Source organism: Pseudooceanicola sp. NS-SX9 (assembly GCF_057380705.1).
On sequence record NZ_CM170818.1, the window covers coordinates 3,420,001 to 3,475,108 of the forward strand.

54 protein-coding genes and 1 tRNA gene (2 of these 55 running past the window's edge) are annotated in these 55,108 nt (G+C 66.8%); 26 read left to right on the forward strand and 29 right to left on the reverse strand.

Annotated features, from left to right (window positions below):
- On the reverse strand, positions 1-29 hold the 5' end (the start) of the coding sequence (gene msrQ / locus AC2ITM_RS16290) for a protein-methionine-sulfoxide reductase heme-binding subunit MsrQ (protein WP_486467672.1). Its footprint begins 661 nt before the window's first position; only the first 29 of its 690 coding nucleotides appear in the window; its start codon is at positions 27-29; its stop codon lies off the left edge, out of view.
- Between msrQ and AC2ITM_RS16295 the strand changes: the two genes are divergently transcribed.
- On the forward strand, positions 28-480 hold the full coding sequence (locus tag AC2ITM_RS16295; protein ID WP_486467673.1) for a DUF2306 domain-containing protein: 453 nt from the start codon (positions 28-30) through the stop codon (positions 478-480). The genes msrQ and AC2ITM_RS16295 overlap by 2 nt on opposite strands.
- On the opposite strand, the gene msrP is transcribed toward AC2ITM_RS16295, so the two are convergent.
- Entirely contained in the window at positions 416-1,321 is a 906-nt protein-coding gene (msrP, locus tag AC2ITM_RS16300) for a protein-methionine-sulfoxide reductase catalytic subunit MsrP (protein WP_486467674.1), read from the reverse strand. The two genes, AC2ITM_RS16295 and msrP, sit on opposite strands and share 65 nt — an antisense overlap.
- A gap of 108 nt (positions 1,322-1,429) precedes the next feature.
- Positions 1,430-2,968: an FMN-binding glutamate synthase family protein gene (locus AC2ITM_RS16305; protein ID WP_486467675.1), complete on the reverse strand. Its 1,539-nt coding sequence runs from the start codon at positions 2,966-2,968 to the stop codon at positions 1,430-1,432.
- 197 nt (positions 2,969-3,165) lie between these two features.
- Between AC2ITM_RS16305 and AC2ITM_RS16310 the strand changes: the two genes are divergently transcribed.
- On the forward strand, positions 3,166-3,921 hold the full coding sequence (locus AC2ITM_RS16310; protein ID WP_486467676.1) for a helix-turn-helix transcriptional regulator: 756 nt from the start codon (positions 3,166-3,168) through the stop codon (positions 3,919-3,921).
- Between the two features lie 364 nt (positions 3,922-4,285).
- Here the strand turns inward: AC2ITM_RS16310 and clpB are convergent, their stop codons facing one another.
- Positions 4,286-6,904: an ATP-dependent chaperone ClpB gene (gene clpB, locus AC2ITM_RS16315; protein WP_486467677.1), complete on the reverse strand. Its 2,619-nt coding sequence runs from the start codon at positions 6,902-6,904 to the stop codon at positions 4,286-4,288.
- Between the two features lie 210 nt (positions 6,905-7,114).
- On the opposite strand from clpB, the gene AC2ITM_RS16320 reads away from it, so the two are divergent.
- Entirely contained in the window at positions 7,115-7,426 is a 312-nt protein-coding gene (locus AC2ITM_RS16320) for a hypothetical protein (protein ID WP_486467678.1), read from the forward strand.
- 60 nt (positions 7,427-7,486) lie between these two features.
- A complete protein-coding gene (gene pyrF / locus AC2ITM_RS16325; protein WP_486467679.1) occupies positions 7,487-8,203 on the forward strand; it encodes an orotidine-5'-phosphate decarboxylase in 717 nt (238 codons plus the stop codon).
- Between the two features lie 9 nt (positions 8,204-8,212).
- Here pyrF and AC2ITM_RS16330 read toward each other — a convergent pair whose 3' ends face one another.
- Entirely contained in the window at positions 8,213-8,662 is a 450-nt protein-coding gene (locus tag AC2ITM_RS16330) for an NUDIX domain-containing protein (protein WP_486467680.1), read from the reverse strand.
- A 50-nt stretch (positions 8,663-8,712) separates the two neighbouring features.
- Between AC2ITM_RS16330 and AC2ITM_RS16335 the strand changes: the two genes are divergently transcribed.
- Positions 8,713-9,978, forward strand: coding sequence for a DNA polymerase IV (locus tag AC2ITM_RS16335; protein WP_486467681.1), 1,266 nt, complete (start codon positions 8,713-8,715; stop codon positions 9,976-9,978).
- On the opposite strand, the gene AC2ITM_RS16340 is transcribed toward AC2ITM_RS16335, so the two are convergent.
- Positions 9,979-10,839, reverse strand: a complete 861-nt coding sequence (locus AC2ITM_RS16340) for an N-formylglutamate amidohydrolase (RefSeq protein WP_486467682.1) — start codon at positions 10,837-10,839, stop codon at positions 9,979-9,981.
- 149 nt (positions 10,840-10,988) lie between these two features.
- Here AC2ITM_RS16340 and AC2ITM_RS16345 point away from each other — a divergent pair.
- Both AC2ITM_RS16345 and ykgO read left to right on the forward strand, forming a co-directional pair.
- Positions 10,989-11,063: transfer RNA gene (locus AC2ITM_RS16345), tRNA-Val, on the forward strand.
- An 82-nt stretch (positions 11,064-11,145) separates the two neighbouring features.
- A complete protein-coding gene (gene ykgO / locus AC2ITM_RS16350; protein WP_010141322.1) occupies positions 11,146-11,271 on the forward strand; it encodes a type B 50S ribosomal protein L36 in 126 nt (41 codons plus the stop codon).
- A gap of 78 nt (positions 11,272-11,349) precedes the next feature.
- On the opposite strand, the gene AC2ITM_RS16355 is transcribed toward ykgO, so the two are convergent.
- On the reverse strand, positions 11,350-11,562 hold the full coding sequence (locus tag AC2ITM_RS16355) for a hypothetical protein (RefSeq protein ID WP_486467683.1): 213 nt from the start codon (positions 11,560-11,562) through the stop codon (positions 11,350-11,352).
- A 592-nt stretch (positions 11,563-12,154) separates the two neighbouring features.
- Between AC2ITM_RS16355 and AC2ITM_RS16360 the strand changes: the two genes are divergently transcribed.
- Both AC2ITM_RS16360 and AC2ITM_RS16365 read left to right on the forward strand, forming a co-directional pair.
- Positions 12,155-14,065 (forward strand): hybrid sensor histidine kinase/response regulator, encoded by a 1,911-nt coding sequence (locus AC2ITM_RS16360; protein WP_486467684.1) that lies wholly within the window; start codon positions 12,155-12,157, stop codon positions 14,063-14,065.
- Positions 14,062-14,763 (forward strand): response regulator transcription factor, encoded by a 702-nt coding sequence (locus AC2ITM_RS16365; protein WP_486467685.1) that lies wholly within the window; start codon positions 14,062-14,064, stop codon positions 14,761-14,763. Before AC2ITM_RS16360 ends, AC2ITM_RS16365 begins: the two co-directional genes overlap by 4 nt.
- On the opposite strand, the gene AC2ITM_RS16370 is transcribed toward AC2ITM_RS16365, so the two are convergent.
- The 4 genes from AC2ITM_RS16370 to mutL form a co-directional block, all read right to left on the reverse strand.
- Positions 14,760-15,332: an HNH endonuclease gene (locus tag AC2ITM_RS16370; protein WP_486467686.1), complete on the reverse strand. Its 573-nt coding sequence runs from the start codon at positions 15,330-15,332 to the stop codon at positions 14,760-14,762. The two genes, AC2ITM_RS16365 and AC2ITM_RS16370, sit on opposite strands and share 4 nt — an antisense overlap.
- Positions 15,333-15,743: 411 nt before the next feature.
- The gene (locus tag AC2ITM_RS16375) at positions 15,744-16,070 is read right to left on the reverse strand and encodes a DUF3775 domain-containing protein (RefSeq protein WP_486467687.1); all 327 of its coding nucleotides are present in this window, start codon (positions 16,068-16,070) and stop codon (positions 15,744-15,746) included.
- 69 nt (positions 16,071-16,139) lie between these two features.
- A complete protein-coding gene (locus AC2ITM_RS16380) occupies positions 16,140-17,357 on the reverse strand; it encodes a DNA recombination protein RmuC (RefSeq protein ID WP_486467688.1) in 1,218 nt (405 codons plus the stop codon).
- Positions 17,354-19,252 carry a DNA mismatch repair endonuclease MutL gene (mutL, locus tag AC2ITM_RS16385; RefSeq protein ID WP_486467689.1) on the reverse strand — a complete coding sequence of 633 codons (1,899 nt, stop codon included), beginning with the start codon at positions 19,250-19,252 and terminating at the stop codon, positions 17,354-17,356. The genes AC2ITM_RS16380 and mutL overlap by 4 nt, the downstream gene beginning before the upstream one ends.
- A 217-nt stretch (positions 19,253-19,469) precedes the next feature.
- Here mutL and rpsO point away from each other — a divergent pair, with 217 nt between their 5' ends.
- Together rpsO and AC2ITM_RS16395 are read left to right on the forward strand one after the other, a co-directional pair.
- Positions 19,470-19,739, forward strand: a complete 270-nt coding sequence (gene rpsO / locus AC2ITM_RS16390; protein ID WP_486467690.1) for a 30S ribosomal protein S15 — start codon at positions 19,470-19,472, stop codon at positions 19,737-19,739.
- 126 nt (positions 19,740-19,865) lie between these two features.
- On the forward strand, positions 19,866-20,876 hold the full coding sequence (locus AC2ITM_RS16395) for a Hint domain-containing protein (protein ID WP_486467691.1): 1,011 nt from the start codon (positions 19,866-19,868) through the stop codon (positions 20,874-20,876).
- Positions 20,877-20,879: 3 nt separating this feature from the next.
- Here the strand turns inward: AC2ITM_RS16395 and AC2ITM_RS16400 are convergent, their stop codons facing one another.
- Positions 20,880-21,542: a class I SAM-dependent methyltransferase gene (locus AC2ITM_RS16400; protein WP_486467692.1), complete on the reverse strand. Its 663-nt coding sequence runs from the start codon at positions 21,540-21,542 to the stop codon at positions 20,880-20,882.
- 255 nt (positions 21,543-21,797) lie between these two features.
- Here AC2ITM_RS16400 and pnp point away from each other — a divergent pair, with 255 nt between their 5' ends.
- Complete coding sequence (gene pnp, locus AC2ITM_RS16405) at positions 21,798-23,930, forward strand: polyribonucleotide nucleotidyltransferase (RefSeq protein ID WP_486467693.1); 2,133 nt, start codon at positions 21,798-21,800, stop codon at positions 23,928-23,930.
- Positions 23,931-24,044: 114 nt separating this feature from the next.
- Positions 24,045-25,292, forward strand: coding sequence for a glycosyltransferase (locus AC2ITM_RS16410; protein ID WP_486467694.1), 1,248 nt, complete (start codon positions 24,045-24,047; stop codon positions 25,290-25,292).
- 3 nt (positions 25,293-25,295) lie between these two features.
- Here AC2ITM_RS16410 and AC2ITM_RS16415 read toward each other — a convergent pair whose 3' ends face one another.
- Positions 25,296-26,420, reverse strand: coding sequence for a capsular polysaccharide export protein, LipB/KpsS family (locus AC2ITM_RS16415; RefSeq protein ID WP_486467695.1), 1,125 nt, complete (start codon positions 26,418-26,420; stop codon positions 25,296-25,298).
- 80 nt (positions 26,421-26,500) lie between these two features.
- Positions 26,501-27,154 carry a peroxiredoxin gene (locus AC2ITM_RS16420; RefSeq protein WP_486467696.1) on the reverse strand — a complete coding sequence of 218 codons (654 nt, stop codon included), beginning with the start codon at positions 27,152-27,154 and terminating at the stop codon, positions 26,501-26,503.
- A gap of 190 nt (positions 27,155-27,344) precedes the next feature.
- On the opposite strand from AC2ITM_RS16420, the gene AC2ITM_RS16425 reads away from it, so the two are divergent.
- A complete protein-coding gene (locus AC2ITM_RS16425; RefSeq protein WP_486467697.1) occupies positions 27,345-28,790 on the forward strand; it encodes an aldehyde dehydrogenase family protein in 1,446 nt (481 codons plus the stop codon).
- A 126-nt stretch (positions 28,791-28,916) separates the two neighbouring features.
- Here the strand turns inward: AC2ITM_RS16425 and AC2ITM_RS16430 are convergent, their stop codons facing one another.
- Together AC2ITM_RS16430 and AC2ITM_RS16435 are read right to left on the reverse strand one after the other, a co-directional pair.
- Entirely contained in the window at positions 28,917-29,318 is a 402-nt protein-coding gene (locus tag AC2ITM_RS16430; protein ID WP_486469452.1) for a VOC family protein, read from the reverse strand.
- A gap of 53 nt (positions 29,319-29,371) precedes the next feature.
- Positions 29,372-30,040 (reverse strand): RluA family pseudouridine synthase, encoded by a 669-nt coding sequence (locus AC2ITM_RS16435; protein WP_486467698.1) that lies wholly within the window; start codon positions 30,038-30,040, stop codon positions 29,372-29,374.
- A 125-nt stretch (positions 30,041-30,165) separates the two neighbouring features.
- Here AC2ITM_RS16435 and AC2ITM_RS16440 point away from each other — a divergent pair, with 125 nt between their 5' ends.
- The 3 genes from AC2ITM_RS16440 (at position 30,166) to AC2ITM_RS16450 (ending at position 32,922) form a co-directional block, all read left to right on the forward strand.
- Positions 30,166-30,504, forward strand: a complete 339-nt coding sequence (locus AC2ITM_RS16440) for an STAS domain-containing protein (protein WP_486467699.1) — start codon at positions 30,166-30,168, stop codon at positions 30,502-30,504.
- Complete coding sequence (locus AC2ITM_RS16445) at positions 30,494-31,027, forward strand: ATP-binding protein (protein WP_486467700.1); 534 nt, start codon at positions 30,494-30,496, stop codon at positions 31,025-31,027. The genes AC2ITM_RS16440 and AC2ITM_RS16445 overlap by 11 nt, the downstream gene beginning before the upstream one ends.
- 317 nt (positions 31,028-31,344) lie before the next feature.
- Positions 31,345-32,922 (forward strand): gamma-glutamyltransferase family protein, encoded by a 1,578-nt coding sequence (locus AC2ITM_RS16450; protein WP_486467701.1) that lies wholly within the window; start codon positions 31,345-31,347, stop codon positions 32,920-32,922.
- Positions 32,923-32,932: 10 nt separating this feature from the next.
- Here the strand turns inward: AC2ITM_RS16450 and hspQ are convergent, their stop codons facing one another.
- Entirely contained in the window at positions 32,933-33,259 is a 327-nt protein-coding gene (gene hspQ / locus AC2ITM_RS16455; protein ID WP_486467702.1) for a heat shock protein HspQ, read from the reverse strand.
- A 99-nt stretch (positions 33,260-33,358) separates the two neighbouring features.
- On the opposite strand from hspQ, the gene AC2ITM_RS16460 reads away from it, so the two are divergent.
- Together AC2ITM_RS16460 and AC2ITM_RS16465 are read left to right on the forward strand one after the other, a co-directional pair.
- Positions 33,359-34,240, forward strand: coding sequence for an AEC family transporter (locus AC2ITM_RS16460; RefSeq protein ID WP_486467703.1), 882 nt, complete (start codon positions 33,359-33,361; stop codon positions 34,238-34,240).
- 74 nt (positions 34,241-34,314) lie between these two features.
- Entirely contained in the window at positions 34,315-34,893 is a 579-nt protein-coding gene (locus AC2ITM_RS16465; protein ID WP_486467704.1) for a transglycosylase SLT domain-containing protein, read from the forward strand.
- 16 nt (positions 34,894-34,909) lie between these two features.
- Here AC2ITM_RS16465 and AC2ITM_RS16470 read toward each other — a convergent pair whose 3' ends face one another.
- Together AC2ITM_RS16470 and AC2ITM_RS16475 are read right to left on the reverse strand one after the other, a co-directional pair.
- A complete protein-coding gene (locus tag AC2ITM_RS16470; protein WP_486467705.1) occupies positions 34,910-35,494 on the reverse strand; it encodes a LolA family protein in 585 nt (194 codons plus the stop codon).
- A gap of 153 nt (positions 35,495-35,647) precedes the next feature.
- Complete coding sequence (locus AC2ITM_RS16475) at positions 35,648-36,886, reverse strand: multidrug effflux MFS transporter (protein WP_486467706.1); 1,239 nt, start codon at positions 36,884-36,886, stop codon at positions 35,648-35,650.
- Positions 36,887-37,052: 166 nt separating this feature from the next.
- On the opposite strand from AC2ITM_RS16475, the gene AC2ITM_RS16480 reads away from it, so the two are divergent.
- Positions 37,053-37,631 (forward strand): TetR/AcrR family transcriptional regulator, encoded by a 579-nt coding sequence (locus AC2ITM_RS16480; RefSeq protein ID WP_486467707.1) that lies wholly within the window; start codon positions 37,053-37,055, stop codon positions 37,629-37,631.
- A gap of 57 nt (positions 37,632-37,688) precedes the next feature.
- Here AC2ITM_RS16480 and AC2ITM_RS16485 read toward each other — a convergent pair whose 3' ends face one another.
- From AC2ITM_RS16485 to AC2ITM_RS16495, 3 genes are all read right to left on the reverse strand, one after another.
- Positions 37,689-41,210 (reverse strand): DNA translocase FtsK, encoded by a 3,522-nt coding sequence (locus tag AC2ITM_RS16485; RefSeq protein ID WP_486467708.1) that lies wholly within the window; start codon positions 41,208-41,210, stop codon positions 37,689-37,691.
- A gap of 36 nt (positions 41,211-41,246) precedes the next feature.
- Positions 41,247-42,425, reverse strand: coding sequence for an aminotransferase class I/II-fold pyridoxal phosphate-dependent enzyme (locus AC2ITM_RS16490; protein ID WP_486467709.1), 1,179 nt, complete (start codon positions 42,423-42,425; stop codon positions 41,247-41,249).
- A 118-nt stretch (positions 42,426-42,543) separates the two neighbouring features.
- Positions 42,544-43,884 (reverse strand): amidase, encoded by a 1,341-nt coding sequence (locus AC2ITM_RS16495; RefSeq protein WP_486467710.1) that lies wholly within the window; start codon positions 43,882-43,884, stop codon positions 42,544-42,546.
- 52 nt (positions 43,885-43,936) lie between these two features.
- On the opposite strand from AC2ITM_RS16495, the gene AC2ITM_RS16500 reads away from it, so the two are divergent.
- A complete protein-coding gene (locus AC2ITM_RS16500) occupies positions 43,937-45,187 on the forward strand; it encodes an FAD-dependent monooxygenase (RefSeq protein WP_486467711.1) in 1,251 nt (416 codons plus the stop codon).
- 3 nt (positions 45,188-45,190) lie between these two features.
- Here the strand turns inward: AC2ITM_RS16500 and AC2ITM_RS16505 are convergent, their stop codons facing one another.
- From AC2ITM_RS16505 to AC2ITM_RS16520, 4 genes are all read right to left on the reverse strand, one after another.
- Positions 45,191-45,388, reverse strand: coding sequence for a Trm112 family protein (locus tag AC2ITM_RS16505; protein WP_486467712.1), 198 nt, complete (start codon positions 45,386-45,388; stop codon positions 45,191-45,193).
- On the reverse strand, positions 45,385-46,029 hold the full coding sequence (locus AC2ITM_RS16510) for an LON peptidase substrate-binding domain-containing protein (RefSeq protein WP_486467713.1): 645 nt from the start codon (positions 46,027-46,029) through the stop codon (positions 45,385-45,387). The genes AC2ITM_RS16505 and AC2ITM_RS16510 overlap by 4 nt, the downstream gene beginning before the upstream one ends.
- A 58-nt stretch (positions 46,030-46,087) precedes the next feature.
- Positions 46,088-47,005, reverse strand: a complete 918-nt coding sequence (locus AC2ITM_RS16515) for a tetratricopeptide repeat protein (RefSeq protein WP_486467714.1) — start codon at positions 47,003-47,005, stop codon at positions 46,088-46,090.
- Between the two features lie 216 nt (positions 47,006-47,221).
- A complete protein-coding gene (locus AC2ITM_RS16520) occupies positions 47,222-48,010 on the reverse strand; it encodes an exodeoxyribonuclease III (protein ID WP_486467715.1) in 789 nt (262 codons plus the stop codon).
- A gap of 124 nt (positions 48,011-48,134) precedes the next feature.
- Here AC2ITM_RS16520 and AC2ITM_RS16525 point away from each other — a divergent pair, with 124 nt between their 5' ends.
- Both AC2ITM_RS16525 and AC2ITM_RS16530 read left to right on the forward strand, forming a co-directional pair.
- Positions 48,135-48,434 carry a hypothetical protein gene (locus AC2ITM_RS16525; RefSeq protein ID WP_486467716.1) on the forward strand — a complete coding sequence of 100 codons (300 nt, stop codon included), beginning with the start codon at positions 48,135-48,137 and terminating at the stop codon, positions 48,432-48,434.
- Positions 48,431-50,062: a methyl-accepting chemotaxis protein gene (locus AC2ITM_RS16530; protein ID WP_486467717.1), complete on the forward strand. Its 1,632-nt coding sequence runs from the start codon at positions 48,431-48,433 to the stop codon at positions 50,060-50,062. The genes AC2ITM_RS16525 and AC2ITM_RS16530 overlap by 4 nt, the downstream gene beginning before the upstream one ends.
- A gap of 364 nt (positions 50,063-50,426) precedes the next feature.
- Here AC2ITM_RS16530 and AC2ITM_RS16535 read toward each other — a convergent pair whose 3' ends face one another.
- Positions 50,427-51,113: a response regulator transcription factor gene (locus tag AC2ITM_RS16535; protein WP_486467718.1), complete on the reverse strand. Its 687-nt coding sequence runs from the start codon at positions 51,111-51,113 to the stop codon at positions 50,427-50,429.
- Positions 51,114-51,292: 179 nt separating this feature from the next.
- Here AC2ITM_RS16535 and ribA point away from each other — a divergent pair, with 179 nt between their 5' ends.
- Positions 51,293-52,384, forward strand: coding sequence for a GTP cyclohydrolase II (ribA, locus tag AC2ITM_RS16540; protein WP_486467719.1), 1,092 nt, complete (start codon positions 51,293-51,295; stop codon positions 52,382-52,384).
- Positions 52,381-52,875 carry a L,D-transpeptidase family protein gene (locus tag AC2ITM_RS16545; RefSeq protein WP_486467720.1) on the forward strand — a complete coding sequence of 165 codons (495 nt, stop codon included), beginning with the start codon at positions 52,381-52,383 and terminating at the stop codon, positions 52,873-52,875. Before ribA ends, AC2ITM_RS16545 begins: the two co-directional genes overlap by 4 nt.
- On the opposite strand, the gene AC2ITM_RS16550 is transcribed toward AC2ITM_RS16545, so the two are convergent.
- Both AC2ITM_RS16550 and AC2ITM_RS16555 read right to left on the reverse strand, forming a co-directional pair.
- Positions 52,857-53,792: a DMT family transporter gene (locus AC2ITM_RS16550; RefSeq protein WP_486467721.1), complete on the reverse strand. Its 936-nt coding sequence runs from the start codon at positions 53,790-53,792 to the stop codon at positions 52,857-52,859. The genes AC2ITM_RS16545 and AC2ITM_RS16550 overlap by 19 nt on opposite strands.
- A 105-nt stretch (positions 53,793-53,897) precedes the next feature.
- Entirely contained in the window at positions 53,898-54,536 is a 639-nt protein-coding gene (locus tag AC2ITM_RS16555) for a TetR/AcrR family transcriptional regulator (RefSeq protein WP_486467722.1), read from the reverse strand.
- Positions 54,537-54,701: 165 nt separating this feature from the next.
- On the opposite strand from AC2ITM_RS16555, the gene AC2ITM_RS16560 reads away from it, so the two are divergent.
- A protein-coding gene (locus AC2ITM_RS16560; protein ID WP_486469453.1) for an efflux transporter outer membrane subunit crosses the window boundary here: on the forward strand, positions 54,702-55,108 show its beginning. Its footprint extends 1,081 nt past the window's final position; 407 of the gene's 1,488 nt are visible here — the first part of the coding sequence; it begins with the start codon at positions 54,702-54,704; its stop codon lies beyond the right edge, outside the window.

A 55,108-nucleotide genomic window follows, 5' to 3' on the forward strand; every position in this document is an offset into this window, starting at 1 on the left:
GCATCCCGGATTTCGGAGGGCTTTTGCATGTCATTTGCTCCTTTGTACGCGGCGGGGCCGGTGGTCACGCGGCACGCGCTGGCGGCGCTGCTTCTGGGAATCGCCCGGATGATTCCGCCGCGCGGCACGGGTGTGCGCCGGATTATCGGCCGGATCTGGGCGGGGCTGATGGCGGGGATCGCCCTCAGCAGCTTCTTCATCCATGGCTTCTGGAGGATCGGGCCGCTCAGCCCGATCCACCTGCTGACGCTGGTATCGCGGCCCATGGCCATCCTGGCCGCGCGCCGGGGCGACATCGCCCGCCATCGTCGCCTCATGACGATCCTATTCTGGCCCGCACGGGTTGGCGTGGGGATCTTCCCCGGGGTGCCGGGACGCGCGATGCATACGGTGGTCTTCGGCACCGCCCCACGGGTCAGTAGTTCGCCTTCAGGTCCATCCCGGCATAAAGGCTGGCGACCTCGTCGCCATAGCCGTTGAACATCTCGGTCTCGCGGCGCTTGGGGATCAGGCCCGATCCGATCACGCGCTCGGTCGCCTGTGACCAGCGGGGATGACTGACCTGCGGGTTCACGTTGGAATAGAAGCCATATTCGCGATAGTTCGCATCCTTCCACGAGGTGAAGGGCTGATCCGCCTGCAGGGTGATCCGCACGATCGACTTGATCGACTTGAAACCATATTTCCACGGCACCACCAGACGGATCGGGGCGCCGTTCTGGTTCAGCAGATCCTTGCCGTAGATCCCGGTGGCCAGCAGAGTCAGCGGATGCATCGCCTCGTCCAACCGCAGCCCCTCGCGGTAGGGCCAGTCCAGCACGGCGCGACTGACGCCGGGCATCTGATCGGGTTTCAGGGCGGTCTCGAAGGCCACGTATTTCGCCCCCGACTGCACCCCCACCTGCCCCAGCAGATCCGACAGCTGGAAGCCGTTCCAGGGGATCACCATCGACCAGGCCTCGACGCAGCGCAGCCGGTAGAGGCGTTCCTCGATCTGGCGGCCCTTCAGCAGGTCCTCCAGGGCATAGGTGCCGGGCTTGTCGACCAGGCCGTTGATCTCGATCGTCCAGGGTTTGGTGACGAAGCCGCCGGAATAGTCCGACGGGTCCTCCTTGCCGACCCCGAATTCATAGTAGTTGTTGTAATGGGTGATGTCGTCATAGGCCGTGGCCTTCAGGTCCGAGGGCGCCGCCATCGCCGCGCCCCCGATGGATCCCAGGCCGAGCCCCCCGAGCCCCGCCATGATCTGCCGACGGTTCAGCCAGAGGGCCTCTGGCGTCACGTCGTTCTCGGTCAGCGTACCGTTCCAGTTCCGTGCCATGGGGGACCTCCTGATATCCTCACCTAAGGATACGAGGTAACGCAGAGATCGGTTTCAACAAAATGAGACCTGATAACGTCTGCGTGCACGGATGAAACAATACTCCTCCTATGCGCGATCCGGCGCCTCGACCGGAGCGGCGTTCGGCAGCTTGCGCGGATCCGCGACCTCCTCGAACGAGGGCCAGAGCCGGCGCAGCTGGACCGAGTTGCCATCCGCCTGCACCAGACGCACGTGGCGGCGGCGCATCTCGCGCGGTTCGCGCACGCCGACGGAGTGGGCGATGGTCTCGACCTCCTTGATGACGGCCTTGGCGTAGTTGGCGACCTTGACGTATTTCTTCTGCACCACCAGGCCCCGCTGCAGGTGCGGATCATGGGTGGTGATGCCGGTGGGGCAGGTGTTCTTGTTGCACTTCAGCGCCTGGATGCAGCCGAGCGAGAACATGAAGCCCCGGGCCGAGACGACAAAGTCGGCACCTGCGCAGATCGCGAAGGCCACGTCGGCGGGGTTCACCAGCTTGCCGCTGGCGATGATGCGGATGCGTTCCTTCAGCCCGTGACGGTCGCGCAGGTCGACCATGCGCACCAGCGCCTCGCGCAGGGGCATCCCCACCAGGTCCATCAGCGGCATGGGCGCGGCACCGGTGCCGCCTTCGCCGCCGTCGATGGTGATGAAATCGGGCGCGGCTTCGGGACCCCGCGCCAGGATCATCCTGAACAGTTCCTCGTAGGCATCGGACGAGCCGATCACCGTCTTGAAGCCCACCGGCTTGCCGGTCACCTCGCGGATATGGGCGATGACATCCAGCAGGTCGCCGAAATCGTCGATCTCCTTGTGGCGGTTCGGGCTGACGGCATCCTTGCCCATCGGCACGCCGCGGATCTCGGACACTTCCTTGTCGATCTTGGCGGCCGGCAGGATGCCGCCCTTGCCGGGCTTGGCGCCCTGCGCCAGCTTCAGCTCGAACATCCGGATCTGCGGCCTCGAGGCCATGGCGCGCAGCTTGTCGTCGCTCAGGTTGCCGTCATGGTCGCGCACGCCGAACTTTGCCGTGCCGATCTGATAGACCAGATCCGCATTGCCCTTCAGATGATGCGGCGACAGGCCGCCCTCGCCGGTGTTCAGCCAGATCCCGGCCTTTTCCGCCCCAAGGCTAAGGGCCTCGACGGCGGGCCCGGAAAGCGCCCCATAGGACATCCCCGAGATGTTGAAGATCGAGGGCGCGTTGTAGGGGTGACGGGCATGGGGCCCGATGATCATCGGCTTGGTCGAGGCGAACTGGTCATCCAGGGGCGGGAAGACGGCGTTCACGAAGATCGGCGTGCCGGGGATCGACAGGTTCCGGGTGGACCCGAAGGCGATGGTGTTATCGGCGCCGGTGGTCGAGTGATACACCCAGTCGCGCTGTGCGCGGTTGAAGGGCATTTCCTCGCGGTCCATGGCAAAGAAGTACTGGCGGAAGAATTCTCCCAGCTTGGTGAAGAGGCCGCGGAACCGCCCGATCAGCGGGTAATTGCGGCGAATGGCGTCCTCTCGCTGCGAGACGTCCAGAAGGAACATCACAACCACGGACAGGGTCAGCGCCCCCATGGCCAGCACGAAAAGAATGACAAGCCATTCGAGGATCGGAGATACGAAGTTCATCGCTGTTCCTGTTTATCAGCGTTGCTCGGATAGGCGCACCATTGCTCAGGCGATTTGGGTCTTCAACCGGCAGTTTCCGCCCCCGGCCACCATCCGCAAACCCCGATAGCGCCATCATGGGCACGCTTCGCGGCAAATGCCGCGACAGGCACGCGAATGCCCTTGAACCCGGCACGCATTTGCGAACGATTGCGGAAATGACCTCCCTGCCCCACCTTCATTTTGACCTGGACGCGCGCTTTGCCGCCGCCGCCACCACCGACGACATCTTTTCCGTCCTGGGAGACGAGCTGGGCCAGCTGGGCTACGGCACCTATATCTATGCGCAGATGTACATCGGCGAGACCGGGCAGCGGTCGGGCTACGCCAACCACTCGACCACCGATCCGGCGATGCGCGCCGCCTATGCCCGCGACCGCATCTTCGAGGCCGATCCGCTGATCGACCACGCGGCGACCTCGCGCGGGCACAAGTTCTGGTCCGAGATCTTTGACCCGAGCGCCCTGAAGGCCATGCCCGCCCCCTACCGCCGCTTCTCCGAGATCGCCGACGGCTACGGGCTGCGATCAGGCGTGACCTTCCGGCTGGAAGAACGCCCGATGGGCCGCGGCCAGCTGGTGACCGGCGTCAGCCTGATGCAGGGTCGCGGCATCGCCCCCAAGGGGCACGACACCCATTACCTGCAGTTCGAACCAAGGATAAGGACCGTGCTGGACCATTTCCGAAGTCGCCTGGATCCCGGCGACGTGGCCCGTGACTACTATGACCTGAATCTGCGGGAACGTGACGTGCTGCTGCTGACGGCCGAGGGCCTCCAGGTCCAGCAGATCGCCGATCAGATGGGGATTGCCGACCGCACCGTGGCGCATCATCTGGGCCAGGCGCGCACCAAGCTGTTTGCCCGCACGACATCCCATGCCATCGCGATCGCGTTGCGTCTGGGGCTGATCTGAAGGCCCGGCCAGGCCCAGACCAGCCCCGACCCGCTCCATGCGGCGCCGAACAGACGCGTGCGACACTACCCCGTCAAGAAACAGGCAATACCTGACGCCAATGTCGCCGCGGCGACTGCCGGACAGAGCGGTTGGGCCTCATTCACTCCGATGAGGCCCGGTTGGCCGGATGGGGATCGAGGGGGGAGCCATCCAGCCGGTTATCGGTATACGTCCAATATTGGTCGTGACCATTGCAGAAATACGCAATTGACCTGCTCCCGACACAAAGACGCAAAATGCGTCAAGGCGGCGCCGGAGCGCCGCCTTGTCTTAAGGCAGAATCGCCTTCAGGCAACGAAGGGCCTGGGAGCACCTGCGCCGGTCAGTGCACCGTCGCCACATCCGGAGACCGCTGATCCGAGGTCCCGACCCGGTTGCCGATCAACAGCCCCTCGGCCCCTGCGCTCACCGGCACGACATCGCCGTCCCTGATCTCGCCGGCCAGCAGGGCCTCGGCCAGCGGGTCCTGCAGGGCCTTCTGGATCACCCGTTTCAGCGGACGCGCACCATAGACCGGGTCATAGCCCTTGTCCGCAAGCCAGGTACGGGCGTCCTCGGACAGCTCCAGCCGGATCTTGCGGGCGGCCAGACGCTTAACCAGACGCGCCATCTGGATGTCGACGATCCCGTCCATGTCCTTGCGGCCCAGCCGGTCGAACACGGTGATCTCGTCCAGACGGTTCAGGAACTCGGGGCGGAAATGCGCCCGCACCGCTTCCATCACCTCGCGGCGTGCCTCGCCGGCATCGGCCCCGTCGGGCAGACGGCTCAGCGCTTGGGCCCCAAGGTTCGACGTCAGGATGATCAGCGTCTGCTTGAAGTCCACGGTGCGGCCCTGACCATCGGTCAGCACGCCGTCATCAAGGACCTGCAGCAGGACGTTGAACACGTCCGGGTGGGCCTTCTCGACCTCGTCGAACAGCACGACCTGGTAGGGCTTGCGCCGGACGGCCTCGGTCAGGACGCCGCCTTCGTCATAGCCCACATAGCCCGGAGGGGCCCCGATCAGCCGCGCGACCGAGTGTTTCTCCATGAACTCGGACATGTCGATGCGCACCATCGCGCTGTCGTCGTCAAAGAGGAACTCGGCCACCGCCTTGGTCAGCTCGGTCTTGCCGACGCCGGTCGGACCCAGGAACAGGAAGCTGCCCAGCGGACGCCCCTCGTCGTTCAGCCCGGCCCGGGCGCGGCGCACGGCATTGGCCACGGCGCGCACGGCGGCGTTCTGGCCGATGACCCGCTTGTGCAGACCCTCTTCCATGCGCAGCAGCTTCTCGCGCTCGCCCTCCAGCATCCGCGCGGTGGGGATGCCCGTCCAGCGTTCCACGACCTGGGCGATCTGCTCGGGGCGGACGGCCTCTTCGACCATGACGCCCTCGGCCTCGTGGCTTTCGGCCTCGCCCACCTGCTTTTCAAGCTGGGGAATGATGCCGTAGGCCAGCTCGCCCGCCTTCGCCAGGTCGCCATTGCGCTTGGCGATGTCCAGATCGGCCCGCGCCCGGTCCAGCTGTTCCTTCAGATCGCGGGCACCGGCCAGCTTGTCGCGTTCCGCCTGCCATTTCGCCGTCATCTCGTCGGCGCGTTCCTGCAGCTCGGCCAGCTCGCGTTCCAGCTTTTCCAGCCGGTCGGCAGAGGCCGCGTCGTCTTCCTTCTTCAGGGCCTCGGCCTCGATCTGCATCTGCAGGATCTGGCGATCCAGCGCGTCCAGTTCCTCGGGCTTGCTGTCGACCTCCATGCGCAACCGGCTGGCGGCCTCGTCCACGAGGTCGATCGCCTTGTCGGGCAGGAAGCGGTCGGTGATGTAGCGATGCGAGAGCGTCGCCGCCGCCACCAGCGCCGAGTCGCTGATCCGCACGCCGTGGTGCAGTTCGTATTTCTCTTTGATACCGCGCAGGATGGAAATCGTGTCCTCAACGGTGGGTTCATCCACCTGCACCGGCTGGAACCGCCGGGCCAGGGCCGCGTCCTTCTCGACATATTTGCGGTATTCATCAAGGGTCGTCGCCCCGATGCAGTGCAGCTCACCGCGCGCCAACGCCGGCTTGATCAGGTTCGCCGCATCCATCGCGCCATCGGTTTTCCCGGCGCCGACAAGCGTGTGCATCTCGTCGATGAAGAGGATCACCTCGCCGGCGGCGGATTCGACCTCCTTCAGGATGGCTTTCAGGCGTTCCTCGAACTCGCCCCGGTACTTGGCCCCGGCGATCAAAGCGCCCATGTCGAGCGCCAGCAGGCGCTTGTCGCGCAGGGATTCGGGCACGTCGCCGTTGACGATGCGCAGGGCAAGGCCCTCGGCGATCGCCGTTTTACCGACGCCCGGTTCCCCGATCAGCACGGGGTTGTTCTTGGTGCGGCGGCTCAGCACCTGCATGGCGCGGCGGATCTCGTCATCGCGGCCGATGATCGGGTCGATCTTGCCCTCTTCGGCGCGCTTGGTCAGATCCAGCGCGTATTTCTCCAGCGCTTCGAAGGTGTCTTCGGCGCTTTCGGTGTCGGCGGTACGGCCCTTGCGGATCTCGTTGATGGCGGCGTTCAACTTCTGCGCGCTGACGCCCCCGGCTTCCAGCGCGTCCTTGGCGCCGGATTTCACCAGCGCGAGCGCGGTCAGCAGCCGTTCGACGGGCACAAAGCTGTCCTTGGCCTGCTTGGCGACCTTTTCGGCCTCGGCCAGGACCTTGACGGTCTGGTTGTCCATGTAGGTCTGGCTGCCGTCACCGGTCACCGTCGGGATTTTCTTCATCGCGATCCCGAGGGCCTGCGTCACCGCCTCGGGGTCGCCCCCGGCCTTGCGGATCAGGTTGCTGGCCAGCCCCTGGTCATCATCCAGGATGGCCTTCAGGATGTGCTCGGGCAGCAGCCGCTGGTGGCTTTCGCGAATGGCAATGGTCTGCGCTGCCTGGATGAAGCCGCGCGACCGCTCCGTGAACTTGCTCAAGTCCATGGCGTTATTCTCCTTTTGTCGAAGCGTCCCCTGACCGGCACCCTGTCACAGGCGTGTCCGGTTCCGGAACCTCACGATGCCGAAATGGGAAGGCAAACCCGCAGGTTCAAGCGGGTGCGACATTTAAAACGGAACTGCCCCGGGGAATCCGCGTTAGGTTATCCACAGGCCGACGACTGCAAGCAATTGCCCGTCAAGGAGGGGCAGGACATGACGTTCAGAACCCGGATCGCCGCCATCCGCTACAACGCAACCGAAAGCGCCTTCGAGGCCAGCATCACCCTTTACGATGCCGGGCGGGTCTATACCTATCCGGTTGCACTGCGGGCGCCGGTAACGCTGGACTATGCCGAGGCCGAGGCCGCGCTGACCACCCTTGCCGCCCGACGGCATGAACGCGGCATGACGCGGCTGCGCAGCCGCAAGCCCCGCGACAGCTACACAGGCCCCGCCGATCTGCCGGCGCTGGTGCAGCAGACCACCACCAGCCTGTGGGACCGGCTGCGCCGTCGCGTGGCCTGAGGGCCGCGGGCCTTGACGCCCTGCCCCCCCTCGGCGCATCTGGCCAAAACGGAGAGCCAGATGACCGAACACGCCCTGCCCCCCGCCGATGATCGCCTGATCGTCGCCATGGATGTCCCCAACGCCCTTGCCGGGCTGCAACTGGCCGAGACGCTGGGCGACAGCGTGTCCTTCTACAAGATCGGCCTTGGCATGCTGACCGGCGGTGGCCTGGCGCTGGCGAACGAGCTGAAGCAGGAACACGGCAAGCGCATCTTCCTGGACATGAAGTTCTTCGACATCGGCGCCACGGTCGAGGCCGCCGTCCGCGGCATCGCGCAATATGACCTGGATTTCCTGACCGTGCACGGCGACCCCCATGTGGTGCGCGCGGCCGTTCAGGGCGCAGCGGGTTCGAACCTGAAGATCCTGGCCGTCACCATCCTGACCTCGCTCGATCGGGCCGATCTGGATGCCAGCCTGATCCGCGAGGGCGAGATCGCCAAGCTGGTCGAGGACCGCGCCGCCCGCGCCTTCGAGGCCGGCGCCCATGGCGTCATCGCCTCGCCGCAGGAAGCCACCGCCATCCGCGCCCTGCCCGAATCCGCCGGCCGCCTGATCGTCACCCCCGGCGTGCGCCCCGCCAGCGCCGCGCTGGATGACCAGAAGCGCATCGCGACGCCCGCCTCGGCGATCCGCAATGGCGTCGATCACATCGTCGTCGGCCGGCCGATCTGGCGCGCCGAGGATCCGGCCGCCGCCGCCCGCGCCATCGTGGACGAGATCCGCAACGCCTGACCCTGACCGCTACTCCCCCGCCAGATAGGCCGCCAGACGCGCCTGCAGGCGGGGGATCGCCTTGTCGTGCTTCAGGAAATCGTCCTCGGTCATGAAGCACCAGCACTGCCCCTCGTCGCCCAGCTGCAGCGGTTCCGCCTGCGGCACGCGCGGGCGGGCGGCCAGGAACCAGACCTCGCCCTCGCCAAGGTTTTCATAGCGCCGGGCATAGAGGAAATCCTGCGGCAGCAGATGCAGGTTCAGTTCCTCGCGGGCTTCGCGGATCACGCAATCCAGCACGCTTTCGCCGGGATCGCGGCCGCCACCGGGGAAATCCCAGCAATCCGGGAAGGGAATGTGGGCGTAATCGTCCCGCAGCATCACGGGCAGCCCCTCGGGCAGGAAGACCACCGCCTTGGCGCCGTGGAAGGCGCGCGTGCGGTCCAGCACTTCGGATGGAATCGGTGTTTCACAGCTCATGGCTCAGGTCTATCCTGTGGGCCCGCCCCAATGCCAGAGACCGCGCCGCCATGGACGCCCTTTGCCGAGACTGCCTGACGGAATTCTCCGCCCCCGCGCGGGGCATGGTGCGCTGCCCGGCCTGCGCCAGCCCCCGCACCGTGGCCCATGCGGAACTGCGCACGCTATCCATCGCGCATATGGACTGCGACGCCTTCTATGCCTCGGTCGAAAAGCGCGACAACCCGGCGCTGGCGGCGAAACCGGTGATCATCGGCGGCGGCAAGCGCGGCGTCGTCTCGACCGCCTGCTACGTGGCGCGCATCCGTGGCGTGCGATCCGCCATGCCGATGTTCCAGGCGATGAAGCTTTGCCCCGACGCGGTGGTGATCAAGCCCCGGATGGAGGCCTATGTCGAAGCCTCGCGCGCGATTCGCGCCATGATGGAAGAGATGACCCCCGCCATCGAGCCGCTGTCGCTCGACGAGGCCTTTCTGGACCTGACCGGCACCGCGCGGCTGCACGGCCATGCGCCCGCCTACCAGCTGGCCCGGCTGGTGCGACGGATGCGGGACGAACTGGGCCTGACAGGCTCCATCGGGTTGTCGCACAACAAGTTCCTGGCCAAGATCGCCTCGGACCTCGACAAGCCGCACGGCTTTTCGGTGATCGGCAAGGCCGAGACGCTGGATTTCCTGGCCGAGAAACCCGTCCGCATGATCTGGGGTGTGGGTGCCGCCGGGGCACAATCCCTTGAGCGTGCCGGGATCTACACCTTTGCCGACCTGCGCCGATGGGACGAACGCGACCTGATGAAGCGCTTCGGTTCGATGGGTCAGCGCCTCTGGCATCTGGCGCGCGGCGAGGACACCCGCCGCGTCACCCCCCATGCGCCGATCAAGTCGATCTCGAACGAGACCACGTTTTTCGAGGACACCGCCGACCGCGATCTGCTGGACGGGCATCTGTGGCGGCTGTCGGAAAAGGTGGCCGACCGCGCCAAGGCCAAGGACATGGCGGGGCGCGTCGTGGTGCTGAAGCTGAAGCAGGCGGATTTTTCCCTGCTGACCCGCCGCCATGCGCTGCGCGACCCCACGCAGATGGCCGACCGGATCTACCGCGAATCGCGGGCGCTGTTCGACACCTGCGCCGACCGCGGGCCGTTCCGGCTGATCGGCGTCGGGCTGACCGAGCTTGCCACCGGCACACTGGCGGATCCGTCCGGCGACCTGCTGGACCCGGACGCCGCCCGGCGCAGCCAGACGGAACGCGCCACCGACGCGATTCGCGCCCGTTTCGGCCCCGAGGCGATCCTCAAGGGCCGGGCTTTGCGCTGATCACTCGGCCGCCAGCGGCAGATCCGAACGCCCGAGGCCCGAAATCTCCGAGACCACGGTGCGAATCAGCGCGGCGAAGGCGTCGAAATCGGCACGTTTCTCGACTTTTGCCTCGTCCATGTAGATCGAGCGGTCGATTTCGATCTGCACCGCATGCTGCCGGCGCGAGGGACGGCCGTAATGCTGGGTCACATAGGCGCCCGCGAAGGGCGCGTTGCGCACCACCGCCAAACCGGCGTTCGAAAAGGCCGCTTCGATGCGTTCGACCAGGAAGGCGTCAATCGAGGCCCCGAATCTGTCGCCGATCACCACTTCGGGGCGTCGGCGGGCATTTCGCGCCACGCCATCCAGCGCCTCGTGCGGCATCGAGTGGCAATCCACCAGAATCGCCTCTCCGAAAGTGCGGTGGGCATCGTTCAGCAGGGTCTGCAGGGTGGTGTGATAGGGCCGCCAGCAGCGATCCAGCCGCGATTCGGCCTCTTCCGCGGTGATCTTGCCACTGTAGATCGCCCGTCCGCCCGCCACGACCCGCGGAATCACCCCCAGACCGGACGCGATTCGGGGGTTGTGGCCCCGGCGACGGACCCCGTCGATCACCGCCGGGTCCAGTTCATCGACCCCGCGATTAAGATCGACATAGGCCCTGGGCGCCCGCGAACACAGCAGCGGCGCGCCGAATTCCGGCGCGCAGGCAAACAGTTCATCGACGAAGGCATCCTCGGATGATCGGATCTGAAGCCTGTCCAGACAGGTGTTTTCCATCATGTCCTGCGGATAATCGCGCCCCGAATGAGGAGAGGCGAAGATCATGCTGGTCGTCTGACGCGCAGGGCGGAAGAGGTCGTATGAGGGACTCGTCATGGCAACTCCGGATGCCTTTCGAGTGTAACCCAAAAAAAGGATGTCAAAAGCCCCTTGATCCCCCCTCCGACTCCCCTTATACGCCCCTCTACCGGCGCAGTGATCGACGCCTCAACGGAAACGGAGAGGTTAGAAAACTAAGCCAGAGTGGGCGATTAGCTCAGCGGTAGAGCACTTCGTTGACATCGAAGGGGTCACAAGTTCGATCCTTGTATCGCCCACCACTCTCTTCACCGGAGCCGGGACGCAAGTCCCGGCTTCTGACCTTCAATGGCGCTAGCCGCGCCGCGACATGAGGACAAGGACATGAAAGTTCGTAACTCGCTCCGCTCGCTGAAGCAGCGCCATCGCGATTGCCGCGTCGTGCGCCGTAAAGGCCGCGTGTACGTGATCAACAAGACCCAGCGTCGCTTCAAAGCCCGTCAGGGCTGAAGCAAGGCCACCAGGCCCGCTAGGACTTACCAGAAAGAGTCGCTTCGGCGGCTCTTTTTCGTTTTTGCGACCTGGTGTTCAGGATCCGGGACGCCGCAGGTGCAGCCCCTGCCCCAGCTTCAGGAAGCTGACGATTCCCACCAGGAATCCCGCCCCTGCCAGCCCAATCGCCAGGATCTGATTCGCCGGGCTCAGCTCGGTCGAGGTGACGGCCAGCAGGCCGAAGACCCAGAAACACCCCCAGGCCAATACGTTGATCAGCGCCAGCAGCTTGCGTTTATCCTTGTTCATCCCCGTCTCCCGATTCGGGGCGGCACCGCCCGCCCTGGAAAGGCACAGCGGGCCGGCCCGGCATCGGGTGCACGCCCGAATCGCCTGACCGGCCCATCCCGCCAGGGCGCCTGAGCGCAATCCGAACGGACCCGGGACCTGGCGCGGCACTGGCAAACAGATCACTCGTCCCTCTCCGCGCGGCGTCATCCTGCGAAAAAGTCTCTAACGTATGGTGAAATCCCGAAAGGCTGCGGAGGTGACGTCCGGCGATGCTCCCTGTAGTCCCATCGCCGGGCCCGGCTGGGCGGGTCCAGACCTGTGTCCGACCCGCCCGCGGCGCGCAGTCTCCCTCCTGCGACGTCTCCTCCCTTTGATTTTCCAGCCCTCCCAAACTGGAAAATCGACCACCCTCCTCAAGGTGGGCCAAGGCGCCGAACTCGCTTCCAAGCCCCTGACAGACGTAAGAATTACCGCCAAGTTTTGCCGGAACATTTCCGAATCCTAACGAAATGTTACGGGTGCTGCAGCCGCATAATCGCCCAAAGGTTGTGCAGCATACCCTTTCCCGACGGCGTCATCCGCGTTAGCCATGGGATCGGAGGAAATCATCATGAGCCCAGCGGCCTCTCAACGCGAGCTGATGACGATGGCCGGGCTGAATCTTATCCAGCAGGCCTTGTCGATTTATGACCGAGACCTGCGCCTGGTGTTCTGCAACCAGGGCTTTCGGCGTCTGTTCTCGTTGCCCGAATCGCTCAGCCAGCCCGGAACGCCCTTTGCCGAGGTCACGCGCCACCTCTACGAGGCCGGCGAATACGGCCCCATCGCGGATATCGACCAGGCGGTGCGCGACCGGCTGGCGCGGGCGCGGCGGTTGCAGCCCTACTACCTGGAACGGACCCGTGCCAACGGCCGCGTCGTCGGCGTCGAGGGCGCCCCCCTGCCCGAGGGCGGCTGGATCACCGTCTATACCGACATCACCGAGACCAAGCGCCAGGAGGCCCTGCTGCGCGCCAGATCCGAGGAACTGTCGGAGCAGCTGCTGATCCGGGCCGAGGACCTGGCGGCCGCGAATCGCAACCTGATCGCGATGAACGCCACGCTGGAGGAAGCCAAGCGCGAGCTGACGCTGATGGAGGCGCGCTCTCGGCTGACCACGGAAACCCTGCCCGCGCACATCTGCCATGTTTCTCCGGCGCGGCGGTACACCTATTCCAACCGCCACCTGCCGCAGATCAAGCCCGGGATCCCCGAGGATATCGTCGGCCTCACCATGGCCGAGGTGCTGGGCGATCAGGCCTATGCCGCGGTGCGCCCCTACCTGGATGCCGCCCTGGTCGAGGGCCGCGCCAGCACCTTCGAATTCACCATCGAAAGCTCGGCCCGGCGGGTCAGGACCTCGTTCACGCCGGATGGCGCGGGGGGGGCCTATGGCATGTCGATGGACATCACCGAGGAAAGTCGCACCCGCGAGGCGCTGCTGCAGACCCGCCAGAGGGAACTTGCCGCGCAGCTGACCTCGGGGATGGCGCATGATTTCTCGAATCTTCTGACGATCATCCTGGGGCTGCAATCGCGGCTGGAACGGATGGAACTGCCCGAACCCGCCCGCCCGATGGTCAGCGCCACCCTTGCCGCGGCGCGGCGTGGCGGGCGGCTGCTGAACCGGCTGGCCGACATGACCGGCGGCCGAGAGCACAGCCCCTCGGCCACGCAATGGGACCTGTTCCTGAAGGATTTCGCCACCCTGGCCAGTTCCGCCCTGCCCGAAGGCATCCGCTTCGAGGTCGAGGATCAGGTGGGCGATGCCCGGCTGTGGCTGGATGGCGGGATGCTGCAGGATTCGCTGCTGAACCTGGTGCTGAATGCCCGCGATTCGCTGGCCGGGCAGCCGGGTTCCATCCGCATCACCGCAGCCCGCGACCGCGACACCTGGCTGCGCATCGTCGTCCACGACACCGGCCCCGGCTTTTCCGAGGCGGCGCTGGCCCATGCGCTGGATCCGTTCTTCACCACCAAGGGCGGCGAGGGATCGGGGCTGGGGCTGTCGATGGTGCATGACATGACCCAAAGATCCGGTGGCCAGATGGAGATCGCCAATGACCACGGCGCCCGCGTCACGCTGCTGCTACCCTGGCGCCCGGCGCCGCGCCCCGCCACCCCCGGCGTCGTCCTGCTGGTCGAGGACAGCCCCGAGCTGCGTTCCTCGATCCGCGACATGCTGGTGGAACGCGGCTATCCGGTGATCGAGGCCGCCTCGGCCCCCGAGGCGCTCAGCCTGGTGGGCGCGGTGCCCGATCTGTCGCTGATCCTTTCGGACCTGACGCTGGAGGGCAGCGCCACCGGCATCGACCTGTTCGACCAGCTGCCCGAGGGCGCACCGCCCTGCCTGATGATGACATCGCTGCGCCCCGACCATCCGCTGCACCGCGCCGCCCGCGCCCGGGGCCCGGTGCTGAAGAAACCCTTCGATGCGGCCGCCCTGGCCGCCTTCCTGGAACAAAAGGCCACCGCCGCATGAGCCAGCCCCTGGTGACGATCCTCGACGATGAACCCGCCGTGCGCGCCATGCTGTCGGCTGCGCTGGAAGAGGCCGGGTTCCGCACCCGCGGCTTCGGCCGCGCCACCGAATTCGAGGCCGCCTTGCAGACCATGTCCCCCGACATCTGCCTGGTCGACCTGTCGCTGCCCGATCGCGACGGGCTGTCGCTGGTGCATCGGCTGGCGCTGGAAAAGGGCGCGACGGTGATCATCATCTCGGGGCGGGCGCAGGTGCAGGACCGCGTGACCGGGCTGGAGCTGGGCGCCGACGACTACATCATCAAGCCCTTCGACCCGGCCGAGGTCGTGGCCCGCGTCCGCGCCCGCCTGCGCCGCGACCGTCCCGCCCACGAGGCCGCCCAGACTGCCGAATTCAACGGCTGGACCGCACATTTCGACCGCTTCACGCTGGAAGATTCAGAGGGCAGGGAAACCGCCTTTTCCCATGCCGAGGGCGAGGTGCTGCGGCTGTTCCTGGAACGTCCGAACCGTCTGGTGTCCCGTGCCCTGATGCAGGAGGTGCTGGGCGGAGCGGCGGGCGAAAGTTTCGACCGGGCGATGGACGTGCGGATTTCGCGGCTGCGCACCAAGCTGCGCGAGGACCCCAAGAACCCCCGCCTGATCAAGACGATCTACGGTGCGGGGTATATCTTTCTGGGAGAGGTCAGCTGGCACTAGGCGCTGCGGCCAAAGATTTCCTCGCGGTGGTAACGCAGGTAGTCGGGATGCGGGTGATGGCGCGGGTTCTTCGGCAGGATCAGCTTTTGCCCCGGATCGATCAGCCGCCGGGCAGTTTCGGGCGGCACCTTGTTGTGGGAAATCAGGATGCGGTGATCCTCGGCGACCGAAATCAGCCCGCGATCGAACATCCAGTGCAGCGTTCCCGACAGGGCAATGCCGTTGCGCACCGTGTCAGGGCCCTCTTCGGATACGGGCCGGATATGCGCCGCCTGGACCTCGGGGCGGCCGCCGCCATTGCGCAAGGACAACCCCGAGATCGCACAGCGCCCCTCGTAGGCGCGCTTGACCATCTTCTGAAAGGCCGGATCGCGGTACTTGCGTTCGCCCAGGATCCGGTCGCGGTCCCCGGCCAGATGGGCATGGCCAAATCCCGGGTCTTTGTCCGCCACGCCGGGAAACATCTCGGGCGTTTCCGTGGCATAGCGCGGCAGGGCATAGGCATCGTCGCTGTCGCGCAGCCCCGCCCCCACGATCGCCGCGAATTCCTGCCGCGACAGGCGCCGCACCGCGCTGACGCTGGCGCCCCTGACATCGGCCGGCCGTCGGGGCCGCGCAGGCTGCGCTCCCACGCCTGGCCGGCGGGATCGGCACGGCCCACGGGTTCGGGAAAATCCAACAGCGTCGCCGGTGCCAGCCGGGCATAGTAATGATCCGCACGCAGCGGATCGGGATCCACCCCCAGCACCTTCTGCACCGAGACATAGCCCAGGGCGCCCTGGCGCCCCTCGTAGAAGATCACCCAATCCCCCACGGTTTCCCTTACCATGCCCAGATAGCGGCGCGGGAAATGGTAGGAGCGTCCGGGCTGGTCGTCATAGATCGACCGCGGATTCTGGATGAAGACTGCGTGGGCCATCGCCCCAGGTTGCCCCCCGCGCCGCCAGGCGCAAGGGATTTCGCACGTGTGCGGATCGAAATCAGCCCCCGCGGACCAGCTCGTCCTCGTCCTCCTGGGCCGAGAGGTCCAGCAGCTCCAGCGCGGCCTCCAGGTGGTCCGACAGATGCGGCGTGCCCAGCAGGTAGTCCGGCGTCGGCGTCGTGGCCTCTTCGCGGGCGGTTTCCAGCGCCTCGTCCAGATCGTCCGGGTCAAAGGCGCCCCGCCCGATCCACATCAGCGCCACCAGCGATACCAGCTCGTCTTCGTTCAGCGCCTCCAGAAAGGCGCGCAATTCGGCCTCGGCGCGATCCAGTTCGCGGGCCATCAGGATCACCTGGGCGATCTTGTGAACGGTGATTTCCAACATGGCAGATCCTCCTTTAGTCAGGACACCCTACTGCACCTTGCAGGAATTTCCGCCTTGATCTGCATCAGATCAGTCCGCGGGACGTGACGCCCCCAGGCTTTCCAGCGGCGTCACCCCGTCCGAGGTCAGTTCCTCGAAGTCGAAATTGTCCAGCTTTTGCGCCCGTTTGCCGGCGCGCTCGGCGGCGGTGCCGATGCCGTCCAGGTCGCGCCGCGCCTGGTCGAAATGGGTCTCCAGCTTGCCGACCCGTTCCACCACGATCTCGACGTCACGATAGAGCATGTGCAGCGTCTTGCGAATCGCCCCGGCCTGCTCGCGCATCCGGGCGTCCTTCAGGATGGCGCGCATGGTGTTCAGCGTCGCCATGCAGGTGGTGGGCGACACGATCCAGACCCGCGCGGTAAAGCCTTCGCGCACCACATCGGTGAAATTCGCGTGCAGCTCGGCATAGACCGCCTCGGAGGGCAGGAACATCAGCGCGCCGTCGGCAGTTTCCCCCTCGATGATGTAGCGCTCCGAGATCGCCCGGATGTGGTGGCGCACCGAGGTCCGAAAGGCCTGGGCGGCGCGTGCCTTCTGCTCCTGCGTCTGGGCGTTGCGCAGCATGTCATAGGCTTCCAGCGGGAATTTCGCATCCACCACGATCGGCCCCGGCGGGTTCGGCAGATGGATCAGGCAGTCCGCCCGGCGCCCGTTCGACAGCGTTGCCTGCAGGGTGTAGCTGTCCGAGGGCAGCGCCTTCGACACGATGTCGTTCAGCTGGATTTCCCCGAACGCGCCCCGGGTCTGCTTGTTCGACAGGATGTCCTGCAGCGACAGCACGTTGCCGGACAGCCGGGTGATGTTTTCCTGCGCCTTGTCGATGGTGGCCAGCCGCGCCTGAAGCTCGGTCAGGGATTTCGTCGTCTTCTCGGACCCGCCGCGCAGCTGTTCGTTCACCTTTTCCTGCATCTCGGCCATGGCGCGGGCCTGGCGCAGGGCGTTTTCATGCAGCCGCTCGGCCATCTGCGCCTGCACCTGCGCCAGCCGCATTTCCAGCGTCTGCAGCATCTGCCCCTGCCCGTTGGTCTGGGAATTCGAGACGCTGGCAATATGGCCTGCCAGCTGCTCCTGCCCGCGGGCCAGATCCTCGACCGTGTGGCCCAGCTGGTTCATCTGCCAGATCACCGGTTCTGTCGCGGCGCGGGTGCCGCGCACCACCCACAGCATCATCCCCAGCAGAAGGACGAACCCCGCCCCCAGCAGGATCAGCAGGGTCTGCGGGTCGGAAAGCAGCGTGTCCGTCATGTCCGCCCGAAGAGCCTTTCGATATCCGACAGCTTCAGCTCCACATAGGTGGGGCGGCCGTGGTTGCACTGGCCGGAATGGGGCGTGGCCTCCATCTGGCGCAGCAGTTCGTTCATCTCGGCCACCTGCATCCGGCGGCCCGACCGGATCGAGCCATGGCAGGCGACGCGGCTCAGGATCGCCTCGATCCGGGCCTGCAGGGTCAGGCTGTCGTCCTGATCGTTCAGTTCGTCCAGAACATCACGCAGCATCGCCTCGGCATTGATTTCGCCAAGGATCGCAGGGGTTTCGCGGATCGCCACGGCAGAGCCGCCAAAGGCCTCGACATGCAGGCCCAGCCTCGCCAGGTCGTCGGCGGCTTCCAGCAGGCGGGCGGCCTCGGGTTGCGACAGCTCGACGATCTCGGGGATCAGCAGCGCCTGGCTGGCGACGCCGTTTTCCGCCATCTGGCGTTTCAGCTTTTCATAGACCAGCCGTTCATGGGCGGCGTGCTGATCGACGATGACCATGCCGTTGGCCGTCTGGGCGATGATGTAGTTCTCGTGCACCTGGGCACGGGCGGCGCCAAGGGGGTGCTGCTCCAGCTCGGGGGTGGGGGCGGGGGCGTCGAACCGGGCCGAGGGCGCGGTATCGAAGTCCGGCAGCGCCTCTGACAGGCCGCGATAGCTGACCGGGGCCTCGCGCCGTTCGGGCGCCTGATAGACGAAAGGCTGGGCGGGCGCCTGCCACTGTGCGGCGCGGTCCAGCACCGGCTGGGAGGGGCGATCGGGGGGCGTGCCGCCGAACCCCTGCGCGGGTTCCGGGCGGAAGGCCTGCAGCGTCGCCCCCGCAACGGTGGTCGAGGCACGATGCCCGGCCTCGGCCAGCGCATGCCGCAGCCCCGAGACGATCAGCCCCCGCGCCGCCGCCGGATCGCGAAAGCGGACCTCGGATTTCGCGGGGTGGACGTTGACGTCGACCAGCACGGGCTCGCATTCCAGAAACAGCGCCGCGGCCGGGTGGCGATCCCGGCTGAGGAAATCGAAATAGGCAGCGCGCAGCGCGCCGGTCAGCAGCTTGTCCTTCACCGGGCGGCCGTTGACGAACAGGAACTGCGCCACCGCGGCGCCACGCGAATAGGTGGGCAGCGCGGCATAGCCCGTCATGTGCAGACCGTCGCGGCTGGCGTCGATGCGCAGCGCGTTCTCGGCGAACTCCCGGCCAAGGATCGTCTGCAGCCGCCCGTGCAGCGCATCGAACAGATCGCCGGTTTCGGCATCGGCGCGGAACAGCACCCGCGCCTCTCCGCCAGAGGCATCGCGCAGGGTGAAGCCCACGAAGGGTTCCGCCATCGCCAGACGCTTGACGACATCGACCACGGCCTGGGTCTCGGCCCGGTCGGTGCGCAGGAACTTCAGCCGCGCCGGGGTGGCATAGAAAAGGTCGCGCAGTTCGACCACGGTGCCGCCGTTCAGCGCCGCCGGGCGCACCCCCTCGTGGCGCGAGCCCGAAACCCGGATCTCGGCCGCGTCAAACCCCTGCGCGCGCGAGGTCAGCGACAGCCGCCCCACCGCCGCCAGCGACGGCAGCGCCTCGCCACGGAAACCGAAGGAATGGATGTTCAGCAGGTCCGAGCCGTCGATCTTCGAGGTCGCATGGCGTTCCAGCGCCAGCGGCAGCGATTCGGGCGACATCCCGCAGCCATCGTCCTGCACCCGGATCAGCGTCTTGCCGCCATCGGCGATGGTCACGTCGATGCGCCGCGCGCCGGCATCCAGCGCGTTCTCGACCAGCTCCTTGACGGCGGATGCGGGGCGTTCGACCACCTCGCCGGCGGCGATGCGGTTGATCGCGGCCTCGTCCAGCTGACGGATGACCGGTTGGGTTTCGCTTATCTTGGGGTCGGGACGAAGCATACCCCCACAGCTAGCATGACGGATCCGAGTCGCAAATGCCCCCCGCAGCGCGATCCGGGCAAAAAGGGTGAAAGGGTGAACGGCGGGCGGGAAACCGGCTTCCCCTGCGGGCCGTTTTGCTGTATCCGCCCGCAATCTCCGGGTCCGCCCGGAGGTTCATGGACCTTGCTGGACGACATCCCGGCTTGTGCCCTCACCCCTAGCCAAGGAGATCCCGATGTCGATCACCGTCGAAGAAAAACAGCGCCTGATGAAGGAATACGCGACCAAGGAAGGCGACACCGGTTCGCCCGAAGTCCAGGTCGCCATCCTGTCCTCGCGCATCGCGACCCTGACCGAGCACTTCAAGGTGCACAAGAAGGACAACCACGGCCGTCGCGGCCTGCTGATGATGGTTGCCCAGCGTCGTAAGCTGCTGGACTACCTGAAAGGCAAGGACGAAGCCCGTTACGCCGACCTGATCGCGCGCCTGGGCCTGCGCCGCTAAGCGCGCGTCCATCCGACGACAACGGCGCCCGTTCCGCAAGGAGCGGGCGTCTTGCGTTTCCGGCCCCCGTTCACCGGCTGGAAACCGCCCCCGCCTAGACTGCGGCCGCAAACGGCGGACCGCAGCATGGCAACCACGTTCAGTGTCATCTACCTCGGCAATTTCGCCGATCTCGACCCGACAGAGGGCAATGACGCGCTGGAGGGCGAGGGCACGTTGGTCGGCACGACCTTCGGTTCGGCCTCGGATCCGCTGGGGCTGCATGTGCATACCTTCGCACCCGGTTCGACCGGGGCCTCGGGCGGCAATTCCGGCTATTACGACAACGACAACAATCTGGCGTCAGACACCTTCACCATCGACGGCGGCGCGGACCGGGTGTTCGATTCCACCGAAGGCTATACCGCCACCATCACCTATACCGACGGCACCACCGCGACGATCACCGCCGTGGTCTTCCAGGACACTTCGGGCGATTTCTTTCTGGCGACGGAACTGTCGCAGAATGCCGACCAGGACGTGCTGGATGCCAAGCCGATCCAGTCGATGACCTTCACGGCGACCGACGGGGCGTTCTCGATCGGGATGTGGACGGACCGGGCGGCCGGCAATTTCCAGATCCCCGTCTGCTTTGCCGCCGGCACCGGCATCCTGACGCCCCGGGGCCTGCGCCCGGTCGAGGTACTGAGGCCCGGCGATCTGGTCTGCACCCTCGACAACGGGCCGCAGCCGCTGGTCTGGGTCGGCCGCCAGCACATGAGCGCCGAACGCCTGCGGCGTTACCCTGCCCACCGCCCGATCCTGCTGCCCGAGGGCGCCTTTGGCGCCACCCGCGCGGTGCTTTTGTCGCCGCAACATGCGGTGCTGTCGGGGCCCGACACCCTGCTGCGGGCCAAGCACCTGTCCGGCCCCGGCATCCGCATCGCCTGGGGGCGGCGCAGCCTGACCTATCACCACCTGATGTGCGACCGGCACCAGATCCTGCTGGCCGACGGCCTGCCCGCCGAAAGCTTCTATCCCGGTCCGGTGGCGCTGGCGGCGCTGCCACCGCAGGACCGCCGCGTCCTGCTGCGCCTGACGGGCGCCGATTACGGCGCCCGTGTCCGGCCGCTGCAGGGCCGTCACCCCCGGGGCTGAGCGTCAGGCCCGGCGGGCCTCGAACAGGATCTGGCCGCGCGGCAGCATCCGGTCCTGACGGGTCAGCCCCCAGCCGCTGCGCGCGGCCAGCGCGTGCAGATCGGCCTCCAGCACGTGATAGGGCGGCTTGCCGGGATGGGTCACCACGCCGTCGGGCTGGCGGACCTTGCCGGCCGCCGCCGCCGCATCCGGCGCAAGGAAAACGGTAAACATCACCAGACCGAGTCGCGGAAAACGTGTGAGGCCTTTCAGCGCAGTTTCCAGGTGATCGGCCGTCAGATGCGGGAAGACCGCAAAGGCGATGGCATGTGTGATCACATCCGGCACACCGGGAAAGGCGAAACCCGCATCCTCGATCAGATGCACGGGATCGAGGCGCGCGGGGTCCTCCAGCTCCTGCGCGTGACCGGCCAGCATCAGCGCGCGCGAGGCATCGGTGGCCCAGTAATGCCCGGGCTGCAGATAAGGCACGGCCTTACAGCCCAGCCGCAGGGATCCCGCCCCGATATCAAGCAGATAGTCCGAAGGCTGCACGCCCGCGTCGCGCAGGATCGCCATCTGGGCGCGCCCGGTTTCATCCCAGCGGCCGCCGACGATGCTGCGGTGGCGCCCCTCGGCGATGGCACTGTCGTAGAACCCCGGCGGGGTATAGGGAGAGGCGGTCATGACGGCGTGAAGGCTCCTGTCGGGGGGTGTCGGGGCTTATAGCGCAGGGGGTGCCGCGCCGGAAGCCGTGAGGGGCCCGCGCAACCGTCACGCTTCCATTTGAGGCCATTCTCATGTATGCGCGAGGCAATCTGAGACGTAGCGCGAGGACCCCCGCGCTGTGAAGGATTGATGACGGGGTCGGCGGCAATGGGGCCGCCATGCAAACGGAGGACCCGGGAGGGCCCGGGACTGCCTCCAGACAGGATACGATTGATGTTCAACGTAACGACGAAATCGATGCAGTGGGGCGACGAGACGCTCACGCTGGAAACGGGCAAGGTTGCTCGTCAGGCCGACGGCACCGTGATCGCCACGCTGGGCGAAACCTCGGTCATGGCCAACGTGACCTTCGCCAAGACGCAGAAGGAAGGCCAAGACTTCTTCCCTCTGACCGTCCACTACCAGGAAAAATACTATGCTGCCGGCAAGGTGCCCGGTGGCTTCTTCAAGCGTGAAGCGCGTCCGACCGAAAAAGAGACGCTGACCGCACGCCTGATCGACCGCCCGATCCGCCCGCTGTTCGCCCCCGGCTTCAAGAACGAAGTTCTGGTGATGTGCACCGTGCTGTCCCACGATCTGGTCAACGACCCCGATGTCGTCGCCATGATCGCCGCCTCGGCCGCGCTGACCATCTCGGGCGTGCCCTTCATGGGCCCGATCGCGGGCTGCCGAGTCGGCTTCTCGAATGGCGACTACGTGCTGAACCCCTCGGTCGACGACATGCAGGGGCTGCGCAGCAACCCCGAGCAGCGTCTGGACCTGGTCGTCGCCGGCACCAAGGGCGCCGTGATGATGGTGGAATCGGAAGCCTACGAGCTGACCGAGGAAGAGATGCTGGGCGCCGTGACCTTCGCGCATGCCCAGATCCAGCCGGTGATCGACCTGATCATCGACCTGGCCGAGGAAGCCGCCAAGGAACCCTTCGACTTCACCCCCCCGGACTACTCGGCCCTCTACGAGGTCGTGAAGGCCGCCGGTGAAGCGCAGATGCGTGCCGCCTTCGCGATCACCGACAAGCTGGAGCGCCAGTCCGCTGTCGCCGCCGCCGTCGCCGCGATCAAGGCCACCCTGTCCGAAGAGCAGCTGGCCGATGCGAACCTCGGCTCCGCGATCAAGAAGCTGGAATCCGGCGTCCTGCGCGGTGACGTGGTGAAGAACGGCCGCCGCATCGACGGCCGCGCGACCAACCAGGTCCGCTCGATCGTGTCGGAAACCGGCCTGCTGCCGCGGACCCACGGTTCGGCGCTGTTCACCCGTGGCGAAACCCAGGCGCTGGTCGTGACCACGCTGGGCACCGGCGACGACGAACAGATCATCGACGCGCTGCACGGCAATTTCCGTTCGAACTTCCTGCTGCACTACAACTTCCCGCCCTACTCGGTCGGTGAAGTGGGTCGCGTGGGTTCCCCGGGCCGTCGTGAAATCGGTCACGGCAAGCTGGCGTGGCGCGCGCTGCAGGCCGTGCTGCCGGCCCCGACCGACTTCCCCTACACCATCCGCGTCGTGTCCGAGATCACCGAATCGAACGGCTCGTCCTCGATGGCGTCGGTCTGCGGCGGCTCGCTGTCGATGATGGATGCAGGCGTTCCGCTGAAAGCGGCCGTGGCCGGCGTGGCCATGGGCCTGGTGCTGGAAGACGACGGCTCCTACGCGGTTCTGACCGACATCCTGGGTGACGAAGACCACCTGGGCGACATGGACTTCAAGGTTGCGGGCACCGAAGCGGGCATCACCTCGCTGCAGATGGACATCAAGGTCCAGGGCATCACGCCCGAGATCATGAAGACCGCCCTGGCGCAGGCCAAGGAAGGCCGGATGCACATCCTGGGCGAGATGAACAAGGCGCTGTCCGGCGCTGCGGAATTCTCGGTCCACGCACCGCGCATCGAGACCATGCAGATCCCCACCGACAAGATCCGTGAAGTGATCGGCTCGGGCGGCAAGGTCATCCGCGAGATCGTCGAGGTTTCGGGCGCCAAGGTCGACATCAACGACGACGGCGTGATCAAGATCGCCTCGGCCGATGGCGAAGCGATCCAGAAAGCCTACGACATGATCTACTCGATCGTGGCCGAGCCGGAAGAAGGCAAGGTCTACAAGGGCAAGGTCGTGAAGCTGGTCGATTTCGGCGCCTTCGTGAACTTCTTCGGCAAGCGCGACGGTCTGGTGCACGTGTCCCAGATCGAGAACCGCCGCCTGAACCACCCCTCGGACGTGCTGAAGGAAGGCCAGGAAGTCTTCGTCAAGCTCGTGGGCTTCGACGATCGCGGCAAGGTCCGCCTGTCGATGAAGGTCGTGGACCAGGAGACCGGCGAAGAAGTGACGAAGGAAGAAACCGCCGAGTGATCGGCCCTTCCTGACGCAAGGACCCGGATGCCCCGCCCGCAAGGGTGGGGCATTCTCATGTCTGCCGGACCGATCCCCCGGCCCCGGCCGAAACCACCAGAGGGTGCCCCTTTCATGACCCCCATCGTCTTCGACATGAGCGAACTGTTCTTCTATGCCTCGGGGCGGACGCAGTATTACGGCATCTCGCGCGTGGTGGCGGAACTGGGCCGTTCGCTGCGGGCCCGCCATGGGGCGCGGGTCGAACTGGCGATCTGGTCCCCCGGGCATCGCGGCTTTTTCCGGCTGCCGGAAACCGGCGGCGATCCGGCAGCGCTGAACCTGCCCGCGGTCAAGCCGATCCGGGTGCGGACCTCTTTCCCGGACCGCAAGCCGCTGCGCGACCTGCTGCATCCGCTGGTCTGGGCGGGGGCGCGGGCGCTGAACCGGCGGCGCTGGCGGGCGGCCGGGCTGCGGCTGGAACCGGTGGACCTGCGCGGCAAGGTCGTGGTCTCGGCCGCGCGGACCAAGCTGCTGACCGACATGGGCGATGTGCTGGGCGCGCAGGGCCAGGTGGAATTCGTGCCGATGCTGCATGACTTCTTCGCCCTGCACGATTTCGACGGCTGGGCGGGCACCGCCTATCCGAAGAAGGTGCTGCATGACAACCAGGCCATCCTGCGCGCGGCCGGCCGGGCGCTGACCGTATCTGAATTCACCCGGCAGGAGCTGCTGGATTTCGCCGCCCGTGGCACCCTGCCCCTGCCCCGCGTGGTCCGCGCCGTGCCTCTGGTTCACGAGACCCCCGCCGGCACCGAAGCCCCCGAACAACTGCCCCCGACCGAGCCCTACCTGCTGACCGTCGGCCAGAACCTGGGCCGCAAGAACCTGGAATGCGTCTTTGACGCGCTGGTGGCGTTGCAGGCGCGCGGCGCGCGCGTGCCGCTGCTGGTGCTGGCCGGCAAGCCGCGCGACACGATCCGCGCCCATCTGCAGGACCCGCGCTATGACGCGGTGCGCGACCGGATCCGCGAATATCCGAACGTCAACCAGACCGATCTGAACGCGCTTTATGCCGGGGCGCTGTCGCATGTCATCGCCAGCCGCCTTGAGGGCTGGGGCCTGCCCCCCGGCGAGGCGCTGTGGTCGGGCAGCCCGACGATCTGTTCCGACATCCCGGTGCTGCGCGAGGTCTGCGGCGATCTGGGGATCTATTTCGACCCCGACAGCCCCGACCAGCTGGCCGACCGGATCGACGCGCTGCAAAACGATCCCGAGGGCACCGCCGCCCTGCGCGCCCGCATCGCCGACGCCCGGCCGCACCTGCGCAGCTGGCACCACGTCGCCGATGACCTGGTGCGGGTGCTGGACGAAACCGCCTGAGGCCTAGCGGCTGCGGCGCAGCAGCTGATCGCCCAGGTCTTCGGGCAGGGCCTTGTAGCTGCCGTGCACCAGGTAGCGGTTCCACAGGTAGCCGATGAACTGGCGCACCAGCCGGGGATCCGCGCGCCAGTCGCGGTCGCGCAGCGCCGCATCCAGCCGCGCGGCATCGGGGGCATGACGCACCAGCCCCTCGATATTGTAGCAGGCCTGCCCGAGGGTGATCACCGGGCGCTCCAGCAGCAGCGATTCGATCCCCACGGTGGAATTCAGCGTGATCACCGCGCGGGCGTCCCGGATCAGCTCGGAGGTGACGTTGCCATTGGCGAAGGTCACGCGCGGATGGCTGCGCCGCCCGATGACCGAGCGCTTGAAGCTGGGATGTTCCTTGATGACGAAATGCTCGTCCGGGTGGCGCTCGGCCAGGTCGCAGATCACGTCCAAGAACTGCTCCATGTCGCGCACCCAGGGCGAATGCACCGTCACCTGCATGTCCGAGGGCACCTGGAAAGGCACGAAGACATAGCCGGGCTCTAGCGTGACCGGGGCATGGCGGCTTTTCGAGGGCCGGTTGTTCACCGCCTGCGGATAGCCTTCGGCGGCCAGGTCCTGGTCGGTCTCTAGGTAGAAGGCGGCCTCGCGCGGGACCGAATTGGCGCCGTTCAGCCCCTTTGGGTCGACCTGCAGCGTATTGGGGAAAAACCCGGCCTCGATGAAGACGCGGGGGCGGCCGCGGCTGGCCTCGGCCAGCACCGATTCCGGAAAGACCGAGCCGTTGTAGACGATGGTCACGTCCGGGTTGGTGATCGCCAGCTCGGCCTTCAGCGCCTCCAGCAGCAGCGCCGCCTGCACCCGCTTGACATGGCCATAGACCCCCGAGACCACCGGATTGCCGAAGACCGCGGGCACGCGGATCCGCTTGCGCTCCAGGTTGCCGGCGACCAGCTGGCGCGACAGCGCCCCAGGCGCCAGCATCTTGCGCAGCAGAAGCGTCCAGGCCCGCACGCCACCCCGCTGCCGCGCCAGCCGCTGCATCACCGCGCCGGTGCCGGTGCCGATAGCCGTCACCTCGGGGGCAAGGCGCGCATCGAAAGAGGCGATCACGCCGGTGTCGAGCTTCAGGAACCGCATGGGGCCTCCGTCCTTCTGGGGCAGGAAAAAAGGGGCGCCCGCCGGACGCCCCCCTTCCTAGGTCTGACCCGGGTCCCGGTTCAAGCCGGATCCTTGGCAAAGCGCAGGTACGGCAGTTTCACGTCCAGATCACCGTATTTCGCCGCCGCCGCTTCGTTGTCCAGCGACAGCGCCACGATCACGTCCTGCCCGGTGGTCCAGTTCGCCGGCGTCGCCAGCGGCACGCCATAGGTCTTCTGCAGACCGTCGAGGGCGCGCAGCACCTCGGCAAAGTTGCGGCCCACCGACATCGGATAGGTCATCGACAGCTGCAGCTTCTTGTCCGGGCTGATGATGAAGACCGACCGCACCGTGGCGGTATGCGCGGGCGTCCGGCCATCGGGCAGATAGGCATCGGCGGGCAGCATGTCGAACAGCTTGGGCACCTCCAGATCGGTGCCGTCGATGATCGGGAAGGCGGCGGGCACGCCCGCCACGGCCTCGATGTCGCCCTTCCATTTCTTGTGCTCTTCCGCGCCGTCGACGGAAATGCCGATCACCTTGGTGTTGCGCTTGGCCCATTCCGGCGCCAGCTGCGCCACGGCGCCGAATTCGGTGGTGCAGACGGGGGTGAAATCCTTCGGATGCGAGAACAGGATCGCCCAGCTGTCACCGATCCAGTCGTGGAAGGAAATCTCTCCCTGGTCGGTGTTGGCGGTGAAATCGGGGACAATATCATTGATGCGAAGAGCCATCGGTGACCTCCTGTCAGAAAGCTGTGGCCCCTATGTAGGCCCCGCAGGCCGCCTTTGCACCCGTTTCGTGCCCTCTGCCCCAAGGGAAGGGCCGCGGCGTGCGGCCGCGCGTCAGCGATGTCTTGTGCAGCCCTGCCGCCGGGTGCACAACTTGCGCCGAAGCGATCGAAGACGGAGACGGAGACGACCAATGATCGAGAAGCGCCAGTTCTACATCAACGGCCAGTGGGTAAACCCGGCCGAGCCCAACGATCTGCAGGTCATCAACCCCTCGACCGAAGAGCCCTGCGCGGTGATCTCCCTGGCCGGTGAGGCCGATGTCAACGCCGCCGTCGCCGCCGCCAAGGCCGCCTTCCCCGCCTGGATGGCCACCCCCCCCGAAGAACGCATCGCGCTGGCCGAGAAGATCCTGGCCATCTATCAGGCCCGCCGCGAGGACATGGCCCAGGCCATGTCGATCGAGATGGGCGCGCCGATCGACTTTTCGCGCTCGGACCAGTGGGGCGCGGGCTTCAGCCACACCAAGGGCTTCCTGAACGCGGCGAAGAAATTCCAGTTCATCCGCCCGCTCGGCGATCACGCCCCCAACACCCGCATCGTCTACGAGGCCGCGGGCGTCTGCGCGATGATCACGCCGTGGAACTGGCCGATGAACCAGGTCACGCTGAAGGTGATCGCGGCGCTGATCGCGGGCTGCACCATGGTGCTGAAACCCTCCGAGGAAAGCCCCCTCAACGCCGTCGTCTGGGCCGAGATCATGGACGAGGCCGGCGTGCCCGCCGGTGTCTTCAACCTGGTGAACGGCAATGGCCTGGGCGCGGGCACGCTGCTGTCTGGGCACCCGGACGTGGACGTTGTCAGCTTCACCGGCTCGACCCGCGCGGGCCTGGCGATCTCGGCCAATGCCGCCAAGACCCTGAAACGCGTGCATCTGGAACTGGGCGGCAAGGGCGCCAACCTGATCTTCGAGGATGCCGATGACGATGCCGTCGCCCGCGGCGTGCGCGACATGATGGACAACACCGGCCAGTCCTGCAACGCGCCCTCGCGGATGCTGGTGCAGCGCGGCATCTACGACGCCGCCGTCGAAACCGCCGCCCGGGTCGCCAATTCCATCGCCATCGGCCCCGCCGACCAGCCCGGCCCCCACATCGGCCCGGTCGTCAACGCCGTCCAGTTCGACAAGATCCAGGGCCTGATCCGCAAGGGGATCGAGGAAGGCGCCCGCCTCGTCGCCGGCGGCCCCGACCGCCCCGAGGGCTTCAACCGCGGCTTCTTCGTCCGCCCGACGGTCTTCGCCGATGCCAACAACCAGATGACCATCGCGCGCGAGGAAATCTTCGGCCCGGTGCTGACGATGATCCCCTTCGACACCGAGGAAGAAGCCCTCGCCATCGCCAATGACACGCCCTACGGCCTGACCAACTACGTCCAGACGCAGGATCCGGCCCGCGCCAACCGGCTGGCGCTGAAACTGCGTTCGGGCATGGTGGAAATGAACGGCCAGTCCCGCGGCCAGGGCGCGCCCTTCGGCGGCATGAAGGCCTCGGGCATCGGCCGCGAAGGCGGCAGCTGGGGCCTCGAAGACTTCATGGAGGTCAAGGCGATCTCCGGCTGGGACGCGAAAACCGCCTGATCCCGCCCGGGTCTTCCCGAACAGAAAAGGGGCGCCTCCGGGACGCCCCTTTTCATTTTCTTGTTCCAAATACCTCGGGGGAGTCGCGCAGCGACGGGGGCAGAGCCCCCTGCCCCGGTTCGCAGATCAGACGAACCGCCCGCCCCGCTCGATCACCTCGATCTGGTAGCCATCGGGATCGGCGACGAAAAAGAACTTCGCCAGCAGCGTGCCCCCCGGGCTGAACTCGACCATCTTGCGCGGGTTCAGCCCTTCGGCCTCGAAACGCGCATGTTCCGCCGCCAGATCCGCGACCGACACCGCCAGGTGACCATAGCCCGAGCCCGGCTCATAGGGCACCTCCTGCCCCTTGTTCACCGTCAGCTCCAGCTCAAAACCGGTCTCCGCATTCGACAGGTAGATCAGCAGGAAATCGTCGAACTCCAGCCGCTCGGCCACCTCCAGCCCGAAGGCCCGGGCATAGAAATCGACCGAGCGCGCCTCGTCCAGCACGCGGATCATCGAATGGATCATCTTGGCCATGGCCATCTCCTTGAACGCATTGTCCAAGGTCTAGACGGCCCGGCCCTGCGGCGAAAGCCTCAGAACGGCGCGGGTGCGCGGAACTTCATGCCGCGGCCACCATCGGGATGCAGCAGGCGCAGTTCCTCGGAATGCAGCATCAGGCGGGGGTGATCGTCGCGCGCGGTGCCTTCGGCATAGAACGGATCGCCCAGGATCGGATGGCCCATCGCCAGCATGTGCACCCGCAGCTGGTGCGAGCGCCCGGTCTGAGGGAACAGCCGCACCCGGGTTTCGCCCGGCCCGTATTTGACCACCTTCCAGTCGGTGACGGCGGGCTTGCCGTTCACATGATCGACCATCTGCTTTGGCCGGTTCGGCCAGTCGACGATCAGCGGCAGATCGACAGTGCCGGTTTTCGGCTCCAGAAGCCCCGAAAGCCGCGCGACATAGACCTTCTTCGTGCGGCGGTGCTCGAACTGCAGGCCCAGATGGCGCTGCGCACTCGGCGTCATCGCAAAGACCATCACCCCCGAGGTATCCCGATCCAGCCGGTGCACCAGCAGCGCGGTCGGAAAGGCCGCCTGGACGCGGCTCAGCAGGCAGTCCGAAAGATGCGCGCCCCGGCCCGGCACAGACAGCAACCCCGAAGGCTTGTCGACAACAAGGATCTCATGGTCCTCGTGCAGCACGGCCAAAGGCACGTCGGGGGGCGCATATTCGGCGGAAAGATCGGGCATGTCGGACATGAGCCGCTGATACAGGGGTTTCCGCGTCGCGTCCATCGCAGGCGGGGCGGCGGATGTGGGACTGCATACCTCGCGGTAAGGATTGGCGCCTATGCTGAGCACTCATCAGGGCGAAGGGACAGGGCATGGAACTCACGCTGCGCAAACTGAACGGGATCGACGTGGTGGACGTGCAGGCCGATCGGATTGATGCCGCCGTCGCGATCCGCTTCAAGGACGAGATGCGCACGATCACCGGCCAGTCTCAGGGCCGCGTGGTATTGGACCTGGGACAGGTGGATTTCATCGATTCCAGCGGCCTGGGTGCGGTGGTGGCCGCGATGAAGCAGCTTGACGGCCAGGCCACGCTGGATCTGGCGGCGCTGCGTCCCAATGTCGACCGGGTGTTCCGGCTGACCCGCATGGATACGGTCTTTGCCATCCATCCCACCGCCGAAGCCGCCTGCCCCGCCCATGCAGAGTGAAACCCGGAACAAGGGCTGCGAGGCCGAACCGGCGGAGGCGCCGCATCTGCTGCCCGATCGGCCGCAGGACTCCCCGCATGCCGAGGCCAGGGTGCGGCTGCGCCTGTCCTTTCCAGCCACCACCCTATCCGTGCGCAAGGCCCTGCAGACAGTGCTGACCGGGCTGGACCCCCTGCGGCTGGAACCCGAGGAAAGCGGCACCGTCGAACTGGTTCTGGCCGAAGCGCTGAACAATATCGTCGAGCATGCCTATGCCCCCGAAGCGCCGGGTTGGATCACCCTGGAGTGCCACCACGATACCGCCGGGCTGCATGTGGCGATCCGCGACCGCGGGCGGATGATGCCGAATGGCGTGCCCCCGATCGGCCGGGTCGATCCGCTGCCAGAAGCGCTCAATGCCCTGCCCGAGGGCGGATTCGGCTGGTTCCTGATCCGCGACCTGTCCCGCGACATCCGCTACCGGCGGCTGGACGACAGCAACGAACTGACTTTCCGCATCAACCTCGGGCCCACCGCGGGCTGAACAGGTGGCAGGGGGCGCTGCCCACGCCGCGGCTGTGCCGCGACTCCCCCGGAGTATTTCTGGCCAGATGACAGGGAAGCGGTGCCCTCAGGCGACAGAAATGCCCTGAAAATGCCCGATAGCCCTCCCATTGCTGACATGACGCCGCGGCATCCTGTGTATGTAGCTGAAAAAGCTTCCCTCGGCGCCGTGGATCCAGCCCCCACCCAGTACACGGCGCCGAGGTCTTTCGCTGTTTTCAGGACCTTGATCGGGTCTTGACGCAGCGGCCCCCTCTTCGCAGTCTGGCGCCGCAGACGTGAGGGAGGCCTGTTTCAATGCGCGATTTCCAGTTGCCGGGGCGCTCGCCCGTATGGGCCGAAAATGGCATGGCCGCGACCTCGCATCCGATTGCCGCTCAGGTGGCGCTGGACATGCTGAAGGCGGGCGGCAATGCGATGGATGCCGCGATCGCAGGGGCGGTTACCCTGGGCGTTTGCGAGCCTGCCATGTGCGGGCTGGCCGGGGATTGCTTTGCCCTGGTGAAACCCGCGGGGCAGGATCAGGTGCTGGGCTTTAACGGATCGGGCCGGGCGCCAGCCGGCGCCGATGCCGAAGCCCTGCGGGCGCGCGGGCTGGCAGCGGTTCATCCGCAATCTGCCGAGGCCGTGACCCTGCCGGGCGCCGTCGCCGCCTTCTCCGCCATGTCCGAACGCTGGGGACGCAAGGGGCTGGATGCCAGCCTGGCCCCGGCCATCCGCTATTTCGAAACCAGCGTGCCGGTACATCCCCGCGTGGCCTTCGACTGGGCCGCAGAGGCGGGTGCGCTGGATCCCGTGGCACGGCGGCACTTCCTGCCCGGCGGCGCGGCGCCCAGGGTCGGTGACCGGTTTGCTCTGCCCGGCCAGGCGACGCTGCTGCGCCGAATCGCCGCCGAGGGCCCGAAGGCCTTCTACGAAGGCGAGGCTGCCGAAGACATGCTGGCGGCGCTGAAACGCTATGGCGGCGTGCATACGGCCGAGGATTTCGCCGCAGTCGCGGGCGAGGTGACCACCCCGATCGAGGGCCAATATGGCGACGCCCGCCTGCTGGAGCATCCGCCGAACGGCCAGGGCGCAACCGCGATCCTGATCCTTAACATCCTGTCGCAGTTCGATCTTTCGGCCCTTGATCCGTTCGGTGCCGCCCGCGCCCATCTGGAGGCCGAGGCCGTGAAACTGGGCTATGACGCCCGCAACCGTCTGCTGTCGGATGCCGCGCTGGCGGATGGGGCGCAGATGCTGGACCCGGCCTTTGCCGCCACGCTGGCCGCGCAGATCGATCCCGCCCGGGTCCGCCCGGCGCAAACCCAGGCGGAAGGCCAGCCGCATCGCGATACCGTCTACATCACCGTCGTCGACTGCGACCGCATGGCCGTGTCGCTGATCTATTCCGTCTTCCACGCCTTCGGATCCGGCATCGGCACCGAGAAATTCGGCCTGCTGCTGCACAATCGTGGCTGCGGCTTTACCCTGACGCCCGGACATCGCAACGTCTACGGCGCCGGCAAGCGGCCTCTACACACGATCATTCCGGGGATGCTGGCAACCTCGGGCGGGGCACCCGACATGCCCTTCGGCGTCATGGGCGGCGCCTATCAGGCAGCGGGCCATGCACGTTTTGTCAGCAACCTGATGGATTTCGGCCTGACGCCGCAGGCCGCCATCGACGCCCCCCGTGCCTTCCCCGAAGCCGGCAAACTGCGCATCGAACGCGGCTATGCCCCCGAGGTGATCGCCCAGCTGGCCGCGATGGGCCATGACATCGCCGCCCCCGAAGAACCCATCGGTGGCGCCCAGGCGATCCGGATGCATGACAACGGCATGCTGGAGGGCGGATCGGATCCGCGTAAGGATGGCTGCGCCGTGGGCTACTGACCCGAGGCGCTCAGTTCATCTGGAAATGCAGCATGTAGGTGCCATCCTCGAGGGGCCCGAACAATTCGGGCACGTCGGGATGGTCCACCGGCTCGCCGGACTGGTCGATCTCGAGGTTCTGCTCCGAGACATAGGCGATGTAGTAGCTCTCGTCGTTCTCGGCCAGCAGGTGGTAGAAGGGCTGTTCGCGGCGCGGCCGGCTCTCTTCGGGAATGGAGGCATACCATTCCTCGGTATTCGAGAACTCGGGGTCGATATCGAACACCACCCCCCGGAAGGCATGCTTCCTGTGGCGCACGATCTGGCCCAGATTGTATTTCGCTGTCGCAGTCAGCATCGTCTTGCAGCTCATCCTGCCCACTTCTAACGTCACATCCCGGTGATTGTCCAATCACCGGGCCATTTCCGGCCATGGCAAAGACCCCGGGGGTGACCGTTGAGCCTGTTCCTGACCGTTCTCCAGATCGTTGCCCCCGTCTTCATCCTGGCGGCAATCGGCTACATATGGGTGCGCATGGGGCTTGAATACAAGGTCGAATTCGTCACGCGGTTGACGATGACCCTGTCGGTGCCCTGCCTGATCTTCACCTCGCTGATGAAGACGCGCATCGACCCGGCCGCGCTGACGGCGATTTCGCTAGCCGCCGTCGCGGCTTATGCGGTTCTGACGCTGGCGGCCTGGATCGTGCTGAAGGGCACCCGCCTGCCACTGCGCAGCTATCTGGCACCGATGATTTTCGGCAATACCGGCAATCTGGGCCTGCCGGTGGCGATGTTCGCCTTCGGCGAGGCGGGCTTTGGCTATGCGGTGGTCGTCTTCGCGATCATGGCCATCTGGAGCTTCACCTTCGGCATCTGGATCGTCGCCGGCGGAGGATCGCTGACCCGCGCCCTGAAAGAGCCACTTCTGTGGGCGACGCTTTTGGGCGGGCTGTTCCTGTCGCAGGGCTGGCAGACGCCCGCCTTCCTGACCAACACGCTGCAACTGGTGGGCCAGATCGCCATCCCGCTGATGCTGATCACCCTGGGCGTCGCGGTGGCGCGGCTCAGGCCTGCGGAACTCAAGCTGGCAACGGGTCTGAGCCTGCTGAAATACCTGCTGTGCCTCGGCACGGCCTGGATCATCGGGCGCGCCTTCGGGCTGGATCCGGTGGCCTTCGCGGTGCTGGTGCTGCAGGTTTCGACCCCGGTGGCGGTGACGTCCTTCCTGCTGGCCGAGAAATACGGCGCCGATTCCGATGCGGTGGCGGGGCTGGTGGTGGTCTCGACACTGATGTCGGTGGCGGCAATTCCGCTGATCCTGGCGGTGCTGCTCTAGGCTTGGGGTTTGCCGCGCGGCCCCTTTCGATTACATTTCCCGGAAAACACAGGCAGAAGACAGGCAACAAACACATGAGCAGAATGCTGGCCGCGCTCTTGATCGTGCTGGCGGTGGCGTCCTGCGGCGGTCGGGACAAGGTGCCCCCGCAGCAGCTGGACGACGCCTGCGCGATCCTGGCCGAGCGCCCGAACTACCGTCGCGCCTTCTCGCGCGCCGAACGCCGCTGGGGCGTGCCGGTGCCGGTTCTGATGGCGGTCATGCACCAGGAAAGCAAATTCGTCGGCAATGCCCGGACCCCGCATACCTATATCCTGGGGATCATCCCGATGGGGCGGCAAAGCTCGGCCTATGGCTACAGCCAGGCGCTGGATGCCACCTGGGACGAATATGAACAGAAGGTTGGCGGCCGCTTCGCGCGCCGCAACGACATCAACGATGCGACGGATTTCATGGCCTGGTACATGGCGCAATCCTCGCAGCAACTGGGGATCCGCCTGGATGATGCGCGCTCGCAGTACCTAGCCTACCACGAGGGGCGCGGCGGCTATCAGCGCGGCAGCTACCTCAAGAAATCCTGGCTGATCGCCGTGGCGCAGCGCGTCAACATCCGCGCCACGCTCTACGACAGCCAGCTGCGCTACTGCCGCTGACCCTTCTGTCGGGGTCCTAGTTGGACCCCGACATGAACAGGCCGTTGTTCAGGCTCATGCCGGTCTTCAGCTGGTTCAGCACAACGGTGGTGACGCTGCCCGAGGCATCGTGCAGCACCCATTGCCGCAGCGCCACCGGGCTGGCCGAGAACACCAGGTCGATATAGCCGTAATCGGGATGCTCGGGGTCCTGGGCGCGGATCACTGTATCCCCGCCCTCGCTGCGCCGGTCGGTCACCATGTTCGAGCGCGTCAGATCGACGTTCTTCTGCAGGATGATCCCCAGCGGCGTCTTCGACAGCGGATAGGTTTCGGTGCCGTCGGTCTTTGGATCAAAGATCGTCACGGCACTGCCGCTGGCCACCACCAGCGCCTTGTTGGGCGGGTCATATTCGAACCGCATCCGGCCGGGCCGCTTGATGTACAGCGTCCCGGTCGAGATCGAGCCGTCCTCGTTCAATTGCGAGAACTTCGCGGTGCCGGTCGTCAGACCGTTCAGATACTGGGAAATCTGCGTCAGCGACAGGGTCCCGGCCGCGGCCGGAAGCGCGAGGGAACACAGAAGGGCGACCGGGGCCAGAAGGCGGGCAAGGCGTTTCATGCAGCAGATGTAATCTCGGTCATGGGTCCGTTCCAGTCCCAACGCCCCGGCCCGCCCGGCTGTTCCGGCGAACTCTCGCCGTCCTTTCATCTGTCCCGAAATACGGCCGGGGGAGCGGGCCCCGGCCCCACTGGGGCAGAGCCCCCTGCCCGTTCAGGCCCCCTCGCCCAGCCCCTCCAGCGCGGCACCGCGCTGCACGCTCCACCACAGCAGCAGGGCCAGAGCCCCCGGCAGCAGGATGCCCAGGGTCATCGGCAGGGTGCTGTCGGTGCCCGCCACCGCCACCAGGGTCGAGACCGCGAAGGCCACGGCGAACTGGATCGCCCCCAGCACGGCCGAGGCCAGCCCCGCCGCCCCGCGCCCCATCTCCATGGTGATCGACATGGCATTGGCGCTCAGCAGGCCGACCATGCCGATGGCGACCCACAGCGGCACCACAAAGGCCCACATCCAGGACGCACCCGACATCGCCAGCAGTGCCACGCCCGCCGCCACAAAGACCGGCAGGCCCACGGGCACGATCCGGCGCGCCTCAAAGCGGTTCAGCAGCCAGTTGTTGACCTGGCCGAAGACCACCAGCGCCACTGCGATCAGCGCGAACAGCAACCCATATTCCATGCTGCCCAGGCCATAGACCCCCTGGAAGATCCCCGAAGATCCGGTGATGAAGGCGAACATCGCCCCCTGCACCAGGGCTGCCACCAGCGCCATGCGCAGGAAGCCCGGGCGCTGCAGCAAGGCGCCGCTGCGGGCCAGGGCCGTGCGGAAAGGCGCCTCGGCCCGGGCTTCGGGGGGCAGGGTCTCTGGCAGGATGACCTTGGCCAGCACCAGGGCCACCACGCCGATCCCCACCATCGCCACGAAGATCGACTGCCAGCCCAGCCAAGTCAGCAGCAGGCTGCCCAGGAACGGCGAGGCGATCGGGCCCAGCGTCATCAGCATGACCAGCACGGTCATCGTCTTGGCGGCCTCGCGGCCCGTCATCAGGTCGTTGATCACCGCGCGCCCCACCAGCATCCCGGCACAGGCGCCGATCGCCTGAAGAAAGCGCAGGATGTTGAACACCGTCACGTCACGGGTGATCAGAAGCCCGACCGAGCTGAGCGTGAACAGCACCGCCCCCACCAGCAGCGGCCCCTTTCGGCCGTAACCGTCGATCATCGGCCCCAGCACCAGCTGGCCGACGCACAGCCCAAGGAAGAAGATCGACAGCGACATCTCGGTCGCCGAGGCACTGGCGTTCAGCGCCTGCGACAGCTCTCCCATGGCCGACAGATACATGTCGGTGGCCACCGGCGGGAACAGCGACAGGATCGCCAGCACAAGGGTGATCAGCGGGATGTTCACCCGCCGCGCCACGGGCGGCGCAGAAGAGGGTCGGGTTTCGGACATGAGGAGGCTCCTGTAAGGATGGGGCACCCCTGCCATCCGCACGGAGCGTTCCGGATCGCCCGGACGGCAGGGGATCTGTCAGGGAGGAGACAGTGAGTCGATATTTATCAGACTGCAGTCTAAAAACTAGAAGAAACGTGACTCGCTTCCGCACGAAAGGCTGTGCATGACCGAACCGAAGGCACCCGGACGGCCGCGCGACGCCGCGACCGATCAAAAGCTCAAGGCCGCCGCGCTGCAGCTGGTACAGGAACACGGCTATGGCGCGGTCAGCATCAGCGCGATCATCGCCACGGCGGGCGTTTCCCGGCAGACGCTCTACAACCGTTGGAAATCCAAGGCCGATCTGGTGCTGGAGGCGATGAACGACGATGCAGCACTGCAGGTGGGCCTGCCCGATCCCGATGCCGCCGGATCGTGCCGGGTGGCGCTGAAGCTGTTCCTGCAGGACGTGTTCCGGCAGATTTCCCGCAACGGCCGGCCGCTGGCCAGCCTGATCGCCAGCGCCCAGCAGGACCCGGCCTTTCGCGATGCCCTGCGCACCAGCTTTGTCTATCCAAGGGAACAGATCGTCATCGCCCTCCTCTCCGAGGCGCAGCGCCGCGGAGAGCTGGGGCCAGAGCGCGACATCCAAACCCTGTCGGCCTTCGTGCACGGCACCTTCTGGTACCGGCTGCTGAACGGCGAGGCGCTGGAGGACGAAAACGCCCGCGCCATCGCCGACGAGATCTTCGCCACCTCCTGAAACGGAAACGGCGGGGCCCTGCCCCGCCGTGTCGCTGTCGCGATGCCGCCCCCGGGCCTACTGCGGCTCGGGCACCAGGACCTCGCGCTTGCCGACGTGGTTCGCCGGGCTGACGACGCCCTCGTCCTCCATCTGCTCGACCAGGCGGGCGGCCTTGTTGTAGCCGATGGCCAGCTTGCGCTGGATGTAGGAGGTCGAGCACTTGCGGTCCTTGATGACGATGGCCACGGCCTGATCGTAGAGCGCGTCGTCGCCGCTGGTGTTGCCGCCGGTGTTCAGCCCCAGCACGGCATCGATATCGTCGGCCTTGTCGTCGTCGGGGCCTTCCACCACGCCACCGATGTAATCGGGCGGACCGAAGGCCTTGAGGTGGTTCACCACCTCCTCGACTTCTTCATCCGACACGAAGGGCCCGTGGCAGCGGGTGATCCGCGAGCCGCCCGCCATGTACAGCATGTCGCCCATGCCCAGAAGCTGCTCGGCGCCCTGTTCGCCCAGGATGGTTCGGCTGTCGATCTTCGACGTCACCTGGAAGGAGATCCGGGTCGGGAAGTTGGCCTTGATCGTGCCGGTGATCACATCGACCGAAGGCCGCTGGGTCGCCATGATCAGGTGGATCCCCGAGGCCCGCGCCATCTGCGCCAGGCGCTGGATGCAGGCTTCGATCTCCTTGCCCGCGACCATCATCAGGTCGGCCATCTCGTCGACGATAACGACGATATAGGGCATCTTGACCGGCTGGATCTCCTCGGTTTCGAAGACCGGATCGCCGGTTTCCTCGTCAAAGCCCGTCTGTACCGTGCGCGAGAACATCTCGCCCCGGTTCAGGGTTTCCTGAACGCGGGAATTGTAGCCGTCGATGTTGCGCACGCCCATCTTGGACATCTTGCGATAGCGCTCTTCCATCTCGCCGACGACCCATTTCAGCGCCACGACCGCCTTCTTGGGATCGGTGACGACGGGCGACAGCAGATGCGGGATGCCGTCGTAGACCGACAGTTCCAGCATCTTCGGGTCGATCATGATCAGCCGGCAGTCTTCCGGGGTCAGCCGGTAGAGCAGCGACAGGATCATGGTGTTGATGGCGACCGATTTACCCGAACCGGTGGTCCCCGCGATCAGCAGGTGGGGCATCTTCGCAAGGTTCGCCACCACGGCATCGCCGCCGATGTCCTTGCCAAGCGCCAGCGGCAGCTTCTTGGAGGTGTCGCCGAAATCGCGCGCCGCCAGGATCTCGCGCAGCACGACCATCTCGCGGTTCTCGTTCGGCAGTTCGATCCCGATGACCGAGCGGCCGGGAACGGTGGACACCCGCGCCGACAGTGCCGACATCGAGCGCGCGATGTCATCCGCCAGGCCGATCACCCGGCTGGCCTTCAGGCCCGGCGCCGGTTCCAGTTCGTACATGGTGACGACGGGACCGGGGCGGACGCTGACGATCTCGCCCTTGACGCCGTAGTCGTCCAGCACCGATTCCAGCGTCCGGGCGTTCTCTTCCAGCGCCTCGTCCGACAGGTAGTGGCGCTCGATCGAGTCGGGGCTGCGCAGCAGGTGCAGCGGCGGCAGTTCGTAGTCCTCGGCGATCTTCGTGGTGATCCCGGCGGGCTTGCGCTGTTCCAGCGACGCCCGCGGAGAGGTCGCCACCGCAGAACGCGGTCCATCCACCCGCGGCGCGGCAGGGGAGGGGGCCGCAGCCGCACCCAGGCGCGGCATCACCGGCGCCGAAACCGGGGCCGCGACGGGGGCGGCGGGCATCTGCGCCGGCAGATAGGCCTCGTCCTCGTCATCCTCGTCAAAGGTTTCGGGGCGGTAGTCGCCGGCGCCTTCGCGCACCAGGCCGCGCGGCGCGTCCGGGGCGTCGTAGGCCTCGAAATCGTCGTAATCCTCTTCCGCCTCGGGCAGCGGATCGGCGGCATGGGCCGCGGGCGCATAGGGATCCTCATGGACGGCAGGTGCGTAGGGATCTTCGTAGGCGGGCGCCGCATAGGGATCTTCATGGGCAAAGGCCTGGGGCGCGGGGGCCTGGGTTGCGGGGGCCTCGGACCAGTGACCGTCCTCGAAGACCTCATAGGCATCCTGGCCGCCGCGCAGGTCGAACTGCGGCGTGGCCACGGCCTGCGGAACGGCAGAGGGCATGACGGGCTGCGCCGCAGCGACCGGTTGCCGGGCCGGCGCCGGTGAATGCGCCGGGGCCGCCTGGCCATGGGATTGCAGGAACTCCGGGACCGGCGCCGCGCGCTCTGCCCGCAGGGCCGGGGCGGCCGGGATCGCGGCGGCCGCTGCCGACAGCGGCGGCTCGGGCGGCAGGGTCCGGGCCTGGGCATGCATCGGCGGCTCGCGGCGTTCGGGCAGGATCAGCGGTGCGGGACCGCGCGGACGCACCGCCCGCGGACCTGCACTGACCGGCGCCACGATGGTGCGGCTGACCATGCCGCCCCGCCCCGCGCGCGAGCGTACGACATTGGCGATCTTGGCCTTGATGCGGTCATCGTCACCGAATTCATCATCGTGATCGAAGGCCGCAGGGGCGTCCGACGTCCGCCGCGAAAAACCGGGAATGCGGCTGAGCAGACCGCCGCGGGCGGGCTCTGCCGGGGCTTCCTGGTAGGTCGCAACGTCTTCGTAATCGTCCTCGGCATAGGCCAGCGCGGCTTCGTCCTCGTCCCAGGCGGGTTCGGGTTCGGGCTGGTAGGCCGGCACGGCGGCCGGTTCCGGGCGCTCGGCCCGCAGCACGCGCGAGGGGCGCGTCTGGCGTTCCTCGGCCTGCTGGGCAGCGCGTTCGGCCCAGTAGCGATCGGCCTCGGGGTCCGAATCGTCCTCGTCCCAGACCATCGCGTCGTCGTCTTCATGCATGGCATGCAGCGCCTCGCGGCTGCGGGCGCGCTCGCGACGGCGTTCGACGGCGGAACTGGCTGCGCCATAGGCGCCCGAGGCGCCACGCCCCGCCAGCTTCAGGCCGATGGCGTACAGCATCACCAGGCCGATCATGCCCAGACGGAACAGCCTGCGCCCCTCGGCGCGGGTGAAGCCCGCCACGAACAGCAGCAGCGCCGCAGCCCCCAGCCCCATGATCAGCGACATCAGCTTGACCGCCGCCCCCACCGGGATCGGCAGCACCAGCAAAAGCGCCCCCAGCACCGTGTCGCCGAACAGCCCGCCCAGGCCAATGCCGCCGCTCCAGCCATGGGGCGGCGTCAGCGTGCCGAAGTAGATCGAGGCCGCGACCACAGCCAGAGGCGAGAAGATCAGCCGGTTCACCAGGCCACCCTCGGCCTGGTGGACGACGTAGCGGGTGCCCCAGACCAGGGCCAGACCCGCGATCGCCAGCGCACCATAGCCCAGGATCATCATCACCGGCGCCGCGATACCGGCGCCGAAATGACCCAGCCAGTTCTGCACCGCAGCATCCGAAGACGACATCCAGGACGGATCCCGGGGAGAGTAACTGAGGATCAGGATCCCGAACACCAGTCCGAAGACCAGTGCCGCAATGCCGATCAGTTCCCGCCCCCTGCGCTCCAGCGTATCGCGCATCGAGCTGTCGAAGAGCGGATCACGTCCCTTGCTCTGGAATGCCATTGCTTCGCCTGCTCCTGTTCATGTGCCTGTGCCTGCCTAATCGAAGAGGCAGTTTCGCAGCTTTTGCAGCCCCGTCACCATCTCCTCGCACCGGGTCACCATGGCGACCCTGATATAGCCGGCGCCGGGGTTCGTGCCCGCGACGTCTCGGCTGAGGTAAGCGCCGGGCAGCACGCGGATGCCCGTTTCGCGCCAGAGTTTCATCGCCGCTTCCTCGCCGTCCTTGACGGGCAGCCAGAGGAAGAAGCCGCCTTCCGGGGTTTCATAGCCCGGAATGTCGCCCAGCACCTTCTCGGCTGCGGCGTATTTTTCCTGATAGAGGGCACGGGAGTGTTCCACATGCGCCTCGTCCGCCCAAAGCCTGGCCGAGACCTCCTGGATGGGGTTCGGCAGCGGCGCGCCGGAATAGGCGCGCAGCTGGCGGATGCGTTTCATCGTCTCCGGCCCGCCCGCCACGAAGCCCGAGCGCAGCCCCGGCAGGTTCGAGCGTTTCGACAGCGACTGGAACAGCACGACCCGTTCGGGATCGCAGCCCAGCTGCTGCGCCATCGTCAGGCCGCCCACGGGGGGCGCGTCGCGGTAGACCTCGGAATAGCATTCATCGGCGAAGACCTGGAAATCGTGCTTTTCGGCCAGCGCCAGCAGGTCTTTCCAGTAGTCTTCCTTGGCCACGGCGCCCTGCGGGTTTGCAGGCGTGCACAGATAGGCCGCGACGGTGCGTTCCAGGATCTCGTCCGGCAGGCCCGCGTAATCGGGCAGATGGCCGGTTTCCTTCGTCGCCGGCACGAAGACCGGCTCGGCCCCGACCGAGATCGCCGCGATCATGTAGACCTGGTAGAACGGGTTCGGGATCAGCACCACGGGCCGCTTGCCGCGCTTGGTCTCGGGCAGCAGCGCCATGCCGGCGTTGTAAAGCCCCTCGCGCGAGCCGTTCAGCGCCATGATCTGGGTGGCCGGGTCCAGCGTCACGCCATAGCGCCGCTGCACCCAGTCCGAGATCGCGCCGCTCAGCGCGGGGATGCCGTTATTGTCGGGGTATTTCGCGAATCCCGCGACGTTGTCGGCCAGCACGCTGCCCACCCATTGCGGGAAGGGGTGGCGTGGCTCGCCGATCGTCATATGCATCACCTCTCCGCCCGGCTCGTGATGATCGAGCAGGGAGCGAAGACGCGGAAATGCATATTCCGGGAGGGTCGAAAACCGCTCTGGAAACATAGGACTGCCTCTGAACCGGGGTCATTGCGCCCCGTTGATGCATCACCCTATCGCAAGGGGCAATGCCCCGTCCAGCTTCGCGGTGGACGAGTCCGGGCTTGCAGCCGCTCTGATTGCATCAGGACAACGCGATTTCCGCCGCGCGAGCAACCCGGGCCAGATTTTCCTCGGCGAAAGGCCGCCCCATGAGCGAGATCCCGCAGGAGGGAACTCCGCCGATGGCCTTCGTCGGCAGCGTCACCACCGGCAGGCCCATCATGTTGCCGACCCGGGTGTTGCGCAAGGCCAGCAGATTCTCGGCCACGTAATAGGCCTCGTCCGAGAGCATCCGCGCGGCATTCGGCGGCAGGATCGGGGCGGTCGGGCACAGCACCGCATCATACCCGCCCATCTGCGCGTTCCAGACCTGGCGCAGCGCCTCAAGGCGTTCCCATGCGGCCACGTAATCGGCGGCGCTGACACCGGCACCGCCCCGGAATCGCTTGAGAATCTCGGGGAACATCTTTTCCGGCGCGGCCTCGATCACGTCCTTCCACAGGCCATAACCTTCCGAGGCAAACAGGTAGGCCGCAAGCGGCATCGCCTCGGTCAGGGCTTCGCAGGTGACGGGGACGATCTCGGCGCCGGCGTCGCGCAGCGCGGCCTCGGCCACCTGGTAGGCGGCCAGGGGTTCGGCGCGGATGTCATCGAAGACCAGCGTTTCCAGACGCGCGAACCGCATCCCTTTCAACGACACCCCGCGCAGGTCGGGCGCGGGCTTGCCCTCGATCGCAGAGAGCATCTGCACGCAGTCGGTGACGCTGCGCCCCAGCGGGCCGATGGTGTCAAAGCGCTTGGCCAGCGGCAGCACCCCGTCCAGGCTGATCCGCCCCGAGGTGGTCTTGAACCCCACCAGATCATTCCAGGCCGAGGGGATTCGCACCGATCCCCCGGTGTCAGAGCCGATCGCCCCCGGCGCCAGCCCGAAGGCCACCGAGGCCGCCGCCCCCGAGGACGACCCCCCCGGCACCGCTTCGGGATCGTTGATGTTGGGCGAGGTCGCGGTGACCGGGTTCAGCCCGATGCCGGAAAACGCCAGTTCCGACATGTGGGTCTTGCCCAAACACACCATCCCGGCCTGGCTGGCGTTGCGCAGCACGCGGGCATCGGCATCGGGCACGCGGCCCTTCAGCAGGGCGCTGCCGGCCTCGGTCGCGGTGCCAGCCGAATCGAACAGGTCCTTCCAGCTGACCGGCACGCCATCCAGCAAGTGGCGCCGGATCTTCAGCCGGGCCCGGTCCGCGGCGGCGCGGGCCTCGGCCAGGGCGCGCTCGGGGGTGGTGCGGGCATAGATGCGGTCACGCTCGGGGTGGGCGTCGATGGCGTCCAGATAGGCCCGGGTCAGGGCGACCGGGTCGATCTCTCCGCGGCCGATTGCCTCGCCCAGTTCCGTCACACCCTTGCTTTGCCAGTCCTGCATCGCGCGCCCCTTCCATTCCGTTCGCGTGCGGACGCTAGACCGGTCGCGGCGCATGGACAATCCCGTCCGCGCGCGCATATTGACCGCCATGGAACACCCCAGCGACCTCCTTATCGTCGGCGGCGGGCTGAACGGCCCGGCGCTTGCCCTTGCCGCCGCCCGCGCGGGGCTGAAATCCACCCTGATCGACGCCCTGCCCGCGACGACCCGCGCCGACACCGGGTTCGACGGGCGCGCCTATGCGCTGGCGCTGGCCTCGATGCGGCTGCTGCGCGCCCTGGGCGTCTGGACCCATGTGGCCGAACACGCCCAGCCGATGCTGGAGATCAAGGTCTCGGACGGACATGCCGGCCAGGGCGCCGCGCCCTTCTTCCTGCATTTCGACCATGCCGAGATCGAGGAAGGCCCGATGGGCTACATGCTGGAAGACCGCTTTCTGCGCCGCGCCCTGCTGGAGGCCATCGCCCGGCAGCCCCTGATCACCCAGATCAGCGGTGAAACCGTCATCGCGCAGGACACGTCCGGCACGCTGGCGCAGGTGACGCTGGGATCGGGCGCCGTGCTGTCGGGGCGGGTTCTGGTGGGCTGCGACGGCAAGGGCAGTGGCACCGCCCGCCGCGCCCGCATCCGCCGCCATGGCTGGGACTACGGCCAGACCGCACTGGTCCGCGCCATCGCCCATGAAAAACCCCATGGCGGCATCGCGCATCAGTTCTTCATGCCGCCCGGGCCCCTGGCGATCCTGCCCCTGCCCGGCAATGTCTCTTCCATCGTCTGGAGCGAGCGCACCGCCACCGCCCAGGCCATCAACGCCCTGCCCGAAGACGCCTACCTGGACATGCTGCGCCCCCGCTTCGGTGATTTCCTGGGAGAGATTTCCCTTGCAGGCACACGCTTTACCTATCCGCTGGGCCTGTCGGTCTGCGAACGCTTCGCCGATTGGCGGCTGGCGCTGGTGGGGGATGCCGCGCATGGGATGCACCCGATCGCGGGCCAGGGTCTGAACGCGGGCCTGCGCGACGTGGCGGCCCTGGCCGATGTGCTGGCCCGCGCCAGCGAACGCGGCGAAGACATCGGCGCCCTTGACGTTCTGCTGCGCTATCAGGAATGGCGCCGCTTCGACACGGCGACGCTGGCGCTGACAACGGATCTGACGAACAAGCTGTTCTCGAACGACAATCCGCTGCTGCGCGCCGGGCGCGACCTGGGCCTGGGGCTGGTGAACCGCCTGCCCGGCCTGCGCCGCAACTTCATCCGCGAGGCCGCCGGCCTGACCGGCGACCTGCCCGAGCTGATGCGCTGAAGGTCACGCCTTCAGCGCGCGCGCCTCGTCGACCAGCATGATCGGGATGCCGTTGCGGATCGGAAAGGCCAGCCCCGCCGCCTCCGAGATCAGCTCCTGCGCCTCGGCATCATAGCTCAGCGTGGTGTGGGTCTCGGGGCAGACCAGCGCCTCCAGCATGCGGCGGTCGAAAAGCGTAGTGTCCCGTTCGGTGTCGTTCATTGCAGGATGTCCTGTCCGTCTCCGCCCCGCAGGGCATATTCCATCAGCATCACCAGCGTCTCGCGCCGGGTGCTGAGCGATGGCGCTTCAAGCAGCGCCTGCTTTTCCTCCGCCTCCAGGTTCAGCAGCATCGAAAGCGAGTTGATCAGCAGCTCGTCCTCGGCTTCCTTCAGCGTTTCCCAGTCGGTCGACAGGCCCTGGTCGTCGAAATACCGCCCCAGCAGCTCCAGGAAGGGGGTGCGGCGGAAATTCGGATCGGCCTCGGGGCCGCCCATGTCGGCATCAAACCCGGCCCAGTCGACATGGAAACGCCGGTAGGGCGTGAAGCCCTTGACCTCGTCGCCGATGCGGAACCGGGAAATCCCGGCCAGCGTGACCATGTAGCGCCCGTCCTCGGTCTCCGAGAACTGGGTGACACGGCCGGCACAGCCGATGTGGTACAGCCCCGGCCCGTCACGGCCCGGGACCTCGTTCGGCTGGATCATCCCGATCAGCCGGTGCGGCGTCTTCAGGCAATCCTCGAACATCGCGAGGTAACGCGGTTCAAACAGGTGCAGGGGCAACCGCGCCCGGGGCAGCAGCAGCGCACCGGGCAGCGGAAAGACCGGGATCACGTCGGGCAGGTCGGCGGGTTTCATCATGCCGTGAAACCTAGGCCGACGTCCCCCACCGGAAAGGCCGCTCACGCGAAAAGGTCCGTCACGCGAAAATCAGCGAGCTGAGCTTGCGCCGGCCGTTCAGAACGATCGGATCCTGCGGCTTCAGCGCGTCGAAGATGGTGAACAGCTGCTGCTTGGCGGCGCCCTCGTTCCACTCGCGGTCACGGCGGAACAGCTCCAGCAGTTCGGCGACGGCCTCCTGGACCTCTCCCGCGGCATGCAGCGCCTGGGCCAGATCAAAACGCGCCTGCAGATCGGCAGGATCGGCCTCGACCCGGGCGCGCAGCTCGGCCACCGGGCCGGCATTGGCAGCCTGACGGGCCAGTTCCAGCTGGGCATGGGCCGCTTCCAGCTCGGGCGTCCCCGAAATCTCGGCCGGTGCGCCGTTCAGCACGGCCTCGGCCTGATCCAGATCGCCCATCGCCAGGTAGGAACGCACCAGACCGCCATAGGCGGGGGCATTGGCGGGTTCTTCCTGCAGCACGGCGGCAAAGGTCTGGGCGGCGTCAGCCGCCGCACCCTCGGCCAGCATCTCCTCGGCGGCGGCGACGGCATCGGCCAGGCCATTATCCTCCTCGCCAGCAAGCTCGGCCAGCTTGTCGACGAACTTCTTCACCTCGGATCCGGGCAGCGCGCCCTGGAATCCGTCCACCGGCTGCCCCTGAAAGAAGGCATAGACGGTGGGGATCGACTGCACGCGCATCTGGCCGGCGATCATCTGGTTCTCGTCGACGTTGATCTTGGCCATCAGGACCTTGCCGCCCTGGGCATTCACCGCCTCTTCCAGCGCCGGGCCCAGCTGCCGGCAGGGGCCGCACCAGGGCGCCCAGAAATCGACGATCACCGGCACGCTCTGCGAGGCCTCGACGACCTCCTGCATGAACGTGGCTTCCGTGACATCCTTGACGAATCCGCCAGCAGCGGCGGGTTTCTTCGTTCCGCTTCCAAGCTCGATCATGGCGAGAGCTCCCTTCGAAAATCGTTGCCCCCTATATGGACGTTCGCCCGGATTTTTCCAAGCACGTTGCCCGCGGCGAAACGGTTCTTCATCATCTGGCCGGAAATACTCCGGGGGAGACGGCCGCAGGCCGGCGGGGGCAGAGCCCCCTGCCCCGCTGTCCGCCCCCGCATCACGGTCGGATTTTCCGTATTTATGGAAAGATGAAAGACCCGGTCACAGATCGAAACTGGCAAAGACGGGCGCGTGATCCGAAGGCTGCTCCCAGCCACGGGCCGCGCGCAAAACGCGGCTGGAATGCGCCGCATTCGAGATATCGGGCGTCGCCCAGACATGGTCCAGCCGGCGCCCCTTGTCGGCCGCGTCCCAGTCGGGGCTGCGGTAGCTCCACCAAGAATAGAGATTGCCCTCGGGGATGTCCTGGCGCGTGACGTCGACCCAGGCACCGGCCTCCTGAGTTTGCGCCAGATGCTCGATTTCAATCGGCGTGTGACTGACGATCTTCAGCAGCTGCTTGTGATTCCACACGTCATCCTCACGCGGGGCGATGTTCAGATCGCCCACCAGGATCGCCTTCTCGGGGCGTTCGGCATGGAACCAGTCACGCATCTCGGTCAGGTAATCCAGCTTCTGGCCAAATTTCTCGTTGATCGTCCGGTCCGGGGCATCCCCGCCAGCGGGGACGTAAAAATTGTGGATCGTCACGCCGTTCTCCAGCCGCGCCGCGACATGGCGGGCATGGCCCAGGGCCGCGAAGTCCTGGGCGCCGACCTCGGTCAGGGGCAGCTTCGACAGGATCGCCACACCGTTGTAGCCCTTCTGGCCGCGCGCCACGATATGGCCATAGCCCAGGGTGCGGAACTGCTCCATCGGGATTTTCTCGACCGGGCTCTTGCATTCCTGCAGGCACAGCACATCCGGCCCCTCCTCCTGCAGCAGCCGGGCGACCAGCGTTTCGCGCAGGCGGACCGAGTTGATGTTCCAGGTGGCAAGGGTGAAGGGCATGGCTCGGCTCCGGACAGGGTTCCTGCCCCGGGCCTAGCATCCGGAAGATGCGAGGGAAAGCACCGTCGGGATTTAACGGCTCGGCAATGCAAAGGCAGTATCCGGAGGGACGAAAGGGGACTCCATGCATATCCTGACCCTCTTGCCGGCCATTCTGGCCTTTGCGGCCCTCGGACCGCTCGTGACCCTGATGTCCCTGCCCCCGGCGGACACCGGCCTCGTGCTGGTGATCTCGCCTCCCTGGATCGACCGCGAAGCCGCGATCCGGCACGCAGGCGGCTTTGGCGCCGCGCCCCTTTCCACCCCGGTCTCCACCCTCGCGCAGGCGGAGGATCCCGGCTTTGGCGACCGGTTGCGCGCGGCCGGCCCCTTCCTGATCGTCGACGGAGAAGCCGTCCTGTCCCTGTGCGGAGTGAACGGATGACCACTACGAATACCGAATTCGAGGTGGCCCGCCAGCGGGCCATGAAACTGACCTCCCAACTGTCTGTGGCCCTGGTGCCGCTGGCACCAGTGGCGGCCTTCCTGGTCGGAAACAACCCGCTGCCCGTGCTGGGGCTGAGCCTGGCAATGGCGGGCCTGGCCTTTTACGGCAACATGGCGGGCGGTCCGACCGGACGCATTTTGCTGGCCCTGGGGCTGATCGGCCAGGCGGTTGCCTTCACTGCGGCACTGGCCGGGCACATCTGGCAACTGGACAGCCACATGCTGTTCTTTGCGCTGCTGGCCGTGACCATGGCGATGGCCGATCCGCGCGTGATCATCGCCGGGGCCGTGGCCATCGCCGCGCATCACCTGTCCCTGGCCGTGCTGATGCCCAGGCTGATCTACCCCGACAGCGACCTGATCGCGAACCTGGAACGCACCACGCTGCATGCGGTGATCGTCGCAGTCGAGGCCGCAGTGCTGTTCCTGTCGATCCGCCAACGCCATACCCTGGACGCCCGCGCGGCCGAGGCCGACCTTAGATCTCGCGAGGCGATGCAGCGCGAGCAGGCGCGCGCCCAGGACGTGGCCCGCGTTCAGAAAGTTGTCGTCGACGGGATGAGCCACGCGCTGAACCGACTGGCGCAACGCGACCTGTCGGTCACCATCGAATCGCGTTTCGATGCAGACCACGAAATGCTGCGCGACAATTTCAACCGTGCCATCAATGAGCTGCGCGAGACCGTCCAGCAGGTCATCCGCAATGCCCGTGCCGTTTCCGAGGATGCCGATGCCATCGCCAATGCCTCGAACAACCTGGCGCAGCGGACCGAACGGCAGGCTGCGTCACTGCAGGACACCGCCAATGCCATTCAGGAAATCAGCGCCAACGTCCGCTCGACCGCCGATGCGGCGCGCAGCGCCTCCAACGTGGCCGAGGAGGCGCGCCAGCAATCCGTCGATTCGGACGAGGTGGTGCGCCGGACGGTGAACGCCATGGCCTCGATCTCGCAAAGCTCTTCGGAGATTTCGAACATCATCCAGGTGATCGAGGACATCGCCTTCCAGACCAATCTTCTGGCCCTGAATGCCGGGGTCGAGGCAGCGCGGGCGGGTGAGGCCGGCCGTGGCTTCTCGGTCGTCGCGACCGAGGTTCGGGCGCTGGCGGCGCGGTCCTCGACCTCGGCTCGCGAGATCCGAGAGCTGATCTCGACCTCGGGTGAGCAAGTGAAAAGCGGTGTCGAGCTGGTCAACGAGACCGGCGAGGCGCTGAAGACCATCGCGGATTCGGTTGCCAATGTCGCAGGGCTAGTCAGCCAGATCGCCGCTTCGGCGAACGAGCAAAGCTCGTCCATCGCGCTGATCGACCAGACCATGAAGGAACTGGATCAGGTGACCCAGCAGAACGCCGCCATGTTCGAGGAAACCAATGCGGCCTCAAGCGCGCTGAACCGCGAGGCCGAGGAGCTGAGCACGCTGATGCTGCGCTTCCACACCGGCGGCGACACCAGCCGTGCCCGGATGCCGGCCCCGGCGGCCGCCCAGCAACCCCGCGCGCCGGTGCAGCGCCAGGCGGTCAACGCCGGCGGCGGCAGCGGCGGCGAAGACGACTGGGCCGAGTTCTGATCCGGAACTGCGGCGCAGCGGCGGATATCCGCCCCGCCCGGCCGTTGCGCTCGGTCACGGGGCGGGTGCGTTACGACGCCCCGCTGAGGAAACGGACCCTGACCGGGGCCTTCCGCAGGCCCTGATCCGGCAGGAGACCGGGCTGGGCGACTCTGTCCGCGGCCGATCAGCAGGAGGCCCACCGCCCGGCACCATGGCATAAAACCCCCGTATTTCCCTACGGACAGGACAAAAAAAACCCGGGCGCAAGGCCCGGGCAGTCCAACAGGGAGGTCTGTATCGTAACCCGGATACAGGCGGGAAGTTCCGAAGAACATGCTCAGAGCATACAATTTTCCCGCATCCGGGGAAAGTGGGGAAATCCTCAGGCCACCAGCCGGTAGCCGCCGGACTCCGTGACCAGAAGTCGCGCATTCGAGGGATCGGGCTCGATCTTCTGGCGCAGGCGATAAATGTGGGTTTCCAGCGTGTGGGTGGTGACACCGGCGTTGTAGCCCCAGACCTCGTGCAGCAGCACGTCGCGGGGCACCACGCCCTCGGTCGAGCGATAGAGGTACTTGAGGATGTTGGTTTCCTTCTCGGTGAGGCGGATCTTCTTGTCATCCTCGGTCACCAGCATCTTCATCGCGGGACGGAAGGTGTAAGGGCCCAACTGGAAGACGGCATCCTCGCTCTGCTCGTGCTGACGCAGCTGCGCACGGATGCGCGCCAGCAGCACGGGAAAGCGGAACGGCTTCGTCATGTAGTCATTGGCGCCGGAATCGAGGCCCAGGATCGTGTCGGCATCGGAATCATGGCCGGTCAGCATCAGGATCGGGCTTTTCACCCCCTGCTTGCGCATCAGCCGGCACAGTTCGCGTCCGTCGGTGTCGGGCAGACCGACGTCAAGGATGACCAGATCGAACAGGCCTTCCTTGGCCTTTTGCATCGCTTCGGTTCCGCTGCCGGCCTCGAAAACGTCGAAATCCTCGGTCATGACCAGCTGCTCGCTCAGCGCTTCGCGCAGGTCTTCATCGTCATCGACCAGAAGAATCTTCTTCAATTGTCCCATGTTCTTGCGCCTCCGTTAAGCGTGAGCGACAGATGCGCCCGCCCTGCAGGTTCGACAAGTTATGCGACAGAAGTCTCACGCTGACGTGTTGCTTTCACGGAGAATGTTTCAAACCTGACGTGAAGGGATTATGTACAGGCACCTCCCGGCGGCCCCGGGATGCCGAAAGGATGAGCTGAATGAGCCTCGCGCCCGATACCACCGAACGAATCGCCCGCGCCCGTGCCGACCTGCGCATGGGGCTGCCGGTGGTGCTGACCGATGCCGGAGCGGGCGCGCTGGTCATCGCGGCCGAAACGCTGACGCCTGCGCGGCTGGCCGATGTGCTGTCCCTGCCCGGCCGCCCCAGCCTGGCGCTGACCGCGCGCCGGGCCGAAACGCTGAAGGCCAGCCCCTATGACGGCGACCTGGCGCGGCTGCCGCTGCCGGCCGATGCGACAGTCGACTGGGTACAGTCGCTGGCCGATCCCGCCGACGACCTGACCCATCCGATGAAGGGCCCGCTGCTGGCTGCGCGCGAGGGCGCCGCCGACATTCACCGCGTCGCCATCCGGCTGGTGAAATCCGCCCGCCTGCTGCCTGCGGTGCTGGTGCTTGACCTGGCCGATCCGCTGCGCTTTGCACAGGGCAACGACCTGACGGTCCTGCCCGCCGGCCCGACCGCCGCCCTGCTGAGCCAGGCCAGCACGATGCACAATGTCGTCTCGGCCCGGCTGCCGCTGGCAGTGTCCGAGGCCGGCCGCCTGCATGTCTTCCGCCCCGAGGACGGCGGCGAGGAACATTACGCCATGGAGATCGGCCAGCCGTCGCGCGACAAGCCGGTGCTGGCGCGGCTGCATTCGGCCTGCTTTACCGGCGACGTGATGGGCAGCCTGAAATGCGATTGCGGCCCGCAGCTGCGCGGCGCCCTGACCCAGATGGGCGAGGAAGGCGCGGGCGTGCTGCTGTATCTGAACCAGGAGGGGCGCGGCATTGGCCTGGCCAACAAGATGCGCGCCTATTCCCTGCAGGATCAGGGCTTTGACACGGTCGAGGCGAACCACCGCCTGGGCTTCGAGGATGACGAACGCGATTTCCGCCTGGGCGCCGAGCTGCTGCAACGGCTGGGGTTCCGCTCGGTCCGGCTGCTGACAAACAACCCCCGCAAGATCGCCATGATGCAGAAGGCCGGCATCGAGGTGACCGAGCGCGTGGCGCTGAAGGTCGGCCTGAACCCGTTCAACCAGAACTACCTGGCCACCAAGGCCGCCAAGTCGGGACATCTGCTGTGAGCCTGCCGAACCTGCGCCTGGGGCCGCTGGGCCTGTATCATGGGACGCGTCTTTACCCTTGCGCCATCGGGCGCGGAGGGATCTCGGATGCGAAGCGCGAGGGCGACGGCGCGACGCCGCGCGCCGTTCTGACGGTCGAGGGGCTGCTGTATCGCCCCGACCGGATGGAGCGCCCCGCCCCTTGGGCGAAACCCATCCGCCCCGGCGATCTGTGGTGCGATGCGCCGCAGGATCCGGCCTATAACACCGCCGTCCGCGCCCCCTACCCCGCCAGTCACGAGGTCATGCGCCGCGCCGATCCGCTGTATGACCTGGTGATCGTGCTGGACTGGAACCGCAATCCGGCTGAACCGGGGCGGGGCTCGGCCATCTTCATGCACCAGTGGCGGCGGCCGCATTACCCGACCGCGGGCTGCATCGCGCTGCCGCGGCCGGAACTGAGGGCGCTGGCGGCGCTGCTGCGGCCGGGGTCTCAGATCCGGGTGGCCTGACGGCGGCGCTGGCGCAGCTCTCGCGCCGTGATCAGAAGGCCGCTGCCGATGATCACCGCCGAGCCCAGCAGCGTCATCGCATCCGGCGCCTGGCCAAAGATCGTCAGCCCGAAGACCACCGATCCGACGATCTGCAGGTAGAAGAGCGGCGCCACGAAGGCGGCGCTGGCCATCTGGTAGGCGCGCAGCAGGCAGTAATGGCCCAGCCCGCCCACCAGCCCCAGCAGGGCGAACAACCCGGCATCGGTCAGGCTGTGCGGGGCGCTCCAATGCCAGGGCAGCGGGATCGAGACGATGACGAAGCCCAGAAGCACCATGTAGACGGTCGAGGTCAGCGCCGCGTCATACCGGCCCAGTTGCCGCGACAGGATCTGCGCGAAGGCCCCCACCAGCGCCGAGGCCAGCACAAAGCACGCCCCCGCCGACACCCCCGCTGCCGAGGGGCGCACCACGATCAGCGCCCCGGCAAAGCCCAGGGCCACCGCCATCATCCGCACCGGCCCCACCTGTTCCTTCAGCAACAGCGGCGCCAGCGCCGTCACCATGATCGGCGAGGTGAACTGGATTGCCGTCGCCATCGCCATGTCGGTGCTTTGCAGACCGATGAAGACCAGAAGCGAACCAGCAAAGAAGCAGAACGAGCGCAGCAGTTGCAGCCCCGGGCGCCGGGTGCGGAACATCACCATGCCGTAGCGCGGCAGGCACAGCAGCACCAGGAACAGGAAATGCCCGGCGTAGCGCAGCCACAGCAGTTGCACGATGCTGTAATGCGGCCCGAGGTATTTCACCATCGCGTTGACCCCCGGCAGGGCCAGCCCCGCCACCACCAGCAGCAGGGCTGCGGCCAGGTGATTGGTTTCGGGGTCCCTCGGCACGGGTCCGGCCCGGTGGCCGGCCGGAACGGAATGCGCTTCCAAGCCATGTTTCCTTCGACTGCTCCGGGGCCACACCGGTACACAGCACAGACGGATTGAAAAGCACGCTTTTCGCGCCCGACGGGTATGTGCGTTTCGCCAGAGGCCTCAGGCCACCAGGACGCGCGCGAAACCGGGCAGGAACATGTCCAGCACCATCGTCACCCAGGCTTCACGCTCGGGCACGGGGGGGCGGGACAGGTCGGGATTGGTCAGCAACCGGATCTGCCAGTCGCCCCGCAGCATTCCCGCGAAAAGCGACGCCTGACGGGCCAGGGCTTCGGGGGGCAACGTGGCGAGCTGGCGGGCGGCCTCCTGCTGCAGGATGTGGCGGATCGTGCCGCTGAAGGTCTCGGGACCGGCCTGGTAAAAGCGGCGGCTGATCTGGGGAAAGCGGATCGTCTCGGCCACGGCGGCACGGTGCAGCGCCAGCGCCTCGGGCGACAGCAGGAAGTCGAGATAGGCCAGCGACACCCGCCGAAGCGTGCCGCGCAGATCATCCCCGGGCGTCGGCATGGCGCGCAAGTTGGCCATGTGGCGGGTGCACTCGGCCTCGAGCACGGCGGTGAAAAGGGCCTCCTTGCTGGGGAAATAGGCATAGACCGTCGCCTTGGAGACCCCGGCCGCCTGCTGGATCATGTCCGTCGTCGCGGCCGAGAAGCCATGTTCCAGAAACACGCCCCGCGCGGCCTCCAGAACCTTTCCGGCCTTGCCAGGAAGGGGTTCCGCCGCAACCGAGCTGTCCATTACGATCCCGTTTTCCGACACGATACCCCCTGCAATCACGCAAATATCATACTCGACAAAGCCGGAATGGAAAGATAGTACCGCTCGGTACGGTGGGTAAACCGAACGGTACGGTTCAGCCCGCCCAAGAAATGTTCTGCCGCCGAGAGAGCCTCCACCGTGAAGATGTCCCCTGCCCTGGACGCGGGCCTGCGCCTGCGTTCGACCGCCCCTGCCGCCGCCGCGATGTCCCTGTTGCTGGCCGGTTGCGCCAGCCTGCCCCGCCAGGACGGCCCCACCCCCGATGTCGCCCTGCGCGCCCAGTTCGTCGCCGAGGCGACCACCGGCACGCCCTGGTGGTCGACCTTCCGCGACACCACCCTGAACACGCTGGAAAGCCGAGCCCTGTCCAGCAACCTGGACCTGGACCAGGCGGTCGAGCGTGTCGTGCAGGCGCGCCAGTCAGTCTCGGTCGCGAATGCTGCGCTTCTGCCGACGCTTTCGGCCAGCGCCGGGGTCGAGCGCGCGGCGCTCAGCGCCGACGGGCCGGCGGTGGCGGCGGGGGCCAGCTCGGCCTCGGCGGGGATCTGGGA

Excerpts from the sequence above, each read along its gene's own strand:
- AC2ITM_RS16425 (WP_486467697.1), top strand. The coding sequence starts at position 27,345 with ATGATCGAGAAGCGCCAGTTCTACATCAACGGCCAGTGGGTAAACCCG.
- AC2ITM_RS16295 (WP_486467673.1), top strand. The coding sequence starts at position 28 with ATGTCATTTGCTCCTTTGTACGCGGCGGGGCCGGTGGTCACGCGGCAC.
- ribA (WP_486467719.1), top strand. The coding sequence starts at position 51,293 with ATGAGCCTCGCGCCCGATACCACCGAACGAATCGCCCGCGCCCGTGCC.
- AC2ITM_RS16335 (WP_486467681.1), top strand. The coding sequence starts at position 8,713 with ATGGACGCCCTTTGCCGAGACTGCCTGACGGAATTCTCCGCCCCCGCG.
- AC2ITM_RS16375 (WP_486467687.1), bottom strand. The coding sequence starts at position 16,070 with ATGTTGGAAATCACCGTTCACAAGATCGCCCAGGTGATCCTGATGGCC.
- AC2ITM_RS16485 (WP_486467708.1), bottom strand. The coding sequence starts at position 41,210 with ATGGCATTCCAGAGCAAGGGACGTGATCCGCTCTTCGACAGCTCGATG.
- AC2ITM_RS16360 (WP_486467684.1), top strand. The coding sequence starts at position 12,155 with ATGAGCCCAGCGGCCTCTCAACGCGAGCTGATGACGATGGCCGGGCTG.
- AC2ITM_RS16400 (WP_486467692.1), bottom strand. The coding sequence starts at position 21,542 with ATGACCGCCTCTCCCTATACCCCGCCGGGGTTCTACGACAGTGCCATC.
- AC2ITM_RS16320 (WP_486467678.1), top strand. The coding sequence starts at position 7,115 with ATGACGTTCAGAACCCGGATCGCCGCCATCCGCTACAACGCAACCGAA.
- AC2ITM_RS16475 (WP_486467706.1), bottom strand. The coding sequence starts at position 36,886 with ATGTCCGAAACCCGACCCTCTTCTGCGCCGCCCGTGGCGCGGCGGGTG.
- AC2ITM_RS16520 (WP_486467715.1), bottom strand. The coding sequence starts at position 48,010 with ATGCCCTTCACCCTTGCCACCTGGAACATCAACTCGGTCCGCCTGCGC.
- pyrF (WP_486467679.1), top strand. The coding sequence starts at position 7,487 with ATGACCGAACACGCCCTGCCCCCCGCCGATGATCGCCTGATCGTCGCC.
- msrP (WP_486467674.1), bottom strand. The coding sequence starts at position 1,321 with ATGGCACGGAACTGGAACGGTACGCTGACCGAGAACGACGTGACGCCA.
- rpsO (WP_486467690.1), top strand. The coding sequence starts at position 19,470 with ATGTCGATCACCGTCGAAGAAAAACAGCGCCTGATGAAGGAATACGCG.
- AC2ITM_RS16530 (WP_486467717.1), top strand. The coding sequence starts at position 48,431 with ATGACCACTACGAATACCGAATTCGAGGTGGCCCGCCAGCGGGCCATG.
- AC2ITM_RS16510 (WP_486467713.1), bottom strand. The coding sequence starts at position 46,029 with ATGATGAAACCCGCCGACCTGCCCGACGTGATCCCGGTCTTTCCGCTG.
- AC2ITM_RS16410 (WP_486467694.1), top strand. The coding sequence starts at position 24,045 with ATGACCCCCATCGTCTTCGACATGAGCGAACTGTTCTTCTATGCCTCG.
- AC2ITM_RS16515 (WP_486467714.1), bottom strand. The coding sequence starts at position 47,005 with ATGATCGAGCTTGGAAGCGGAACGAAGAAACCCGCCGCTGCTGGCGGA.
- AC2ITM_RS16525 (WP_486467716.1), top strand. The coding sequence starts at position 48,135 with ATGCATATCCTGACCCTCTTGCCGGCCATTCTGGCCTTTGCGGCCCTC.
- AC2ITM_RS16430 (WP_486469452.1), bottom strand. The coding sequence starts at position 29,318 with ATGGCCATGGCCAAGATGATCCATTCGATGATCCGCGTGCTGGACGAG.
- AC2ITM_RS16395 (WP_486467691.1), top strand. The coding sequence starts at position 19,866 with ATGGCAACCACGTTCAGTGTCATCTACCTCGGCAATTTCGCCGATCTC.
- AC2ITM_RS16440 (WP_486467699.1), top strand. The coding sequence starts at position 30,166 with ATGGAACTCACGCTGCGCAAACTGAACGGGATCGACGTGGTGGACGTG.
- AC2ITM_RS16500 (WP_486467711.1), top strand. The coding sequence starts at position 43,937 with ATGGACAATCCCGTCCGCGCGCGCATATTGACCGCCATGGAACACCCC.
- AC2ITM_RS16310 (WP_486467676.1), top strand. The coding sequence starts at position 3,166 with ATGACCTCCCTGCCCCACCTTCATTTTGACCTGGACGCGCGCTTTGCC.
- AC2ITM_RS16495 (WP_486467710.1), bottom strand. The coding sequence starts at position 43,884 with ATGCAGGACTGGCAAAGCAAGGGTGTGACGGAACTGGGCGAGGCAATC.
- AC2ITM_RS16465 (WP_486467704.1), top strand. The coding sequence starts at position 34,315 with ATGAGCAGAATGCTGGCCGCGCTCTTGATCGTGCTGGCGGTGGCGTCC.
- AC2ITM_RS16340 (WP_486467682.1), bottom strand. The coding sequence starts at position 10,839 with ATGACGAGTCCCTCATACGACCTCTTCCGCCCTGCGCGTCAGACGACC.
- AC2ITM_RS16420 (WP_486467696.1), bottom strand. The coding sequence starts at position 27,154 with ATGGCTCTTCGCATCAATGATATTGTCCCCGATTTCACCGCCAACACC.
- clpB (WP_486467677.1), bottom strand. The coding sequence starts at position 6,904 with ATGGACTTGAGCAAGTTCACGGAGCGGTCGCGCGGCTTCATCCAGGCA.
- AC2ITM_RS16365 (WP_486467685.1), top strand. The coding sequence starts at position 14,062 with ATGAGCCAGCCCCTGGTGACGATCCTCGACGATGAACCCGCCGTGCGC.
- AC2ITM_RS16450 (WP_486467701.1), top strand. The coding sequence starts at position 31,345 with ATGCGCGATTTCCAGTTGCCGGGGCGCTCGCCCGTATGGGCCGAAAAT.
- AC2ITM_RS16480 (WP_486467707.1), top strand. The coding sequence starts at position 37,053 with ATGACCGAACCGAAGGCACCCGGACGGCCGCGCGACGCCGCGACCGAT.
- hspQ (WP_486467702.1), bottom strand. The coding sequence starts at position 33,259 with ATGCTGACTGCGACAGCGAAATACAATCTGGGCCAGATCGTGCGCCAC.
- mutL (WP_486467689.1), bottom strand. The coding sequence starts at position 19,252 with ATGCTTCGTCCCGACCCCAAGATAAGCGAAACCCAACCGGTCATCCGT.
- AC2ITM_RS16470 (WP_486467705.1), bottom strand. The coding sequence starts at position 35,494 with ATGAAACGCCTTGCCCGCCTTCTGGCCCCGGTCGCCCTTCTGTGTTCC.
- AC2ITM_RS16415 (WP_486467695.1), bottom strand. The coding sequence starts at position 26,420 with ATGCGGTTCCTGAAGCTCGACACCGGCGTGATCGCCTCTTTCGATGCG.
- ykgO (WP_010141322.1), top strand. The coding sequence starts at position 11,146 with ATGAAAGTTCGTAACTCGCTCCGCTCGCTGAAGCAGCGCCATCGCGAT.
- AC2ITM_RS16535 (WP_486467718.1), bottom strand. The coding sequence starts at position 51,113 with ATGGGACAATTGAAGAAGATTCTTCTGGTCGATGACGATGAAGACCTG.
- AC2ITM_RS16505 (WP_486467712.1), bottom strand. The coding sequence starts at position 45,388 with ATGAACGACACCGAACGGGACACTACGCTTTTCGACCGCCGCATGCTG.
- AC2ITM_RS16490 (WP_486467709.1), bottom strand. The coding sequence starts at position 42,425 with ATGTTTCCAGAGCGGTTTTCGACCCTCCCGGAATATGCATTTCCGCGT.
- AC2ITM_RS16380 (WP_486467688.1), bottom strand. The coding sequence starts at position 17,357 with ATGACGGACACGCTGCTTTCCGACCCGCAGACCCTGCTGATCCTGCTG.
- pnp (WP_486467693.1), top strand. The coding sequence starts at position 21,798 with ATGTTCAACGTAACGACGAAATCGATGCAGTGGGGCGACGAGACGCTC.
- AC2ITM_RS16355 (WP_486467683.1), bottom strand. The coding sequence starts at position 11,562 with ATGAACAAGGATAAACGCAAGCTGCTGGCGCTGATCAACGTATTGGCC.
- AC2ITM_RS16435 (WP_486467698.1), bottom strand. The coding sequence starts at position 30,040 with ATGTCCGACATGCCCGATCTTTCCGCCGAATATGCGCCCCCCGACGTG.
- AC2ITM_RS16305 (WP_486467675.1), bottom strand. The coding sequence starts at position 2,968 with ATGAACTTCGTATCTCCGATCCTCGAATGGCTTGTCATTCTTTTCGTG.
- AC2ITM_RS16445 (WP_486467700.1), top strand. The coding sequence starts at position 30,494 with ATGCAGAGTGAAACCCGGAACAAGGGCTGCGAGGCCGAACCGGCGGAG.
- AC2ITM_RS16555 (WP_486467722.1), bottom strand. The coding sequence starts at position 54,536 with ATGGACAGCTCGGTTGCGGCGGAACCCCTTCCTGGCAAGGCCGGAAAG.
- AC2ITM_RS16330 (WP_486467680.1), bottom strand. The coding sequence starts at position 8,662 with ATGAGCTGTGAAACACCGATTCCATCCGAAGTGCTGGACCGCACGCGC.